The following is a 57,003-nucleotide window of genomic DNA, read 5'->3' as shown; positions in this document are numbered from 1 at the left end:
CCGGCCCGGCCCGCGGGGGTGCGCACCGGGGAGGGGTCGGTGCGCACCCTCGCGGTGCGGCAGGGGCTGACGCAGGTGCGGACGATCGGCGAGGACGTCGCCCGCGCCCTCGTCGACGAGCGTGACGCCCACGGGCCGTTCACCGACCTGCACGACCTGGTGCAGCGCGTGCAGCTGAGCACCGCCCAGCTCGAGGCGCTCGCCACCGCCGGGGCGCTCGGGTCGCTGGGGGTGGACCGTCGGGCCGGGCTGTGGGCCGCCGGTGCGCTCGCACAGGAAGGGCCGGACACGCTGCCCGGCGTCGCCGTGGGCGTGAAGGCGCCGACACTGCCGGGGCTCTCCGACGTCGAGGTCGCCACCGCCGACGTGTGGTCCACGGGCGTGTCCGTGGACTCCTACCCGACGCAGTTCGTCCGCGAGGGTCTCGACGCCGCCGGGGTGCTGCGGGTCGAGCAGGCGTTCCGCACCGAGGAGGGCCGCCGGGTCGCCGTCGCCGGCGTCGTCACCCACCGCCAGCGTCCCGGCACCGCGAACGGGGTGACGTTCCTGTCCCTGGAGGACGAGACCGGGCTGCTCAACATCGTGTGCTCGGCCGGTCTGTGGCAGCGGTACCGGCGGACGGCGCGGACCGCGAAGGCGATGGTCGTCCGAGGGCGGATCGAGAAGGCCGACGGGGCGACGAACCTCGTCGCCGAGCACCTGAGCCCGCTGTCGCTGAAGGTGCGCAGCTCCTCACGCGACTTCCAGTGAGGGGACCCGTATCGCCTTGCCGACTCTGGTCCTGTCGTCACCAGGCGTCGGTGAACCGCACGAGGCGGTCACGGATGCTCGCGACTCATGAGAGCGTCGCGAGGCCTCAGAGCACCCTGAGCGCGTCGGTCGTGTCGCGCTCGCGGCGCGTCAGGGCGTGCAGGACCTCCCCGTCGCCGTGGCGGAGCCGGGCGGCGCCGACGAGCACCTCGACCGCCGCGGCCACCGTCTGCGAGGGGGCGCGGACGTCGCTCCGAAGACTCAGCGCCAGATCCTCCGTGTGCACCGCGAACTCGACGCACCGTGTTCTCAGGTACTCGTCGAGCAGCAGGGTGCGACCCTGGTGGCGCACCGTGAGGCGTCGGTCGGCGGGCTCCCGCCCGAGACGCCCGCGCAGGCGCTCGCGCGTGCCGACCAGCTGCTCCACCAGTGCGGTCACGCCCGGGGACGCCGTCTGGGCGCTGCGAGCACGCACCCCGGTGTTGAGCGACGACGACATGTCGGACGTCCCGCTGAGGTCGGCGTAGTAGCCCTCCGCGGTCACGGGCGACGCTCCCTGGTCCAGGGGGCCGTCGAGGTACCACTCCACCTGCAGGACGCTGCGCGCGAGGTGCGCGGCGAGCTCACCGACGCTCATGCCGGGCAGCACCGAGGGCTCGTCCCATGCGGCCGACACCTGGTCGCTCGTCACGAGCTCGACGGCGACGTCGGCACCGCAGGCGTAGGCGTCGCGCGCCGGAGTCGACATGGCGGGAGTCTGGCAGCAGCGACACCGTCGGTCGAGAGCGCCCGCGCCGACCGAGGGCCGGCGGGGGACGCCTGCGAGTGTTGCTGGTCGACACGAGGTGGGCACCGGGTCAGCGGGTGGTGCGCCACGCCGCGCTGCGGCCCACGCCGTCGACCTCGACGAGGCCGTCGTCCCGGAGCCGGGTGAGGACCAGGCGGATGGTGGGGTCGGAGACGTCGGGGAGCGCGGCGCGGACGTCGCTGATGCGGAAGGGCGTCGGCGCGTGGCGCAGGGCGTACGTGCGGACGCGCTCCTGCTTGCTGCTCCCGCGGCGCGCGGCCTCGGTGAGCGTCGCGAGCTGCTCGGAGCAGTCGGCGAGCCCGCGGACGACGTAGCGCAGCCAGGGCCACGGGTCGTGCTGGCCCCGGTGCCAGTCGGCCGTCGAGTCCAGCAGGGCGGTCGAGTAGGTCGCGGGGGACACCAGGATCGCCGCGTCGAGCGACACCCAGCGCGTGACGTCGTACCCCGCGTCCTGGAGCAGGACGTGCGTCAGCGCGCGGGCGACGCGGCCGTTGCCGACGGTGAAGGGATGGATCGCCAGGAGGTCGAGCACGAAGAGCCCGGTCAGCAGCACGGGATGGTGGCGGCCCGCGTCGAGCGCGCCGTGGTACCGGGCGATGAGCTCGTCGAGGAACTCGGGGGTCTGCGCGACCGGCACCGGGGTGAACCGCTTGACGCGGGTGGTGCCGGGAGCGCGCTCCACGACGACGTTCTCGACCCGCTTGAGACGCCCCCCGGGCGTCGGGGTGTACCGGAGGAGGTGCCGGTGCACGTCCAGCAGGAGGTCCACGTCGACGGGCCGCCGCGGGGCCCGGACGAGGTGGTCGTGCGCGTCGCGGCAGCCGGCGAGCTCCTGCTCGTGGCGGCCCTGCAACCGGTCGTCCTGGCTCGCGACGATCGCGCCGGCGCGTCGGCGCTCGACCGCGATCCCGTCGAGCGCGCACGACGCCTCGATGCTCGCGGCACGTGCACGCTCGGTCAACGACGCCATGAGTGCGGGGAGGAGGTCGGGGTACGACTCCGCGCGACCTCGGACGGTGTCGACCGTCCTCAGGTCGGCGACCACGGTGAACGGCACGGCGCCGACGAGGGCGTCGAGGTCGGCGAAGGACTTCATGGGCTGCCGTCCGTTCTGATCATCACAATCCGGGGCTCACATCAGCCAGTTTATGCCCCGAATAACGAGTTTCCGCATCGATGTCGTCGCAGGTCGGGACGACCCCGTGCCGACGGGGTGGGCTCTCGTGCGGTGCCACCACCACCGTGAGGGCGTCGCCGCGCAGGACTTCACCCCGGCGAGCCGTCCGCGGCACCGCACGGACCGCCACAATGCCGACATGGCCGATGACGCCCGGGGGGGCATGCGGGCCGACGCGATGCAGGTGCAGGGCGCTGCCGCCGTCGGCCCGGGCGAGGGGTCCGCCGCCGACCGGGGACTCCCGGCGGGCGAGCTCGCGACGTCGCTGCTGAACCGCGGGTGGGTGGTCGGTGGGTGCGAGGAGTGGCAGTGGCGCGTGGGAGGCACCGTCCACGCTCGCGTCCTGACCTCGTGCGACGGGGCCTGCCTCGTGCTCGGCGAGATGCTGCCGGGCGACTGGACGGGGCACCTGGACACGGCGACGCTCGTCGCCCGGCTTGACGACGTGGAACGGCACCGGGCGGGACGTCCGCTGCCCGGGTGGGCCGTGACCGACAGCCTCCTGGCCGACGTGGCGTTCGTCGCTCGACGCACCCGGTCCTGGTGGCACGCCTGGACGGTGGTGCGCGGTGCGGACCATGCGCTGACGGTCACGACGACGACGGGCCCGCTGGCGGCCAGGCACCCCGCGATCACGTTCACCCCCCGGCCGGCCCGGGAGGTCGCCCGGAGCCCTCAGACGGTGCGGCTGCACCTCGACGGGCACCCCGAGCGGACCTTCTGGGCCCGCCGGCTGCTGACGCTGGCGAACACGGTGCAGGGCCACCACGACCTCACCACGGAGCTGTGCGACGTCACGGACGACGTCGACGCGGCGTGGGAGGTGCACGGTGTCCTCGACCCCCGCGGGGGCTGGTGCTTCACAGGCTCGTGCCACGGTGGGTGGCGCCGCGGGCACCCGCTGCACCCCCTGGTGACGGTGACGCTGACCCGCACCCCGGGCGAGGTGCAGGTTGAGCTGTGCGGCGCGGAGCCCGGGGTCATGACCTCGTCGTGCCGGGTCCCCGTCGAGGAGCTGGCGACCCGGCTCGACGAGATCGAGGCGCACCGACCGGGCAGGTCGGCCCCGGTGTGGCCGAGGACGACCGTGCCGACGTGGCAGTGCCTGCTGACGTGAGCGACGGTTGCTCACGTCAGCGACTCACCGCGACGTCGCGTGGCGCCGTGCCCGGGCGGACCCGTCGGTGCCCGGTGAGACGACGAGCATCCTCGACGCAGGTGGGTGTCGACTTCGACGTCCACGGGCCCCGGATGCCCGTCGTCGAGATCGTCCGGCCGGCCTGGTCCTACATGAAGTGCGAGCCCTGCGACGGTGCTTCGGTCAGAGCGGCCACGAGCTCGGCAGCGACGACCAGCGGCAGCCGCTCCTGCTCGATGCGCCTGACCGGAGCAGCTCCCCGTGTGGTGACCGCGTAGTACGCGGTCCGCTCGACCTCGGTGAGCGAGGTCAGGTCGACGGCGGTGCGCTCGATCCGCCGCCCGCGCCGGTCGCGGACGACTCCGAGGTCGCCGTAGCGGTGGATCGTGTCGGCGTCCATGAGGATCGAGGTGACCGTGCACGCGGCGCCTCCCTCGTCGGACGGGGTCGCGAGCGCTGTGCGGAACCGATCGAGGATCTCGAAACCGTCCGCGTCGAGGTCGCCCCAGTAGACGACCCGCTCGGCGCTCCGCACCCAGGGGACGTCGGCCAGCAGCCACGTCGCGGCCTTGCCCGATCCCTCGACGACGATCGTGCCGGGCAGGTCGGGGAAGTCGAGGCGGCAGTCGCGGTTCTCGACGACGAGCACGGTCCGCGGGCGGTATGCCAGACGGTGCGAGTCACCTGACGTCCACGCATCGTGCCGCCGCGCGCCCGTGGCTCTGTACTCCGGATCGACGTAGGTCAGGTGCGCCACAGCCGAGCGTCGCCGCAGGTGCGCCCGGACGTCCCAGCCCGCCAGGTCGCGCAGCAGCGTGCCGTGCCGGGGCAACCACTTGGTGTCCATGCCGGGCACGGGAAGCTGACGTTCCGTGAGACGGGCGATGTCGTCCGGGTGGTCGCCGAGCCAGTCGAGCGCCGCGCAGAGCACCTCGACGTCCGCGTCGTCGAGGCGTGCGACGCGGACGAGGACGGCGGGCTCCACACGGGCCCCGTGCTGGAGGAGCGTGTGGGCGGTGCGCCGTAGTCGCCCGATCCTGGCGCCCAGCTGCGGCTCGACGGCCTCGACGAGCGACACGGCGGCATCCAGTCCCTCGACGTGCAGGGCATGCGGTGCGCGGGGGTCGAACGCCGCGCCGCGCTCGAGGGTGCACCCGGCGGGGATGCGGTCCTCGACCTCGCTCCACGCGTCCGCCCAGGTCTGCCACGCACCGAGGTCGACCGCCGCAGGGCGTGTCCTCGTGGTGATCCCCGGGTGGAGGAGGACGTGCGCCGCGTACGCGGCGCCTCCCCGCAGCTCGGCGAGGACAGAGGTCGCTCAGGTCTGCTCACCGGTGCGAGCCACGACCCGCGCGGCGTCGGCAGGCAGCACCAGGTGGGGTCTCACCGCGTACCCGCATCCTCCGGCACACCCGCGACGGGCTTGGTGCGCGAGCGCCCCGCCGTGTCCTTGAGCACGACGTACTTGAGGTCCACGTGCGGCTCGAGCGCGCTGAACTTGTCGTTGGGGGCGCCGATGACGAGCTGGAAGCCCAGTCCCCGCCAGGCACCGACCGCGCGACCCGTGAACCGCGCGTCGGCCTTGATGAGCGCCTCGTCGAGGAACACCGGCGCGTACCGGGGCCGCGCCGCGCCCGCGTCGCCGAGCTGGTAGCGCAGCGCCGCCCCGACGATGAACGCCACGAGCTCCTGCGACTCCCCGCCGGACTTCTCCCCGATGTGGTCGTACAGGGCGACGTGCTCACCGTCGAGGTCGACCTTCTCGGCCGACAGCCGCACGTGCCGGCGCACGTCCACGAGGTCGGCGAAGTCGGGGGACGTGCGCCGGATGCGGTCGATGACCTTGGCCATGCGGTGGTACCGGCGCTCACGCTCGGCGTCGGTCGCCTCGGTGGACAGCACCTCGCGCAGGTCCCGCAGCTCCTTGCGGAACCGCGCGACGACGGTCGACTGGGTGTCGCGTGCGTCGATGCGCAGCCGGTGGTGGTCGTCGGCGAACGGCAGGTCCGCGAGGATCTCGTTGACCGGGCGGATGCGCTCCTTGATCTCGCGCACCGAGCGGGCCAGCGCGCTGTGCAGGTCGGCCAGGTCGTTGCCGGACAGGCGCAGCAGGCTGGTGCGCCAGTCCGCCTCCAGCTCGTGCAGGCCGTGCGTCTCGAGCTCGGTGAGGATGCGGGCGTAGTCGCCGTACGACGCGTCCGGGTCCGTCCCCAGGTTCGGGTCGGGCCAGCGCTCGACGAACGTCTCGAACGTGCGCCGCAGGGCGTCCCGCGCGGTCGCGACGGTCTGCTGCGCGCTCTGGCGGTCCGCGCGCAGCAGGTCCGCGGCGCGGGCCACGATCCCGTCGAACGCGGCGAGCGCGGCCGCCGGGTCCTCGGGCGCGGGTCGGTCGTCGACGGGTGCGTCGCCCGGCTCGGTGGCGCCCAGCACCTGCGACAGGTAGGAGCGCTGCTCGGCGTCCAGGCGCGTGCCGGCGTCCTGCGCGGCGTCCAGGGCCCCCTGCGCGGCGTCGACCTCGTCCGTCGTCGTCGACCACCGCTCGCCCAGGTCGGCGGCCGCGCCCTTGGTGCGGCCCAGCTGCTCGCTGAGCTCCTGGATGAGCACCTCGAGCTCGGCGCCCCGCTGCTGCAGGCGCACCACGTCCGGGTTGCCGGACGTCACCTCGCCCACGACCCGCTCCCAGCGGTCGCGCTCGGCCTCGACCGCCGCGACGTCGACCTGGTCCCACGTCAGCTCGACGACGGCGGCGTAGGCGCGCAGCGTCGCGTCGTGCCGGTCCCACGCCGCCTCCGCGGCGTCGACCCGTGCCTCCGCGTCCGCCAGGCGGGCCTCCGCCCGGGCGACCTGCCGGTCCAGGTCGGCCAGCCGGCGCGTGTTGGTGAAGCCGAGGACGTTGGGCTTGCCCTGGCCGCCGTGCGCGCCGCGGCGGCCCTCGGAGACCTGGCCGGCGCGCGTCAGCGCCTTCTCGTGCTGCGCCAGCTCACCGGTGGTGTCGACGCACACGTACGCGAACCGGGAGGCGAGCTCGCTCTTGAGCCAGCCGGTGAACGGGCCCTGCCGGTAGTCCAGCCGGCCCGGCAGCGTGCGGCCGTCGAGCCCGACGTCGTCGCGCATGCCCGTGGGCACGCCCTCGAACCGCAGGCGCCGGCTCGTGCGCACGGTGTCGATCGCACGGCGGAACGCCTGCAGGTGCGCGACATCGATGAGCATGAGCGTCGCGAAGCCCCCGAGGGCGAGGTTGAACGCGTCGCGCCACGGCTCGTGCTCCGTGCGGACCTCCACCAGCTCGGCGACGAACGGCAGGTCGTCGGGCGTCAGGCCCGCGACCTTCGCCAGCGCGGCGCGCGTGGCGTGCAGGTCCGCCGGCACGTTGTCGTGCCGGTGCTGGGCGTCGGCCTGGTCGCGGCGCAGCACCGCGAGGTCCACCGACGCCTCCTTGCGCTCCGACATCGCGTCGAGGAGCGACTGCCGGGCGCTCGCCTTCGCGTCCGCGTCGGCCAGCGCCTGGCGGGCGCGCGCGACGAGGTCCGTGAACTCGTCGCCCGACGTCACAGAGGTCCCCAGCGTGGAGGTGAGGACCTGGTCGAGCCGGGCGCGGGCGCGGCGCACCTCCTCGACACGGGCCGCGACCCCGCGCAGCTCCCGCTGCGCCGTGGCCAGGCGGTCACCCCCGGACGCCCACAGCGTCTCCTTGACGCCGTCGAGCTCGACGCGTGCCGCGGTGACGCGCGCCGAGGTCTCGGCGGCCAGGCGCTGCGCCTCGCGGTGCCGGTGCTGCAGGTCCGCCTCGACGTCGCGCAGCAGGACCAGCCGACGCTCGTGACGCCACAGCGCCGCGGGCGACGTGCCGTCGTCGAAGCCGCCGACGGCGTCGACCACCCGCAGCCGTGCCGCGGCCTGCTCGATCGCGGCGCGGTGCTCGCGGATCGGCTCGAGCGACTTCACCTGCTGGCGGGCGGTGATCATCTGCTCGCGCGTGCCGGTCAGCTTGTCGAACTGCTCGACCACCGCGTCGGCGGTGGCGAACGTGTCCGGGTCCTCCAGCACCATCGCCTTGTACAGGGCGTCGACGGTGGTGATCTGCTGCCCGGCCTGGATGCGCCCGAGCAGGGCGACCGCCTTGCCGCCGTCCCCGGACGCCCCGATGCCGAGGGTCGAGTGCAGGCGCGCCGTGAACTCGCGGTCCGTGTCGAAGCACGTCAGGCCGGTCGCCGCGACGGCCGCGCGCGCCAGGCGCTGCCCGGCGGCGGGCTCGAGGCCGCGCAGGTCGAACGGCGTCTCGCACGTCGCGCGCACCGCGGTGACGTCCTCGAGGGTCCGCGCGGCCGACGGCACGTACCAGGCGCGCACGCCCGTGAACGACGTCCCGGCCTGGTCGACCCACGTCATGGCGATCGCCGACCAGGTGTCCTTGCCGTCGCCGCGCAGGACCCGCTGCCGGGTGCCGTCCTGGGTGCGCGACTCGTCGAGCTTGCCCCGTGCGTAGGACAGGATGTTGCGCTGGTCCTTGCCGCGCGGCCGCCCGACGACGCCGCCGTTCGAGGCCCCGTTGAACGGCGTGGTGTGGGGCATGAGCAGGGCGATGTAGGCGTCCATCAGGGTGGACTTGCCCGAGCCCGAGCCGCCCGAGAGCAGCGTCGCGGTCGAGGCGAGCCGCACCCGGTGGTGGCCGTCGTAGCCGCCCCAGTTGACGAGCTGCAGGTCCAGCGCCACCCACTGCTGCCCCGTCGACGCGGCGGGGATCAACCCGAACAGCGTGTCGACCATCGTCATCGTGCCGTCTCCTCGTCGTCCGGGGTCGCGGGGGCGTGCTGGGCCCGCAGCCACTCGCGCAGCTCGCCGAGCCGCTCCGTGCTCAGCACGATCTCCACCAGGGGGGTCACCCGGTAGCGGCCCTCGGACTCCTCCTCGATCACGCCGTCGCGCGCCAGGCGCGCGACCGCGGTCCGGATCTCCCGCTGGTGCGTCGCCACGTTCGTGTCGTCGGGGTCGAAGTACGTCAGCGCGGTCGCCTCCAGCTCCTCGACGTCGACGCGGGCGGACGTCTGGCCGGCCCCGCGCTCGCGCTGGAACACCGTGCGCAGGTGCACCAGCACGAGCGTCTCGGCGCGCGTGTACGGCTCGTCGCGCAGCAGCACCGGGACGTCCAGCTCCGCCGAGCGGACCTGCCGCTTGTACGCGATCCCGCGGTCGTGGTCCACGACCAGGTGCACGAACAGGTCGTGCAGCCGCGACTCGATCACCTGCTGGTTCTCCAGCAGCGTGCGCCACTGGGCCGCGTGACGGTCGGCGAGCAGGAAGCGCCGCTGCAGCAGGCGCACCAGGACACGGCGCACGTCGGCGTCGAGCGTCCCGGTGTCGCCTGCGAACAGCTCGGCCGGGTCGTCCTCCATCGCGACCGGGGCGATGAAGCCCGGGTCCTGCGCCTCGGCGTCGTCGTGCACGACGTCGGTCTCAGTCATCGCCCTCGTCCTTCGTCGTGGTGCTGGTCGCGCCGAACGCGAACCGCCGGCGCGAGCCGTCGGGCCGGACCGCGTCGACGAACGTCAGCTCGTCGCTCTCCGTCATGCCGCGCTGGTGCGCGATCTCCAGCAGGCCCAGCAGGTCCACCGGTCGGCGCAGCTCCGGCGGGGCGGCGCGGAACGCCGCCGCCAGGTCGACCGCGGGGGAGTCGGCTCCGAACACCCGCAGGTGGGCGTCCAGGTCGGCGTAGTGGGGACCGCCCCACGCGCGGGCGTCCGCGTCGGACGCGTCGAGGTCGTCGTCCCACGCGGTGAGCGCGTCGGGAGGCTGCGGGGGGCGCAGGTCCGCGGGCGTCCGGCGCAGGTGCTCGACCTCGGCAGCGGGCAGCCGGCGCAGGGGCTCGACGGCGTGCCACCGCCGCGAGGCCGGCAGCCACGTCTGCAGCCCCGTCATGACGTCCCGCAGGAGGTCGTCGACCTGGCGGTCGCGCAGCGGGTCGTGGTGGCGGACCTGCGCCGTGATGACGTACGAGGCCTCCCGCTGCGCCGCGAACACCTGGTCCAGGCCCTGCTCGATGCGGCGCACCACCTCGCGCAGCTCGGCGCGCTGCGGCGGGAGGAGCCGGGCCGCGAACCGGTGACGCAGCACGGTGTCGAGCTGCGTCGCCAGCTCGTCGAGCCGCTGCGGGTCACCCAGGAGCCGCAGCGCGCCGGCGAACGCCCGTCCCTCCGGGGTCGCGTCCATCACCTGCTCGCCGCGGCGCAGGTACTCGCGCAGCACCTCACCCGTGGGCCGGTCGTCCCGGCGCAGCGCGGTGACCACGTCGCGCTGCATCGCCTTGATCGACTCGGCGACGCGCGCGAAGTCGGCCGGCAGCTCCCGGACCAGGTGCAGGACGTTCTCGGCCTCCTCGAGGAGCTCCTCGTCGTCGACCTCCTCGATCTGCCCGGTGCGCTCGAGCCGTGCGATCTCCGCCTGCAGGCGGCGCACCTCGGTGTCGAGCCGCGCGATGCGGACCATGACGTCCGGGTCCGCGTCCAGCGCGAGCCGCTCCACGGCCTCCAGCAGCGTGCGCACGCGCGACTGCGACACCCGGGCGCGTGCGCCGCCGGCGCGCCCGGCCACCTCGAGCGCCCCCACCGCGTGCGCCGACAACCGGTACACCTCGAGGTCGTCGTCGACGACCTGGCGCACCAGCCACCCGGCGTCGGCCCACTGGCGGCACAGGTCGCGCGGCCCACCGACCGGCAGGTCCTCGCCGTGCCCCGCCGCACGCAGCTGCTCGAGCGCGTCGCCCACCTCGGTGTGCGCGTCCGCGACCGGCACGCTCGGTCGCTCGGCCGTGAAGACGAGCGAGAGCAGCGCGACCACCAGGGGGGCGTGCCGCTTGTGCAGCAGGTCGAGCATGGGGTTCTGGAACGCCCGGACGGCGCCCAGGTACGCCCCTTCGGCACGAGTGATCATCGCGGGACAGCGTAGGTGCCCGGGCGACCGCGGCCGGAACCGGACGCGCGGGGTGCCGCGACGCGTGCCGCGTCGGGGGCCGTGCGCGGCGGGCGGTGCCGAGCGTCGACGCGTTCTCTCGAACGCCTCGGGAACGTTCCGTGCCATTCATCGCGGCGTCGCGCGGCATTTCCCGGAACCCGGGACACGGCGGTGCGCGCGAGGACTCCGGGCAGCGAACGCCGGGAGCCCTCGCGCGCGACGCCGGATCAGAAGGCGACGTTCTGCGTCCGGGTGTACGTGGTGTAGGTGCTCCCCGGGTAGAACGTGCCGCTGGTGACGGACACGGTGGCGCCGGTGAAGGCGGACCCCGACGTCAGCGTCCCCGTGAACGTCTGGCAGCTCTGGTTGCTCACGGAGTGGCTGGCGCTGGCTCCGCCCGCGGTGATCGACAGGAAGGTGCTCGCGTAGGAGCTCCGGCCGCACAGGGTGACCGAGTAGGACGCGCTCGTGCCGCCGCGGGTCCCGGTGATGGAGCCGGTGGCGGTCCCGAGCGGCACGGTGTTGTTGTAGCCGCCCGTCACCGCGACGGAGACGGTCCGGGTGGTGGGCGTCGCGGGCGGCAGCGTGGGTGCGGGCGTGCTGGTGACGACCACCGTCTGGTTGCGGGTGTACGTGGTGTAGGTGTTGCCCGGGTAGAAGGTCCCGCTGGTCACCGTCGCCGTCGCCGTCGTGATCGCCGAGCCGGACGTCAGGGTGCCCGTGAACGTCTGGCAGCTCTGGTTGCTCACGGAGTGGCTCGCGGTCACGCCCCCCGCGGTGAGCGTGAAGAACGTGCTCGCGTAGGAGCTGCGGCCGCACAGGGTGGCCGTGTAGTCCGCGGTCGAGGCGCCCGTCGAGGTGATGGTGCCCGTCACGGTGCCCAGCGCGACGGTGTTGTTGTAGCCGCCGGTGACCGAGACGCTGAACGGCACGGGGCTGGCGTGCGCCGCGGTCGCCGGCAGCGCGACCCCTCCGGCGGCGACCAGCGCAGCGGCCAGCAGGAGGCGCGCGGGGCGCAGGGAGAGGGTTCTGGTCATGGTGTGCTCCTGACGTCGTTGTCGGAAGTGCCCGGTACGGGGATCACAGCAGAGCGGCGCGGGGAAGTACACCGGCGATTTCTGAAGAATGTTCTGGTATACGCGGGCAGATGCGCGAGAAAATGGACGGGCGACCAGGAAGGAATGGCACGTCGAACGGGCCCGTCGGGCGGTGCGCCGGCTCGCCGACCGGCGTCGGTGCACCGGTCGGCCGGTGCGTGCCGGTCGCGGGCGCCGCGCTCGGCGACGCCTCGGGTCGAGGTTGCCGTGGCGGACGTCCCGTCCGGGCTCGCCCCGAGCGTGCCGGGCGAGGAACCACGAAGGCCCCCGATCGCGTCTCCGCAGATCAGGGGCCTCGCAGTCGCTGTCTCAACGAGTGTCCGGAGGGGGACTTGAACCCCCACGCCCTTTCGGGCACTAGCACCTCAAGCTAGCGCGTCTGCCATTCCGCCACCCGGACAGGTGGACGTCGCGGAGCCGTTTCCGGCCCCTCGGCGCGGCAGAGAACATACCACGGTGCAGGTGCGGACCCCGCATCGGGAGGTGCTGCGCACGTCTGCGGTGGGTCGACGCGCACCCGCCGCACCCGGGGGGCAGACTGCACGTGACGGTTCCCCGCGGGTGGAGGTCAGCGCATGGTCGACGTGTCCGAGACCCGGTCGACCCCGGGGTCCGCCGGCACTGCCGCACGACGTGTCGCCGGGGGCCGGCGCAACCCGGCCGTGGCCGGCCGGGACGACGTGGCGCCACGGTGGCTGCGACGGTCCGCCGGGGTGTCGTGGCGGCTGCTCGTGGTGCTCGCGGCGGTCGTCGTGGTCTTCTACGCGACGTCCCGGGTGATGCTGGTGTTCGTCGCCGTCTTCCTGGCGCTGGTCTTCACGGCGGTGCTGCGCCCGCTCGTCGAGCTGATGGCCAAGGTCATGCCCCGCGGGCTGGCCACCGCGCTGTCGCTGCTCGGGGGCATCCTGTTCTTCCTCGGCATGCTCACGTACGTCGGGTACTCGATCGCCACGCAGTGGAACGACCTGAGCCGGCAGTTCGCCGACGGTATCCGCCAGATCACCGACTTCCTGGAGTCGGGGTCGCTGCCGTTCACCATCACCAGCGAGCAGATCGCCGAGTGGATCGACAACGGGCTGGCCTGGGTCCAGGAGCACGCGGGCGACCTCGCCGGCCAGGCCGCAGCGAGCGCCGGCTCCGTGGCGATCGGCTTCACCGCCGTGGCGCTGGCCGTGTTCTGCACCGTCTTCTTCCTCGCCCGCGGCGCGCAGCTGTGGACCTGGTTCCTCAACCAGCTGCCCGCCCGCACCCGCTCCACGTGGATGGTCGCCGGGACCGCCGGCTGGTACACGTTCTCCGGGTACACGCGGGGCACCGTCATCATCGCCATCGTCGACGGCGTGCTCGCGTTCCTCCTGCTGTCGGTCCTGCAGGTCCCGCTCGCGGCGCCGCTGGCGGTGCTCGTGCTCATCGGCGCGTTCATCCCCCTGATCGGGGCGCCGGCCGCCATGGTCGTGGCGATGATCGTCGCGCTCGCCGCCAACGGGCTGTGGTCCGCGGTCGCCGTCGGCGTGGGCATCGCCCTGATCGGCCAGCTGGAGGGGCACATCCTGCAGCCGCTGATCATGGGCAAGCAGGTGTCGCTGCACCCGGTGGTCGTCGCGCTCGCGGTCACCGCCGGCACCCTGACCGCCGGCATCCTCGGTGCCGTCATCTCGGTGCCGTTGGTGGCCGTCGCCTGGGCCGTCTTCGCGCGGCTGCGCACGCTGGACCCGCCGATGGAGGAGGACGAGGACGAGGTGGCGGACGACGAGGCGGAGCCCGCCGACGACGAGGCGCAGGTCGTCGACCGATAGCTGCGGTGCGCGCCGCCCGGGGCTCCGTGCCGCGGGCGGCGGCAGTAGGTTGGCGACGTGGAGGCGCGCGCGGAGGTGGCAGCACCCGACGCGCCGCGGATGCAGGCGGGTCCGAACCCGCAGCACCTGCTGACCACGGTGCTCGGGGAGTACCTCGACTCGTCCGACGCCGCGTTCCCCTCGGCCGCCGTGGTCGCGGTGCTGGGCGAGTTCGGGATCAGCCCGGCGAGCGCCCGTGCCGCGTTGTCGCGCCTGATCAGGCGCGGACTGGTCGCGGTGGCCGAGCAGGGCCGGACCCCGCGCTACCACGTGACGCCCCCGACGATCGCTCGGCACCGGTCGACGATGCACCACTTCCTGGCGTTCGGGGCCGAGCCGCGGCAGGCGACCGGGCGCTGGCTCATGGTCGCGTTCTCGCTGCCCGAGCCGCGCCAGTCGCAGCGTCACGCGGTCCGCAAGGCCCTGGGTGCGCTCGGGTTCGCCCGCCTGTACGACAGCGTGTGGATCAGTCCGGGCACCGACCCGTCGCCGGTGCGTGACGCGATGCGCGACCTGCTCGACGACGTCCCGGGTGCGCGGTGGTCCGTCATGGAGACGCGGTTCGAGGACGAGAGCGGCCCGGGCGGTCCGGCCGCCGCGTACGACCTCGCGGGGGTCGCGGCGGCCTACCGGGCGTTCACGCAGGAGCACGCCGGGCTCCGGGCGCAGGTGCGCGCGGGGACGGTGGGTCCCGCACGGGCCCTGGTCGCGCGCGCGACGCTCATGGACGGGTGGCGTCGCTTCGCGCTGACCGACCCGGACCTGCCGGCGCACCTGCTGCCGTCGACCTGGCCGCGGCAGGCCGCGCGCGCGACGTTCCTCGAGGTGCACACCGCTCTGGGGCCGCTCGCCCAGGACCGGCTGGTGCAGCTGATGACGCCGTCGTGGCCCGAGGCGGCGACGTGGGTGACGCACTACGTGGCCGCGGACGACCCCCACCGGGGGCCGCTGGGCGGGCGTCGCTGACGTCCGCCCGCGGGCGGAAACGTTTCGTCGTCGCCGAGCCGTGCCCGATCGCTCGACATTTGTCGTGACTGCAGCGACGGTGAGTGCACATGCGAACCTGCCCGCTGCGGCGGGCCCCACTCTCGGAGGTACCCCTGTGGGACGACGAACGATCGGGCGCGCCGCGCTCGCCGCGGTGCTGTCCGCCGGTGCGCTGGTCGCGGCGGCCGTCCTGACGCCGGCAGCCGCGGCGCCCGGCGGCACCGGGCCGAACCCCGCCGACTACTCCACGACCGGCGCCCTGCCCAACCACACGGTGTACCGGCCCGTGAACCTGCCGGCCGGGCGGATGCCCGTCGTCGTCTGGAGCAACGGGGCCTGCTCCGCCGACGGCACATCGGCACAGAACTTTCTCAAGGAGATCGCCTCGCACGGCTTCCTCGTGATCTCCAACGGGCGCCCGGGCGGCAGCGGCAGCTCGACCTCCGCGTGGCTCACGCAGGCGATGGACTGGGCGGTCGCCGAGAACTCGCGGTCGCAGAGCGCCCTGTTCAACCGGCTCGACACCACCCGGATGGGTGCCGCCGGGTTCTCGTGCGGGGGCCTGGAGGCGTACGCCGTGTCCGGGGACCCGCGCGTCGCGACGACGGGCATCTTCAGCAGCGGGCTGCTGAACGACGCCGACGACTACATGCTGCGCCGCCTCGACCACCCGATCGGCTACTTCATCGGCGGACCGAGCGACATCGCGTACCCGAACGCCATGGACGACTGGGGCAAGCTGCCCGCGGGGCTGCCGGCGTTCATGGGCAACCTCAACGTCGGCCACGGCGGCACCTACCACGAGCCCAACGGCGGCGAGTTCGGCCGCGCGGCACAGCTGTGGTTCCGGTGGCAGCTCAAGGGGGACACGCAGGCCGGGCGCGCGTTCGTGGGCCCGAGCTGCGGCCTGTGCGGGACGGCCTGGACGGTGCAGCAGAAGAACCTGACGCTCGCGGAGCCGACCCCGACGCCCACCCCGACCCCGACCCCGACCCCGACTCCGACTCCGACGCCGACGCCCAGCCCGACGCCGACGCCCACGCCCAGCCCGACGCCGACGCCCACGCCCAGCCTGACACCGACGCCCACGCCGGGTACGTCGGCGTGCACCGCGTCCTACCAGGTCACCAGCCAGTGGGGCGAGGGCTTCGTCGCCGACGTCACGGTCCGCGCCGGTGCCGCCACCGGCGGGTGGGCGGTCCGGGTGACGCTGCCGGCGGGCGCGGGTGTCGCGCACGTCTGGAACGGGACGGTGAGCGGGACGGGCGGGTCGGTCACGGTCGCCAACGCGCCCTGGAACGGGCGGCTCGCTGCGGGTCAGAGCACGAGCTTCGGCTTCCAGGGGACCGGCAACGGGTCGGGCGCGACCGTCTCGTGCGAGGCCGCCTGACGGCCACGGAGCCCGGGTGCGGCGCGGCGGGTCTCGAGGGCGGCCCGCCGTGCCGTTGCCCGCACCGACCGTCGAGCGCGGTACCCGCGGTCGTCGCCTCGCCGGCGCCGCGCCGGGTCTCGACGATCGAACACCTGTTCGACTAGCCTGGGCTGCATGCCCGGCGCGACGATCCTGCACGCCGACCTGGACGCGTTCTACGCGTCGGTCGAGCAGCTGCTCGACCCGCGCCTGCGGGGGCGTCCGATCGCGGTCGGCGGCAGCGCGCGTGGCGGCGTGGTGCTGGCAGCGTCGTACGAGGCGAAGGCCTACGGGGTGGCCGGGGGGATGCCGGGCTGGCGAGCCGCCAGGCTCTGCCCGTCCCTGCACTTCGTCCCGGGGCGGTTCCGCGAGTACCAGCCGTTGGCCGATCGGGTGATGGACGTCCTGGGGGACGTCACCCCGGCGGTCGAGCGCATCTCGATCGACGAGGCGTTCCTCGACGTCGCGGGATCGACCCACCTGTTCGGGTCGCCGGCGCAGATCGCGGCGCTGCTGCGTCGGCGCGTGCGGGAGGAGATCGGCCTGCCGCTCTCCGTCGGCGTCGCGCGCACCAAGCACCTCGCCAAGATCGCGTCGCAGGTCGCCAAGCCCGACGGGGTGGTGGTCGTGGAGCCCGAGCGCGAGCGCGCGTTCCTGGACCCGCTGCCCGTCGGTCTGATGTGGGGCGTCGGTCCGGTCGCCGAGGCGCGGCTGGCGGAGCGCGGGATCACGACGATCGGTGAGCTGGCACGCACGCCGACGGACGCCGTGGAGCAGGTGCTCGGTCGCGCGGTCGGGGCGCGCATGTCGGCCCTGGCGCACAACGACGACCCCCGGCGGGTCTCCGGTGCGGGCCGGGCGCGCTCCGTCGGGGCGCAGTCCGCCCTCGGGCGGCAGCCGGTCACCCGTGAGCTCGTGCGCGAGGTGCTCAGCCAGCTCGCGGACCGCGTCGCCGGCCGGCTGCGTGCCAAGGACCGTGCGGCGCGGACCGTCACGGTGCGCGTGCGGTTCCCCGGGATGCGCTCGGTCACGCGCTCCCTGACGCTGCCCGGACCCGTGGCGACCACGCTCACCCTCACCGAGGTGGCCGAGCAGCTCGTCTGGCAGGCCGTCCGTGAGCAACCCGTCGCGGAGCCCGAGATCACCCTGCTCGCGGTGTCCGTCTCGGGCCTCGTCCAGCAGTCGGCGCTGCAGCTCGAGCTGCCGCTGCTCACGGCCGACCCGCGCCGGCCCGGCTCGGCGCCCGGTGCGGCCCGCTGGGCCGTCGACCGCTCCGTCGACGCCGTGCGGGCCCGCTTCGGCAGCGGCGCGGTCGGGTACCTGCCGACCGCGATGCCGCGCGTGCGGACCGTGCCCGACGAGTTCCGCGAGCTGGCGGAGCACGACCTGTGAGCACCCGCGGCGCCACCCAGCGTGGGCTCCGTTCTGCCGTCAGCGGATCGGCCCCCGGTGCGGCGCTCCCGTCGTTACCGTCGGCCCATGGAGCACCAGGTCGTCCCGCTGGTCCGGACCCGTCGGCCGTCCGCGTGGCGGCGCACCATCGGGGCGCTGCTGCGCACCGCCCGCGAGGAGGGCGGTCTGCGCCTCGTGGACGTCGCCGCCCGCGCCCGCCTGTCCCCGCAGTACCTCTCGGAGGTCGAGCGCGGACGCAAGGAACCCTCGTCCGAGGTGCTCGCGGCGATCACCGACGCGCTCGGGCTGACGCTCGTGGACCTCGCCCGAGGGATCGCCGACGCCCTGGACGCCCCCGCGGCGCCGCTCGCACGTCCCGTCCGGACCGTCGCGGCCCTCGCCCCGCGCTCCACGGCCGGGCGCCCTTCGAGCTCCGGACCGACGGTCACGCTCCTCGCGGCGTGAGGACCGGGCGCCGGACGCCTCACCGGGGCCGCGCCGTCACGACGTGGTCGGCGATGCCGTAGTCCACCGCCTGCTGCGCCGTCAGGACCAGGTCGCGGTCCGTGTCGTGCCGCAGCGTCGCGGTGTCCCTGCCCGTGTGCCGAGCGAGCACCTCCTCGAGCTGCGCGCGCACGCGCACGACCTCGTCGGCCGCCAGGATCAGGTCCGGGATGGTGCCCTGGCCGCGCGTCGTGGGCTGGTGCAGCACGACGCGACCGTGCGCGAGGATCGACCGGCGGCCCGCGGCGCCACCCGCGAGCAGCACGGCCGCGTCGGACGCCGCCTGGCCCACGCACGTCGTCTCGACGTCGGGCCGCACGTACTGCATCGCGTCGTAGACCGCGAGCATCGCCGACGTCGAGCCGCCGGGGGAGTTCACGTAGAGCTGGATCGGCCGCTCGGGGTTCTCCGCCTCGAGGTGCAGCAGCTGCGCGACCAGGACGTTCGCGACGCCGTCGTCGATCTGCGTGCCGAGGTACACGATCCGCTCGGACAGCAGGCGGCTGAACACGTCGACCGACCGCTCCACGTTGCCGCGTCGTTCCACGACGTGCGGCACCAGGTACCCGCTCACGCGTCCACCGCCGGCACCCCGATGCCGACCACGCTGTGCCGGGCAGGCACCGGCCGCACCTCGTCCAGGTCGCTGACGACCGCGTCGACGAACCCGTAGTCCAGGGCCTCGCCGGCCGTGAACCAGCGGTCCCGCAACGAGTCCTCCCGCACGCGATCCACGCTCTGCCCCGTGTGCTGCGCGACCAGGCCCAGCACCGTGTCCCGCGTGTGGCGCAGGTCGTCGGCCTGCAGCTCCACGTCCACCGCGGTGCCGCCGATGCCCGCGGACCCCTGGTGCAGCAGCACGCGCGCGTGCGGCAGCGCGAACCGCTTGCCCGGCGTGCCCGCGGACAGCAGGAACTGCCCCGCGCTCGCGGCCATGCCCACGGCCAGGGTCCGCACGTCGTTGGGGATCAGGCGCATGACGTCGTGGATCGCGAGCATCGCCGGCACCGAGCCGCCGGGGGAGCTGATCCACAGCGTGATGTCGGTGCGCGGGTCCTCTGCGGAGAGCAGCACCAGCTGGGCCGCCAGGCGGTGACCGGTGTGCTCGTCGAGCGCCGTGCTCAGCACGACGATGCGCTCGTGCGCGAGCCGTGAAAGCAGCTCGTCGTCGAAGGGGGGAGACGGTGTGCGTGTGCTCATGGCACCACCCTGCGGCGGCGTCGGACCGTCCCGGCGGCGGTGCTGCCGAGGGCGGATCTGCCGTCGGCCGCACGTCACGTGACGACGCGACGTGGGCGGGCGCCGCGCCCCACCGCCTAGGCTCGGTGACCGTGAGCAGCAGCGCGCCGGGCACCGTCAGCAGCACGACCGTGGGGGACACCGGTGACCCGGTCGTCTTCCTGCACGGCCTGTTCGGGCAGGGACGCAACTTCACGCAGATCGCCAAGGCGCTGGCTCCCGAGCACCGGTCCCTGCTGGTCGACCTGCCCGACCACGGGCGGTCGGCCTGGACGGACGCTTTCGACTACGCGGCGACCGCCGACGCCGTCGCGGCGCACCTGCGGGCCGGGTTCGCCGCCGACCGGCCCACCCACGTGGTCGGGCACTCGATGGGCGGCAAGGTCGCCATGCTCCTCGCGCTGCGTCACCCGGACCTCGTCGACCGCCTGGTCGTCGCGGACATCGCGCCGGCGGCGGGCGGCAACGTGGGCGAGTTCGCCCACCTCCTCGACAGCCTCGCGGGCCTCGACCTCACGGCCGTGATGCGCCGGGGGGACGCCGACCAGCAGCTCGCCGACAGGATCCCCGACGCGCGGGTCCGCGGGTTCCTCCTGCAGAACCTGCGCGCCGACGGCGGCGGCTTCCGGTGGCAGGCCAACCTCGACCTGCTGCGCCGCGACCTCCCGGTCATCGGCGGGTTCCCCGACGTGGAGGGCGCGACGTTCGACCACCCGGTGCTGTGGGTCGCGGGCTCCCGGTCCGACTACGTGCGACCCGAGCACGACCCGCAGATGCGTCGGCTGTTCCCGCGCACGACGCTCGTCACGCTCAAGGGCGCCGGGCACTGGGTGCACTCCGAGCAGCCGGAGGCGTTCGCCTCGGTGCTGCGCACGTTCCTGCGGGCCACGTCGGACTGAGCGCCCGGCCCGGGCCCCGCCGGTCGCACGGCGGCGCCGCGTCAGGCGTGCACCGGGTCAGGCGTGCACCGGGTCAGGGGTGCACCGGGTCAGGGGTGCACCGGGTCGGACGCGCGCGACGTCAGACGTGCACGAGGCGGGCGCCGTGCACGGGGGTGCGCACGGCGAGCTCGTTCAGCGCGTCGAGCAGGACGCGGTTGAACGCGGCGGGCGCGTGCGAGTTCACGTCGTGCCCCGCCCGTGGCACGACGGTCAGGCGTGCGCCCGGCAGCGCGCGCAGGTAGCGCCGCTCGTCGAGGCGCAGCGGGTCGCGCTGCCCGTTGACCACCCACACGGGCAGCAGGAGGCGCCGCAGGTCGCGCAGTGGGGAGTACCCGGCGAGCGCGTGCAGCATGTCGGCCACCACGTGCCAGGTCCCCTGCCCGAGGCCGAGCCACCGCGTCACGCGGGTCGAGGCCCGCCGGTACAGGTGCAGCGGCTTGCCCTTGATCTCGGTCGAGCAACCGGCGAGCACGACACCGGCCAGCCTCTCCTCGTTCCGGCTCGCGTACGCGAGCGAGACGTACCCACCGAGCGACAGGCCCACCAGCAGCGGCGGTGCGGGGCACGCGGCCACGGCGTCGTCGATCGCTGCGAGCGCACCCTCGAGGGTGAACCGCTCGTCGCTGCGCGCGCCGTGGCCGGGCAGGTCGATGGGGAACGTCGGGTGGCCGCCGTGGCGCAGCGCGGCGACCTGCGCGTGCCAGATCGCGGACGACGTCCGTGTGCCGTGCACGAGCACGATGGGCGTGGTGATCGCTCGACCTCCCTCGGCGACGGTGGTGCCCCTGAGTTGTCGGCAGCACCGGACGCGACCTGGAGGGCTGCGTGAGGTTAACCCGTGGACCTGGCTGCCGACCGGGCGCGGTCGCAGCCCTCACGACACCCACACACGACCACCGCGCACCCCCGCGACGAGGCGGTCAGGTCGACACGAGGCAGTGCAGCAGCCGGCGCAGGTGCGCGACGTAGCCACCGCCGAACAGCAGCGCGTGCACCGCGACGGGGTACAGCTGGTGCAGACCGACCCGGTCGCGCCAGCCCTCGTGCAGGGGGTGCTGCTCCTGGTAGGCGTCGAGCACGTCGTCCAGGTGCGGCAGCCCGAACAGCGCGAGCATCGCGAGGTCGGTCTCCCGGTGACCGCCGTGCGCGGCGGGGTCGATCAGCGTCGCCCCGCCGGGCGTCCACACGACGTTGCCCTGCCACAGGTCGCCGTGCAGCCGTGCGGGGCGGTCGTCGTCGTCCCAGCGCCCGTCGTGCAGCTGGGAGGCGAGGCGCCCGAGCGCAGCCTCGTCGGCGGGGGTCGTCAGCCCTGCGACGCGCAGCCGGCGGGCGACGGGCGCGATCCGGCACTCGGCCAGGAAGGCACCCCACGCGGCGTGGTCGCCGCGGTCCAGGGGCAGCGGGTCGTCGAGCGGCCCGAACCACCCGTCGCCCTGCCACCCGGGCGGGAGCGCGCCGAACGCCGGCGCACCTGCGTCGTGCGTGCGCGCCAGCGCCGCACCGAACGCTCGCGCGGCGGCCCGCTCGGGACGCACCGCGGTCAGGCGGACGAGGTCCAGGTGGTCGGCACCCACCGCGAGCACCTCGACGACCGGCGCGCCGCCGGCCGCCGCGAGCCAGCGCAGGCCCGCGGCCTCGCAGGCGAAGAACCCCGGCGGCGCCCCGGCGCGCGCCTTGCGGTGGACGGCGACCCGCATCCGGCTCACCCGGCCGTCGTCGGCACGTGCAGGTGCTCGAAGACCAGGCTGGTCTGCGTGTGCGCGACCTCGTGACGGGTGCTCAGGTGCTCCACGACGAACGCCCGCAGGGCACGCGAGTCGTGCACCGCGACGTGGACCAGGACGTCGTCCGAGCCGCCCAGCAGGTACACGTCGCGCACCTCCGGGCGAGCAGCGAGCGCACGTGCGAAGGCGCCCAGCTGGCGTCGGGCCCCGGCCTGCAGCCGGACCGCGATGATCGCCTGCAGGCCCCTCCCGACGGCCTCGGGGTCGACGACGGCGTGGAAGCCCCGCAGCACGCCGCTCGCGCGCAGCGCCGCCACGCGGGTGTGGCACGTCGAGGGCGCCACCCCGACCCGCGCGGCGAGGTCCTTGTTCGAGATCCGCCCGTCGCGCTCCAGCTCGCGCAGCAACCTGCGGTCGAGGTCGTCCAGAGCGCCGAACGCGGTTCGGCTGCCACTGCGCGACGACCCCGTGTCGGGCGAACGATCCACTGACATGTGGCGACGATACCGAACAGCATCCCGTCGTCATGCGGCCGCAACACACGAACTTCACACTCGAGGGGCAGGACCGCGCTCGCGGCCCGCCCCCTCCCGTCCCGGACAAGGAGCTCCCGCCATGCAGGTCGGCATCCCGCGCGAGACCAAGAACCGCGAGTACCGCGTCGCCCTCACCCCGGCCGGGGTGCAGCACCTCGTCGCCGCAGGGCACGAGGTGCTCGTCGAGACGGACGCGGGTGCGGGGTCCGCGATCGACGACGACGACTACCGGGCCGCCGGCGCGGTCGTGGTCCCCACCGCCGCCGACGCCTGGTCCGCCGAGCTCGTGTGCAAGGTCAAGGAGCCCGTCGCCGGCGAGTACGGCTACCTGCGGGACGACCTCACGCTGTTCACCTACCTGCACCTGGCCGCCGACCGCGCGGCCACGGACGCGCTGCTGGCCGCCGGCACCACCGCCATCGCCTACGAGACCGTGCAGCTGCCCGACGGGTCCCTGCCCCTGCTCGCCCCGATGAGCGAGGTCGCCGGCCGCCTCGCGACGCAGGTCGGCGCCTACCACCTCATGCGCAACGAAGGTGGCCGCGGCGTGCTCCTCGGCGGCGTCCCGGGCGTCGACGGCGCCAAGGTCGTCGTCCTGGGCGGCGGAGTCGTCGGCACGCACGCGGCGCAGATCGCCGTGGGCATGCGCGCCGACGTCACGGTGCTGGACCTGTCCGTCCCGCGGCTGCGCGAGCTCGACGAGCTCTTCGGCGGTCGCGTGCGCACCCTCGCGTCGTCGACCTGGGCGATCGAGCGCGAGCTGCTCGACGCGGACCTCGTGATCGGCGCCGTCCTGCTGCCGGGGGCCCGTGCCCCGCGCCTGGTGAGCAACGAGCTCGTCGCGCGGATGCGGCCGGGTTCGGTGCTGGTCGACGTGGCGGTCGACCAGGGAGGGTGCTTCGAGGCAACGCGCGCCACCACGCACGACGACCCGACGTTCCTCGTCCACGGGTCGGTGATGTACTGCGTCGCCAACATGCCCGGCGCCGTCCCGGTCACCTCGACGAGGGCCCTGACCAACGTGACGCTGCCGTACCTCGCGGCGCTCGCGGGCCGGGGCTGGCGTGCCGCGGCGGCAGCCGACCCGGCGCTCGCGGGCGGCGTGACGACGCATGCGGGGCGGCTGCTGAACGCCGGCGTCGGCGAGGCGCACGGCTACGCGTGGACGCCCGTGCACGACGCCCTGACCGGCTCGGGCGCCGCGGTCCGCGGCTGACGCCGGAGTCTGTGACGATGGGTCCCATGACCTCCGAGGCGCTGCCGCTCGACGCTGCCCACCCGTTCGCCCGTGCGTCCGACCTGCCCTACGGGCTGCCCGACTTCCGGGAGCTGCGCGAGGAGCACTACCTGCCTGCGCTACGGGCCGGGATGGCGGAGCAGCGCGCGGAGGTCGACGCGATCGCGAGCGACCCGGCCGAGCCGACGGTCGAGAACACGCTCGAGGCGCTGGAGCGCTCCGGCCGCCTCCTGCACCGGGTGGCCTCCGCCTTCTACGTGCAGTCGGGGGCGGAGTCCACGCCGGGCCTGCAGGCCGTCGAGGAGGCCGTCGCCCCGCTGCTGGCGGCGCACTCCGACGCGATCTGGCTCGACGGCCGGCTGCACGCGCGGGTCGAGGCGCTGGCGGCACGGCTCGAGGCCGACGGCACCGAGCTCGCTCCCGACACCGCCTGGCTCCTGCACCGCACGCGCACCCGCTTCGCGCGCGCCGGCGTGGGCCTGTCCGACGCCGACCAGGAGCGGCTGCGGGCGATCAACACCGAGATCACCTCGCTCGACGCGGCCTTCGGTCGCCTCCTGCTGGCCGGCGCCAACGCGGCCGCGGTGCTGGTCACCGACGAGGCCGAGCTCGACGGGCTCCCGGACGACGCCCGCGCCGCCGCGGCGCAGGCCGCGACCGCCCGGGGTCACGAGGGGGCGTGGCTGATCGAGCTGCAGCTGCCCACCCAGCAGTCGGTGCTGTCGCTGCTGCGGGACCGCGGCCTGCGCGAGCGGGTCCTGACCGCTTCGCTGACGCGTGGCGCGGGCGGCGAGCACGACACCCGGCGCACGCTCCTGGACCTCGTGCGGCTGCGCGCGGAGCGGGCGCGGCTGCTCGGCTTCGAGCACCACGCCGCGTACGTCGCGGCCGACGCCACCGCCGGGTCGGCGCAGGCCGTCGAGGCGATGCTCGCGCGCCTGGCGCCGGCAGCCGTCGCGAACGCCCGCGAGGAGGCCGCCGACCTGGAGCGTGCGCTGCAGGCCGACCACCCCGGGGCGTCGCTCGAGCCGTGGGACTGGTCCTTCTACGCCGGTCGCGTGCGCCAGGAGCGACGGGCCCTGGACGAGGCGCAGCTGCGGCCGTACCTCGAGCTCGAGCGGGTGCTCGCGGACGGCGTGTTCCACGCCGCGCACCTGCTCTACGGCCTGACGTTCGCCGAGCGGCACGACCTCGTGGGCTACCACCCCGACGTCCGCGTCTTCGAGGTGTTCGACGCCGACGGCACGGGGATCGGGCTGTTCCTCGGCGACTGGTGGACCCGGCCCGCCAAGCGCGGGGGCGCGTGGATGAACTCGCTGGTGGACCAGTCGACGCTGCTGGGCGAGGCGCCCGTCGTCGTCAACAACCTCAACGTGCCCCGCCCGCCTGCCGGCCAGCCGACGCTGCTGACCTGGGACGAGGTCATCACCCTGTTCCACGAGTTCGGGCACGCGCTGCACGGGCTGCTGTCGGCCGTGCGGTACCCGTCGCAGTCCGGCACGAGCGTGCCGCGCGACTTCGTCGAGTTCCCCTCGCAGGTCAACGAGATGTGGGCGTGGCACCCCGAGGTGCTGCGGTCCTTCGCGGTGCACCACGAGACCGGTGAGCCCATGCCGACCGCCTGGGTCGAGACCCTGCTCGCGGCCCGGCAGGACGGTGAGGGGTTCGCCACCACGGAGTACCTCGCCGCCGCGCTGCTCGACCAGGCCTGGTACCGGCTGGCGCCGCAGGACGTCCCGACGGACGTCGAGGAGGTCGAGGCGTTCGAGGCCCGCGCGCTGCGCGACGCCGGCGTCGACCTGCGCACCGTCCCGCCGCGGTACCGCACGACGTACTTCAACCACATCTTCGGCTCCGGCTACTCGGCCGGCTACTACGCGTACATCTGGTCCGAGGTGCTCGACGCCGACACCGTCGAGTGGTTCGCCGAGAACGGGGGCCTGCGCCGCGAGAACGGTGACGCGTTCCGCGCCCGGCTGCTCGGACGCGGCGGCTCCATCGACCCGCTGCAGGCGTTCCGCGACCTGCGCGGCCGCGACCCGCGCATCGAGCCGCTGCTGGCACGCCGGGGCCTGCTCCGGGCCGCCCGGTGACGGCGGCGCCGGTCACGGCGCAGGACGAGGTCGTCGACCTGTGCCGCGACCTCATCCGCATCGACACGACCAACCCCGGCGACGGCACGGGACCGGGGGAGCGCCAGGCGGCCGAGTACGTCGTCGGCCTCCTGCAGGACGTCGGCCTGGAGCCCGAGCTGTTCGAGAGCGCACCGGGCCGGGCCAACGTCGTCGTCCGCCTGGAGGGCGAGGACCCCGCGCGCCCGGCCCTCGTCGTGCACGGGCACCTCGACGTCGTGCCCGCGCACGCACCCGACTGGTCCGTCGACCCGTTCGCCGCCGAGCTGCGCGACGGCCTGGTCTGGGGCCGCGGTGCCGTCGACATGAAGGACATGGACGCGATGGTGCTCGCGGTCGTGCGGCAGATGGTCCGCGAGGGCCGCCGCCCCGCCCGTGACGTCGTGCTGGCCATGTTCGCCGACGAGGAGGCCGGCGGGCGGCTCGGTGCGCACTGGGCCGTCGAGCACCGACCCGAGCTGTTCGCGGGCGCGACCGAGGCGATCAGCGAGGTCGGCGGGTTCTCGGTCGACGTCGCCGGGCAGCGGGTCTACCTGCTCCAGACGGCCGAGAAGGGCCTGGCGTGGCTGCGGCTCGTGGCCGAGGGTCGCGCGGGGCACGGCAGCCAGGTCAGCACCGACAACGCCGTGACGCACCTGGCCGCCGCGGTCGCCCGCGTCGGGGCGCACGCGTGGCCCCTGCAGCTCACGCCGACGGTGCACGCGCTGCTCACCGGCGTCGCGGACCTCACGGGCCTGCCGTTCGACCCCGAGGACCCCGGCACCGTCGACGCCCTGGTCGACGCGCTCGGACCGGCGTCCCGGTTCGTCGGGGCGACCCTGCGGCACTCGACCAACCCGACCCGGCTCGCGGCCGGGTACAAGGAGAACGTCATCCCCGGTGTGGCGACCGCCGCCGTCGACGGGCGGTTCCTGCCCGGCGCGTCGGCCGAGTTCGACGCGACGGTCGCCGAGCTCGTCGGACCGCACGTGCGCGTCGAGGACCTCGTGCGGGACACGGGCCTGGAGGTGCCGTTCGCCGGCGCCCTCGTCGACGCCATGGTCGCCGCGGTCGTCGCGGAGGACCCCGGGGCCCACGTCCTGCCCTACATGCTCTCCGGCGGCACCGACAACAAGTCGCTGTCGCGGCTGGGCATCACGGGGTACGGGTTCGCCCCGCTGCGGCTGCCCGCCGACCTGGACTTCGCCGGCATGTTCCACGGCGTCGACGAGCGCGTGCCCGTCGACGCGCTGCGCTTCGGGACCCGCGTGCTGGACCGGCTGCTGACCACCTGCTGACCAGCGGCGGGCCCCGTCAGCCCACGGTGTCGGCGAGGGTGGACCTGACGCGGATGATCTTGCGTCGCAGCCACACGCGGCGCTCGCCGCCGGCGTACAGCCGCAGCCGCGCGAGCTCCCAGCGCCCGTACTCCGCCTCGTCGGTCAGCATGCGGCGGGCGTCACCGCCCGACGTCGTGGGCGGGATGCGCAGCATCCGGTACTCCCACTGCCCGCCGTTCGAGTCCCACTCGCTGCGTCGCTCACGCACCGTGCCGTCCGCCATCGCCCACCTCGTCCCGTCGGTCCGGGTCCCGACGTCGCGCCAGGAGCGCCCGTCGGCGCCGCTGCGGTGCCATTGTGCCCCGCGCGGCGCTACGGTTCATCGCATGACCGTGGACCCGCGCGCCGCCCTCGACCGTCTGGTGGCCGCCCTCGAGGCGCACTACGCCGCCGTCGTCTCGAAGGACGACGACGACGACCCCGCCGTGGACGACGCGTACGACGTGCTCGCGGACGCCTTCGAGGTCTACGACGACGCCCTCGGCACCGCCCACGGCGAGGCCACGCCGTTCTACCTCGCGGAGGAGGACGACGACGAGGACGACGAGGACCTCGACGAGGACGACCTCGACGACGAGGACGACGAGGGCGAGATCGAGGACGACGACGCCTGACGGCGCGACCGTCGCGCGGGCGCCGGACGGCCCGCCCCGGAGGCTCAGCGCTCGGGGTACCCGGCCTGCGGCGCGGTGATCTCGTCCAGCACCACGACGATCTCCGGCGGCAGGCGGAGGTCCTCGACCGCCAGGGCGCCGCGCAGCTGCGCCGCGGTGCGGGCACCGACCACGGCGCTCGCCACGCCCGGCCGGGAGGTCACCCAGGCGAGCGCCACCTCCAGCGGCGTGCGGTCCAGGCCCGCGGCGGCGGTGACGACCGCGTCGACCACGCCCGCGGCGTCGGCCGTGAGGTACGGCTGCACGAACCCGGCCAGGTGGGCCGACGCCGCCCGCGAGTCCGAGGGGATCGTGCGGCGGTACTTGCCCGTCAGCACGCCGCGACCCAGCGGCGACCACGCGAGCAGCCCGGCGCCCAGCGACGTGCACGCGGGCAGCACCTCACGCTCGACGCCGCGCTGCAGGAGCGAGTACTCCGCCTCGACCGCGGCGAGACCGGGATCGGGCTCCAGCAGCGTGGCCGCGCGCGCGACCTGCCACCCGGCGTGGTTCGACAGGCCGACGTAGCGGGCCTTGCCCGCCCGCACCGCGTGCCGCAGCGCCGTGACCGTCTCCTCCAGCGGGGTGCGCGGGTCGGGCGTCGCGAGCCACAGGTCGACGTGGTCGGTGCGCAGCCGGCGCAACGACCCGTCGAGGCTGTCGAGCAGCGCCCCGCGCGACGCGTCGACGACACCCCCGCCGGGCGTGCGACGCACCCCGGCCTTGGTGCACACCACGACGTCCTCGCGGTCCACGACGTCGCCGAGCATGCTGCCCAGCAGCGCCTCGGCACCACCGTCGGCGTACGCGGCCGACGTGTCGACCAGCGTGCCACCGGCCTCGACGAAGTCACGCAGCTGGTCGGCGGCCTCGTGGTCGTCGGTGTCCCGGCTCCACGTCATGGTGCCCAGACCGAGCGACGAGACGCGCAGACCCGTGCGGCCCAGACGGCGGTGCTCCATGGGGCGTCACCCTAGCCGCGACCACCGCACGACCGGGCCACGACGGGCCGTGCGGTCGTGCCCGACGCGGCACCGCTATCGTTGCGCCTCGTGGCAACGGGCATCGGTACAGGTGAGGCGATCTTCCTCGGGCTGGTCCAGGGGCTCACGGAGTTCCTCCCCGTGTCGTCGAGCGCGCACCTGCGCATCGTCGGGGAGCTCGTGGGCTCGGGCGACCCCGGGGCGGCCTTCACGGCCATCACGCAGCTGGGGACCGAGACCGCGGTGCTCCTCTACTTCCGCCGCGACATCAAGCGCATCGTGCTGGCCTGGTGGGCCGCGGTCCGGGGCGCCTACGGCACGGACTGGCGGGCGCGGGCGGGCATGCCCGCCGGGCAGCCGTCGGACCGTGACGCGCTCATGGCGTGGTTCATCGCGCTCGGCTCCGTGCCGATCGTCGTGCTCGGGCTGGCGTTCCAGGACGCCATCGAGCGCCCCTTCCGCAACCTGTGGCTCGTCGCCCTGACCCTCGCCGGCTTCGCGCTCGTGCTCGGCTGGGCCGACCGCAGGGGTGCCCGCACGCGCCGCCTCGAGGAGCTGACCCCGCGGCACGCCCTCGCGTTCGGGTTCTGGCAGGCGCTCGCGCTCGTGCCCGGCGTGTCACGCTCGGGCGGCACCATCACCGGCGGTCTCCTCATGGGCTACAGCCGTGAGGCCGCCGCCCGCTACTCGTTCCTGCTGGCGATCCCGGCCGTCTTCGGCTCCGGGCTGTTCCAGCTCGCCAAGAACCTCGGGTCCTTCGGCCAGGCCGGCACGCCCGGGTTCGGTGCGACGCTCATCGCGACCGTCGTGGCGTTCGCGATCGGGTACGTCGTGATCATCGCGTTCCTCAAGATCGTCTCGACCTTCAGCTACACCCCCTTCGTCTACTACCGCATCGGCCTGGCCCTGGTCGTCGTCCTGCTCCTGCTCACCGGCGTGCTCGAGCCGATCAGCATCCCCGCGGGCACCTGACCGCGACGGCGCCGGTTAGGCTTCCGGACGTGCTCACCTGGCCCGCGCCCCAGATCCCTCGGCTGCCGGGGACCGGTGACCCGGTCCGGGTGCTGGACACCTCCACGGGCGCCCTCGTCGTGGCCGCGCCCGGCCCGCACGCCCGCCTCTACGTGTGCGGCATCACCCCGTACGACGCGACCCACCTCGGTCACGCCGCGACGTACGTCGCGTTCGACGTGCTCGTGCGCGCGTGGCGCGACGCCGGTCAGCGCGTGACCTACGCCTCCAACGTCACCGACGTGGACGACCCGCTGCTCGAGCGGGCCACCGCCACCGGGGTCGACTGGCGCGAGCTCGCCGCCCAGCAGACCGCGCTGTACGCCGCGGACATGACGGCCCTCGGCGTCGTCCCGCCCGACGTGTACCGCGGCGTCGTGGAGTCCGTCCCGCAGGTCGCCGCCGCCGTCCAGCAGATGCTCCAGCAGGGCGTCGCGTACCGGCTGCCGACCCCCGACGGCGGCGACGACGTGTACGCCGACCTGTCCGCGGACCCGGCGTTCGGGAGCGTCGCGCGCCTGGACGACGCCACGATGCTCACGCTGAGCGCCGAGCGCGGCGGCGACCCCGACCGACCGGGCAAGCGGTCCCCGCTCGACCCGCTGCTGTGGCGGGCCGAGCGCGCGGGCGAGCCGGCCTGGGACGCCCCCGGCCTGGGACGAGGTCGCCCCGGGTGGCACATCGAGTGCACCGCCATCGCGGCCGACGGGCTCGGCGTGCCGATCGACGTCCAGGGCGGCGGATCCGACCTCGCGTTCCCGCACCACGAGTGCAGCGCGTCGCACCTGCGGCTCCTGACGGGCGGACAGGCCCCCCGCACCCACGTGCACACCGGGATGGTCGGGTACCAGGGCCACAAGATGAGCAAGTCGCTCGGCAACCTCGTGCTCGTGTCGACGCTGCTCGCCGAGGGCGTCGAGCCGATGGCCGTCCGCCTCGCGGTCCTGGCCCACCGCTACCGGGACGACTGGGAGTGGACCGACGCCGGGCTGGCCGCCGCGCAGCAGCGGGTCGTCACCTGGCGGCGCGCGCTGTCCGGCAACGGCGGCCCCGACGCCGCGCCCGTCCTGGCCGCGGTCCGCGCGGCGGTGGCCGACGACCTGGACACGCCCCGCGCGCTCGCGGTCGTCGACGCGTGGGCCGCGACCGCGCTCGCCGGCGAGGTGCCGTTCCACGAGGGTGCGCCCGGGGTCGTCGCCCGCACCGTCGACGCGCTCCTGGGTGTCCGGATGTGACGACGTCGCGCCGGTGAGCAGCGGGCGGGCGGATCAGCCGCCGGTGCCCTTGTCGCGGCGGCGCAGGTACCGCTCGAACTCCTGGGCGATGGCCTCGCCGCTGGCCTCGGGCAGCTCGGCGGTGTCCTTCGCCTCCTCGAGCTGGCGCACGTACTCGCCGATCTCGGAGTCCTCACCGGCGAGCTCGTCGACACCGTGCTGCCACGCGGTCGCGTCCTCGGGCAGCTCCGCCAGCGGCACGGGCTCGCCGAGCAGCGCCTCGATCCGGTGCAGGATCGCCAGGGTCGCCTTGGGGGACGGGGGCGCGGCGACGTAGTGCGGGACCGCCGCCCACAGCGACAGCGCCTGCATCCCGCGCGCGGCGGCCTCGTGCTGGAGCACCCCGACGATGCCCGTCGGACCCTCGTACGTGTTGGGCTCCAGACCCATGAGCTCGCGCACGTGCGCGTCCTCGCTGGTCGCGTTGACGGGGATCGGCCGCGTGTGCGGCACGTCGGCCAGCAGCGCGCCCACCGTCACGATGGTCCGCACGCCGAGGCCGGCCGCGATGTCGAGCAGCTCGCCGCAGTACCGCCGCCACCGCATCGAGGGCTCGATGCCGTGCACGAGCACGACCTGCCGCCCGGACCGGGGCGTCGTCGCCAGGGCCACCGCGGTCGTGGGCCACGTGATCTCGCGGGTGCCGTCCGGTCCCAGGCCCACCACGGGGCGGTTCACCTGGAAGTCGTGGTAGTCCTCGGGGTCCAGCTCGTCGACCTGCTCCGCGCCCCACACGTCGTGCAGGTGCTCCAGGGCCGTCGTCGCCGCGCTGCCCGCGTCGTTCCACCCCTCGAACGCCGCGAGCATGACGGTCTCACGGGCCGGCAGGTCGGGGGCTGCGTGCTCGGTCACGGTCCCACACTAGGGCGCGAGTGCCGTCCGGGCCGGACGCCGGGTACCTGCGCGCCCGCGCGGGTACGCTCGTCCGGCCGCCCACCCGACCGCCGCACGCACCTGGAGTCCGCCCTGAGCACCCTCGCCGACCACGCCGACGCCGCCCGCGACGACCAGCACGAGGCCACCGGACGGGTGCTCCCGGCGGCCGTGCTGTGGGACATGGACGGCACCCTGATCGACACGGAGCCGTACTGGATGGCAGCCGAGGTCGAGCTGGTCGAGGCCCACGGCGGGGTGTGGACGCACGAGGACGCGGTCGCGATGATCGGCAGCTCGATGGACGTCGCCGCGGCGCAGCTCCAGGCGCGCGGCGTGCCGCTGTCGGTCACGCAGATCGCCGACGCGCTCAACTCGTCCGTGCGCGCGGCCGTCGCCGCGGGGATCCCGTGGCAGCCGGGCGCGTACGAGGCGTTGCGGGCGCTGCACGCCGCGGGCGTGCCGCAGGCACTGGTGACGTCGTCGTTCGCGGTCGTCGCGGCGCCGTTCGCGGACGCCGTCGGCCTGTTCGACGTCGTGGTCACCGGCGACGTCGTGACCCGGTCGAAGCCGGACCCCGAGCCGTACCTCGCGGCGGCCGGGCTGCTGGGCGTCGACATCAGCGCGTGCGTGGCGTTCGAGGACTCCCGCTCCGGGCTGGCGTCGGCCGTGGCGAGCGGTGCCCGGGTCGTCGCGGTGGACTCCCACGTGGTCCTGGACCCGCCCGCCGGGGTGTCGCGCACGTCGTCCCTCGTGCCGTTCGACGTCGCGACGATCGCCCGGGTCGCCGCCGGCGAGACGCTCGACCTGCGCGACGCGGCCTGACGCACCTCGCTGCGGCCCGCAGCGGCAGGATCAGCCGACGGTCGGCGTGACGCCGATGGCCCGCTCCACGGCACCCTCGGGGACCTGCGGCGGCGTCCCGCCGAAGGACGGGCAGCGGTCACGGAACGCGCACCAGTCGCACAGCCGTGAGGGGCGCGGGCGCCAGTCGCCCGAGCGGGCCGTGTCCTCGATGCCCGCCCAGATCGAGCGCACGCGCGCCTCGAGCGTGTGCATCTCCGCCTCGGTCGGCTCGTGGCTGACCACGACGCCGTCACCGAGGTACGCGAGCTGCAGCCGCTTGGGCAGCACGCCGCGCGTGCGCCACACGACGTACGCGTAGAACCGCATCTGGAAGAGGGCCGAGCTCTCGAAGCCCGCGCGCGGGGAGCGGCCGGTCTTGTAGTCCACGACCCGCACCCAGCCGTTGGGCGCCACGTCGACCCGGTCGACCACGCCGCGCAGCCGCGGCCCGCCCTCGAGGTCGTGGCGGACCTGCAGCTCGCGGGCGCGGGGCTCCAGCCGCGTCGGGTCCTCGAGCGTGAACCACGTCGCCAGCAGCCGCTGCGCCCCGGCGAGGAACTCCGAGCGCTCCTCCTCGGTCGTGTGCAGGTCGGCGTAGCGGGGCTCCTGCTCGAGCAGCTCCGCCCAGCGCACGGGCAGCGCGGCGTGCGCGGCCGCGAGCGTGCGCTGCGCGGCGGGCAGGTCGAACAGCCGCTCGAGGACCGCGTGGACCAGGGTCCCGCGTGCGGCGGCCGGCGACGCGGGCTCGGGGAGCCGGTCGACGACGCGGAAGCGGAACAGCAGCGGGCACTGCAGGAAGTCGTTGGCGCGCGACGGCGACAGCCCGGGCACCCGGGGTTCGGGGGTCGCGTCCTCGACGGCTCCCGGCCCGCCGCCGGGACCGTCCTGCTGCTCGATGTCGACGCTCACGCGACGAGCGTAGGTGCGGGCACCGACAGGACGTGCCGACGCGCGGGCCCGGACGGCGCGGACGCGGGCTCCGGCGCGGACGACCGTAGGCTGGCGAGCGTGAGCGCACCGCGACCCGAGCGTCCGTCCGGCTGGGTGCTCGGGCACGTCGCCGGAGCACCCGTCGTCCTGGCCCCGAGCTGGCTGCTCGCCGCCGTCGTGCTCACCCTGGTCTTCGCCCCCAGCGTGCAGACGTGGACCGGCGGCGGCGGCGCGCTGCCCTATGTCGTGGCGCTCGTGTTCGTCGTCCTGCTGTTCGCCTCGGTGCTGGTCCACGAGCTCGCGCACGGGCTGGTGGCCAAGGCGCGGGGGCAGCAGCCGCACGCGTTCGTCCTCACGCTGTGGGGCGGGCACACCACGTTCGGCGGCGCGGCGGCCACCCCCGGGACGAGCGCGCTGGTCGCCGTGGTCGGCCCCGTCGCGAACCTTCTGCTCGCCGGGGGGTTCCTGCTCGTGGCCGACCACGCGGTGCCGGCCGGCACCCTGCTGCAGACGGTGCTGTGGGCCGGTGCCGTCGCCAACGGGTTCGTCGGGGTGTTCAACCTGGTGCCCGGCCTGCCGCTGGACGGCGGCCGCATCCTCGAGGCCGCCGTGTGGGCGGTGACCCGGGACCGCCACCGCGGCAGCGTGGTCGCCGGCTGGACGGGGCGCGTCGTCGCAGTCGGGGTGGTGCTCGTCGTCCTCGTGCGTCCGTGGCTGGCCGGCACCACGCCGTCGCTCGTCACCGTCGCCTGGGCGGCGCTCATCGGGGCGTTCCTGTGGTCGGGCGCGTCGGCGGCCGTGCGCGCCGGGCGTGCGGGACGCGCCGTGGACGCCCTGACGCTGCAGACGGTGGGCCGGCCGGCCGTCGTCGTCGGCGCGCACGCGTCGCTCGCGCAGGCGCAGGCCACCGCCGCCGGCGCGCAGGTCGCCGAGGTCGTCGTCCTGGCGCCCGACGGGCGGGCCGCCGCGTACGTGGACGCCGAGGCGGCCGCACGCGTGCCCGCGCACCTGGCCGGCACGACCAACGTCGTCGCCGTCTCGACACCGCTGCCGGTCGGCGCGGACGTCGACGGCTCCCTGACGGGCGACGCGCTGCTGCGCGCGCTGTCCGCGGCCTCCGCGCACGGCCCGGTCGTCGCCGCGCACGTCGACGGGCGCGTGGTGGCGCTGGTGCGCACCGCCGACGTCGTCGCGGCGCTGCGCCGCTGACGCGGGCGGCACCTAGACTCGGCGCCCGTGACCACCGACGACGCCGCCGCGACCGCACCGACCGGGGCCGCCCAGCGGCGGGGGACCTTCCGCGTCGGTGAGCGTGTGCAGCTCACCGACCCGCGGGGCCGCCTGCACACGATCACGCTGGACCCGGACGCGAGCTTCCACACGCACCGCGGCTACCTGCGGCACACCGAGCTGATCGGGGCGTCGGAGGGGGTGGTGGTCCGCAACACCTCGGGCATCGAGTACCTCGCCCTGCGGCCCCTGCTGGCCGACCACGTGCTGTCGATGCCGCGCGGTGCCGCCGTCGTCTACCCGAAGGACGCCGGGCAGATCGTGACGATGGGCGACGTGTTCCCCGGCGCGACGGTCGTCGAGGCCGGTGTGGGGTCCGGCGGGCTCACGCTCTCGCTGCTGCGTGCCGTCGGTGACGGCGGGCGGCTCGTCTCGGTCGAGCGGCGCGAGGACTTCGCGGCGATCGCCCGGGGCAACGTCGAGACCTTCTTCGGCGGGCCGCACCCCGCGTGGGACCTGCGGCTCGGTGACCTCGCCGACGTGCTGCCGTCCGCAGCGGGACCCGGCTCCGTGGACCGCGTCGTGCTCGACATGCTGGCGCCGTGGGAGAACCTCGACGCCGTGGCCACGGCGCTCACCCCCGGAGGGGTCCTCGTCTGCTACGTCGCGACGACGACGCAGCTGTCGCGGCTGGCGGAGGACGTGCGCGGCGACGGCCGCTTCACCGAGCCCGAGGCGTGGGAGTCCATGGTCCGCGGCTGGCACCTCGAGGGCCTGGCGGTGCGCCCGCAGCACCGGATGATCGGTCACACCGGGTTCCTGCTCACCACGCGTCGGCTGGCCGACGGGGTGGAGCCGCCGCACCGCAAGCGCCGCCCGGCGAAGGGCTCGTACCCCGTCGCCGAGGACGGCGCCCCGGCGACCGACCCGGACCTGTGGTCGCCCGAGGCGATGGGGGAGCGCGAGACCTCGGCCAAGAAGATCCGGCGGGCACGCCGCGAGCTGCACGTCGCGCCCGAGGACCTCGGCCCCGCGGGCCCCGCCACCGGGGACTGAGCCCCGACGCGCGCGGCACCGGTCCGAGGGCTCGTGGCGTCCACGGTGCGGGACGCACGGCTGTCGACCGGCGCGGCCCGCGCGGTGTGTTGACACCTGACGTTAGGGTCGTCGCACCAGCTGGCACGCCGATGTGCACGGTGGACCGCAGGACGGGTGCATCGCGACGCGGAACGGAGGCCGATCATCATGACCGAACCCGCTGCCCCTGGACGTGACCTGCAACGCGAGCTGGCGGTCCTCGCCGCCAAGAACGAACGGCTCAGCGAGGCGCTCGTGGCCGCGCGCGAGCAGATCCTCGAGCTCAAGCGCCAGGTCGACGACCTGGCCAAGCCGCCGGGCACCTACGCGACGTTCCTCGGAGCCCGCGACGACGGGTCCGTGGACATCGTGTCCGCGGGCCGCAAGATGCACGTCGGGGCGAGCCCCTCGCTCGACGTCCACCACCTGCGCCCCGGCCAGGAGGTCATGCTCAACGAGGCGCTGACGGTCGTCGAGGCAGGTGGCTACGAGCAGGTCGGCGAGATCGTCACGGTCAAGGAGACCCTCGGTGAGGGTCGGGCGCTGGTCGTCGGCCGCGGGGACGAGGAGCGGGTCGTGCGCTTCGCCGGCCAGGTCGCCGACGGCCGGGTGCGGGTCGGCGACGCGCTGACGATCGACCCGCGCAGCGGGTTCGTCTTCGAGGTGATCCCGCGGGCCGAGGTCGAGGAGCTCGTCCTCGAGGAGGTGCCGGACATCGACTACGCGGACATCGGTGGCCTGGGCCCCCAGATCGAGGCGATCCGCGACGCCGTCGAGCTGCCGTTCCTCCACCCCGAGCTGTTCCGCGAGCACGGCCTGAAGCCCCCGAAGGGTGTGCTGCTGTACGGCCCGCCCGGGTGCGGCAAGACCCTGATCGCGAAAGCCGTCGCGCACTCGTTGGCCGCGACCGCCGCCGCCGCCCGCGGGGAGGACACCGCGGACGCGCGGTCGTTCTTCCTCAACGTCAAAGGGCCCGAGCTGCTCAACAAGTACGTCGGGGAGACCGAGCGGCACATCCGCCTGATCTTCGCCCGTGCGCGGGAGAAGGCGTCGCAGGGGCACCCCGTCGTGGTCTTCTTCGACGAGATGGAGTCGCTGTTCCGCACCCGCGGGACGGGCGTGTCCAGCGACGTCGAGACGACGATCGTGCCGCAGCTGCTCTCGGAGATCGACGGCGTCGAGCGTCTGGACAACGTCATCGTGATCGGCGCCTCGAACCGTGAGGACATGATCGACCCCGCCATCCTGCGGCCTGGCCGCCTGGACGTGAAGATCAAGATCGAGCGTCCCGACGCCGAGGGCGCCCGCGAGATCTTCGCGAAGTACCTGACCACGGACCTGCCGATCCACGGCGACGACCTGGCCGAGCACGGGGGGTCGGCGACCGCGGCCGTCGAGGCCATGATCACGCGTGTCGTGGAGCGCATGTACTCCGAGGCCGACGAGAACCGCTTCCTCGAGGTCACCTACGCCAGCGGCGACAAGGAGGTCCTCTTCTTCAAGGACTTCAACTCCGGCGCCATGATCCAGAACGTCGTCGACCGTGCCAAGAAGTCGGCCATCAAGGACCTGCTCGCGACCGGCCAGCGCGGCATCCGCGTCGACCACCTGCTGGCCGCCTGCGTGGACGAGTTCAAGGAGAACGAGGACCTGCCGAACACGACCAACCCCGACGACTGGGCACGGATCTCCGGCAAGAAGGGCGAGCGGATCGTGTTCATCCGCACCATCGTCCAGGGCAAGAAGGGCGTCGACGCGTCCCGCACGATCGAGAACGTCACGAGCACCGGCCAGTACCTGTGACCTGGCGCGTCGTCGTGCGCACCGACCGTCCACGTCCTGGCACGTGAACGCCCACCGCCCGTCGGCGGCGCGGCACCTAGGGTGGTCGGCGTGACGGTGCGGCGTGTGATGGGGCTCGAGACGGAGTACGGCGTCCTGCAGCCGGGGCGTCCGCTGGCGAACCCGATGCTGCTGTCCAGCCACGTGGTCGCGGTGCACGCGGCGGCGCGCGAGTCCGGGCGTGCCCGCGCCCGGTGGGACTACGACGACGAGGACCCGCTGCACGACGCCCGGGGGTTCCACCTGCAGCGTGCGGCCGCCCACCCGTCGTTGCTCACGGACTCGCCGACCGTGCCCGCACCGTCGGGCGACGGCCCGCAGGAGATGCCGCGGTCGGAGGTCGAGGAGTACGAGGACCCGGGCGCGGCGAACGTCATCCTCACCAACGGCGCGCGGCTGTACGTCGACCACGCCCACCCGGAGTACTCGTCCCCCGAGGTCACCTCGCCCCTGGACGCGGTGCGGTGGGACCGCGCGGGGGAGCTCGTGATGCTCGACTCGGTGCGTCGGCTCGCGGCGAACCCCGCCCTGCCCGACGTGACCCTGTACAAGAACAACGTCGACGGCAAGGGGGCGACCTACGGCACGCACGAGAACTACCTCGTCGACCGTGCGGTCCCGTTCGGTGACCTGGTCGCCCGGCTGACGCCCTTCCTCGTGACCCGGCAGGTCTTCACCGGTGCCGGGCGCGTCGGCCTGGGCCAGCGCGGTGAGCACCCGGGGTTCCAGCTCTCGCAGCGCGCGGACTACATCGAGGCGGAGGTCGGCCTGGAGACGACGCTGCGCCGTCCCATCGTCAACACCCGCGACGAGCCGCACGCCGACCCGGCGCGCTGGCGCCGCCTCCACGTCATCATCGGCGACGCCACGATGCTCGAGGTCGCCACCTACCTGCGGCTCGGGACCACCTCGCTCGTCCTGTGGCTGATCGAGCAGGGGGAGGCCGGCGGGGCGGCGCGCCGGGTGCTGCAGGCGGTGGACCGGCTGGCGCTGCGGGACCCCGTCCAGTCCGTGCACCGTGTGAGCCACGACCTCGCGCTCACGGAGCGGCTGGAGCTGGCCGACGGGCGCCGGCTCACGGCCCTGGAGGTCCAGGCCGAGTACCTGGCGGCGGTCCGCGGGGCCCTGGACGCGGCCGGTGGTGCTCCGGACGAGCAGACGCTCGACGTGCTGGCGCGCTGGGAGTCCCTGCTCGGGCGCCTGGCCGACGAACCCGCGTCGTGCGCCCGGGAGGTCGAGTGGCTCGCGAAGCTGCGGCTGCTCGACGGCATGCGACGACGCGACCACCTCGCGTGGGACCACCCCCGCCTGGCGGCCGTCGACCTGCAGTGGTCCGACGTGCGACCCGAGCGCGGGCTCTACCACCGCCTCGTCGCCGCCGGCGCCGTCGAGCTCCTCGTGACCCCGGAGCAGGTCGAGGACGCGGTCGTGCACCCGCCGCACGACACGCGCGCGTACTTCCGCGGGGAGGCCGTCGCCCGCTACGGGGGCCACATCTCCGCGGCGAGCTGGGACTCCGTGGTGTTCGACGTCCCCGGTGCCCAGACGCTGCAGCGTGTGCCGATGCGCGACCCCCTGCGCGGCACGCGGGCGCACGTCGGCGAGCTGCTGGACCGCAGCCCCGACGCACGTTCCCTGCTGGCGGCCCTCGGCGGGTGACCACCGGCGGCCCCGTCAGCGCATCTCGCCGACGAACCGCACCGCCTCGCGCGCCTGCTGGACGCGGCGTTCGTAGGTCACGCCCAGGCCGAGCACGAGCGCACCTCCCACCGCGAGCAGCACCCAGCCGTCGACCGCGGCGAGCGCGTCGGCCGCGACGGGGCTGAGCACCACGACGAGCGTCGCCAGGACCCCCGCCGCGCCGAGCAGGAAGGGAGCCTGCCAGCGGCGGACCGCGCCCACGACGACGGCAGCGACGCCCAGCGCCAGCAGCGTCACCACGCGCCAGCCCGCGGGGTCCACGACGAGCATGGCGAACGGTGCGCCGAGGGTCAGGGCCAGTGGAGGTCCGAGCGTCCGCCACGACGTCCGGTCGGCCCCCTGGAGCATGCGACGCACACCGAGCACGAGCGCGACGAGCCCCAGCACCGTCCACGGCACGTCCGGCGGCTCGGGGCCGCCGCGCAGCGCGAGAGCCGCGGTCGCGAGCGTCGCCGTGCCCAGCCCCAGGGCGGTGCCCGTGCGGCCCGCGAGCCGCCACGCGAGCGCGGTGCCGCCCGCGAGCACGAGCGCGCCGCGCGCCGTGCCGAGCACCGAGGCGTCGACGGCGAGCGTGAGGGGGACGGCCAGGATCGCGACGAGCACGGTGAGCGACGCCGCCCCGACGGGGCCGGGCCGCCAGGTCCGCGCATGACGCAGCGCCACGAGCCAGGTCAGGACCGCGACGAGCTCGACACGCACGGGCGACGGGGTGCCCGCGCTCAGCGCGGACCCCACGGCGGACGCCCACGGTCCGGCCACGGCGACCGCCAGCGCCGCAGCGGTCAGGACGCGGGGGACGTCCGCGGCGGCGACCCGGTCAGGGCGGGACCTCGGGGACGACCCGTCGGGCCGGGGGACGGCGGCCGTCCGGTGCGCGACCGCCGCCAGACCGAGGAGCACCGCTGCGGTCAGGCCCCACAGCACGAGACGCAGGTCGGTGGACCGCGCCAGGAGCGAGGGCGCGAGCGCGAGCGCCCCGGCGACCACCCACACCAGCGGGACGTCGTCGCGTCGCGCGGTGAGCGCGACCGCCGCGAGGGCGACGAGGCCCGCGACCAGGGCCGGCAGGTCGTGGACGGGACCGAGCACGGTGAGCGGTGCGTGCCAGAGGACGACCGCCGTGGTGCTCGCGGCCGCGGCACCCGCCAGCACCAGCCCGGGGCCGGTGAGCGCGACACCCGTGCGCGGCCCGCCGGGCACGGTGCGCGCCCCGGGCGGGCGGACGCGGCGGCCCGTCGCGGCCCCCGCCAGGGCCAGCGCGGTCGCGACGATCCCTGCGGCTCCTGCCCGCACGGGTGCCGACGCCGCGCCCGGGGCCACGACGACCGCCAGGAGCGTCGGGCCGGCCGTCGCGGCGAGCAGGGCCCACGGGGCCGCACGGTCGAGCACCGTGCGCGCGCGCGGTGTGCGCACCACCAGCGCGCACGCTCCCCAGGCCACGGCGGCGGGCCAGGACCACATCTCGACGAGGCCGGTGCCGTCGGGCAGCAGCGGCCCCGTGGGCACCGCGCCGGGCGTGACCGCGAGCGTGAGGGCCCGCTGGAGCGGACCGGCGAGCACCAGCAGGGCACCGAGCCCGGCGAGCAGGTCGGCCGCGGCCGGGCGCCGGCGTCGGAGCAGCAGGGCCGCCACGACGACCGCGACGCTCGAGCCCGCGGTGAGCAGGCCGCGGTCCACCCAGCGCGGTCCCAGCTCCAGCACGGCGGGCAGGACCGCGGTGGGGACGGTCGCCAGGGTGAGTCCGGCGACGAGCAGCGTCGCCGCACCTGCGCGGCGGCGCGCGACGCGCCACGCACCCACCGCTGCGACCGCGAGCGCCGGCGGCAGCGTGTAGGGCTCCACGACCGTCGCCTCCTGCGCCACCAGCAGGACCCACCACGAGGACGTGCCGAGGGCCAGGGCGACCCACCACGCGTGGTGCCGCCCCGGGGTGAGCGCCCAGGCGCCCGCCCCGACCGCGGCGACCAGCAGGACCACGGCGACCGGCCCGGGGCCCGCACCGGCGCCGACGGCGACGCCGGCAGCCACGACCACGACGCCGGCGACCTCGGCGCAGTGCCGGGCGAGCGCACCGCCGGTGGGACGCAGCAGCGGCGCCGTCACCAGGGACACGACGCCGAGCACGGTGATCAGCACCGCGCTCGCGGCGTGGTCGGGCATCCCGGCGACGGCGTGCAGCGTCGCGACGGTGAACCCGCCGACGGGCGCTGCCGCGCTTGCACCGGACGCGACGTGCGCGGCTCCCCACGTCCGTCCCGCGCGCAGGAGCACCACCACCAGCGAGAGCGCCGTGGCGGCCACGACGAGCGGTGCGGCGTGCACGAGGGGAGCGGGGGACGGGTCGCCGAGGCGTGCGGCGGTGTCCAGCGCAGCAGCGGCCGCCGGCCACGCGATGCCCAGGGCGACAGCGAGACCGCCGAGGGCGGCGTCACGCTCGGCCGCACCGGCGCGGCGGGCGCCGACGACCCGGGCCCGGACCAGGAGCGCCGCCGCGACGGGCGCCAGGGTCAGCCCCAGCGCGCCCGAGCTGGGCAGCTCGAAGGTCGCGCCACCCGTGGCACCGGCCGCCAGGACGAGCGCCGCCGCGGCGAGCGTGGAGGAGGGCGCCGACCTCGCCGAGGTCGACCAGGAGCGGGCGTGCACCGCGAGCGCGGCCCCGAGCAGGAGCGCGGCCGCCGTCCACCCCGGGTGCGGTGCGGCGCCGAGCACGGCGAGGACCGTCGCGACGACGGCCCCCGTGCGTGCCGCGACGGGACCCAGCCGGCCGCGTGCCGCGGCGACGAACGCACCCGCGACGACCGCCTCGCCGCCGACCAGGACGAGCGCGCCGACCGGTCCGGCTGCGACGAGGACGGGAGCGGTGACGGCGACGAGCACCGCAGCGGCCCGCCACCCGAGGGCCGCGGCGCGTGCGGGCCGGCCGTCGGCGCGGCGCGCGGCGAGCACGGCGAGCGCTCCCGCGACGAGGAGCGCACCCGCGGCGGCGGTACCGGCGTCCACGGCGGGAGCGCGGGACGGGTCCGGCAAGAGCCGCGCGACCGTCGCCACGGTGAGCACCAGCGCCGCCCAGGTGGCCGCCGCGGCGGCGACGAGGAGGCCGGCCCGTGCGGCGACCCGCACGTCCGGGTCCCCGTCGTGCGCGCGCGGCACGAGCAGCAGGCCCACGGCGGCGAGGCACGCCCCGACGACGGCGGCCTGCGACGTCGTCAGCTGGTCCGCGGAGGGCGCCGCGAGTGCCGCCACCGCACCTGCGGCCGTCAGCGCCGTCGTCACGCCGACGGCAGCGGCCCACGCCGTGCGCATCGCCGTCGCACCCGGGGACGTCCACGGCGGCCGCGCGCGGCTGCCCAGGTCCACCGTGCGCGCCTCCACGGCGACCTGCAGGACCAGCACCGCGACGAGCGCCGTGAGCAGCGCGAGGTGCTCCCAGGGGTCGGTGCCCAGGCGCGCGACCGTGGCGGCCGACGCGGTGAGCGCGGCCGCTCCCAGCGCGAGCGCCGCCGCGACCCGCAGGACGGCGCGCTCGGCCCGTCCGTGCGCGAAGGGAGGCACGGCGCGAGCGGCCGCCAGCACGCCGGAGACGAGGAGCAGGGCGCCCACCCCGGCGGCGTCCGGCGCGGCCGGCACCCACGCGAGCGGCGCCAGCGGCACCAGCGCCGCCGCGGCGACCGTGCCCACGCGCAGCCGCGACCGCACGCCCCAGACGGTGAGCAGGCCGGCGCACACGAGGGCCGACACGCCCGCCTGCCCGGTGCCGTCACCCTGTACGACGACGCCGGTCGCCCGCAGCGCCCAGGCGTCGAGCAGGAGCAGCACGACGGCGACCGTGCCGACCGCCTCGGCGCCCTGCGGCAGCCGTCGTGCGCGCATCCAGGAGGCGAGCGCGAAGACCACGAGCGTGCCGACCCCGACGACGGCCGCGCGGGCGCGCAGGCCCATGACGTCCCACGCGAAGACGAGGAACGTCACGCTGGCGGCCACGAGCAGCGCCGCACCGACGACCTGCAGGACGGTCTGCACCCGCCAGGGTCGTCGCGCCGGAGCGCCGGCGGCGGGCACAGCCGACCCGGGTGCGGCCGACCCGGGTGCGGCGGGGGGCGCCACCGGGAGCGTGCGCGACGCCGGGGGAGTGCTCGGCGGCGGCGTGGTCGTCCCCGTCGGCCGGCGGGGAGGGGTCGGCGGCGGGCCGGCCGCGGTTGCCGGGCGTGCCGCCGCGGGCGGCCGCGTCGGCACGGTCCCGGTTCCCTGCCGGGCCTGCGCCGCGCGCATCGCCGCGACCCGCTGCTGGCGGGTGGTGAGCGCGCGGACGACGGCCTGGCTGTCCTGCCACACGAGCACCCCGTCGGGGCCTGACACGTCCAGCCCGCAGGCACCGCAGCGCCCGGCGCGCAGCGTCGCCGTGCACGCGGGGCACGCGGTCACGTCCTGCAGCGCGCGCAGCGTGCGGGTGTACAGGGTGTCCGGGAGGTCGGGCATGGGCGCATCGTGCCAGGCCAGGGAGCGTGCGCGGTGGTCGTCCACAGGTGATCTCCTGCGCGCCCCGGTACGCCCGGCGCGCGGGCCACGGCCCGGTGCCCGCGTGGTGACCTCCACGGGCCCGTGCGAGCGGTCTTGGGCCTAGGGTGGGCACGCGGGCACGCGGGACGTGACCGCAGGACGGAGGTCACCATGGCTGGGCAGGAACACGTCAGGCGCCGTCACGACGACGAGCCGGGGGACGAGCCGGGCACGCCGGCGCCCGCCGCGCCGAGCGCGCAGGCCCGTGACGCGGAGGTCGACGCGCTCCTCGAGGAGATCGACGACGTCCTGGAGCAGAACGCCGAGCAGTTCGTCCGCGGGTTCGTCCAGAAGGGCGGGCAGTGAGCGCCGATGACCCTGCACGACTCGTCCGGCCGGCTCCCGCACGCGTTCACGACGCCCGGCTCCTCGTCGTTCGTCGACTTCCTCGCGGGCTACGCCCCTGACCTCCTGCCCGGGCACCGGGCGCTGCCCGGCGGCGACCTGCAGGCACCGCACGGGACGACCATCGTCGCGCTGACGTTCGACGGCGGGATCGTCATGGCGGGCGACCGCCGCGCGACCATGGGCTCGATGATCGCGAGCCGGCACATCGAGAAGGTGTTCCCGGCCGACGAGTTCTCCGCCGTCGGGATCGCCGGGACCGCCGGGCTGGCCATCGAGCTCGTCCGGCTCTTCCAGCTCGAGCTCGAGCACTACGAGAAGATCGAGGGGAGCCTGCTGTCGCTCGACGGCAAGGCCAACCGGCTCGCGACGATGATCCGCGGGAACCTCGGGATGGCGATGCAGGGGCTCGCCGTGGTGCCGCTGTTCGCGGGGTACGACCTCGACCGCGGCCGGGGCCGGATCTTCTCCTACGACGTCACCGGCGGGCGCTACGAGGAGCAGGAGCACCACGCCGTCGGCTCCGGCTCGGTGTTCGCGCGCGGGTCGCTCAAGAAGCGGTGGCGGCACGGCCTGGACGCGTCGACCGCCGTGCGGGTCGCCGTCGAGGCCCTCGTCGACGCAGCGGACGACGACTCCGCGACGGGCGGTCCCGACCGTGCCCGGCGGATCTGGCCGGTGGTCGCCACGGTCACCGAGGCGGGCTACCTGCGGGTGACGGACGACGACCTCGCCGCTGCGGTCGACGTGGTGGAGAACGGCAGGCGCAGCACCCGCCGCGAGGGAGGTGCGCGATGAGCATGCCGTTCTACGTCTCACCCGAGCAGCTGATGAAGGACCGCGCGGACTACGCGCGCAAGGGCATCGCCCGCGGACGCTCGGTGGTGGTGCTGCAGTACGACGACGGCATCGCGTTCGCCACGGAGAACCCGTCGCGGGCGCTGCACAAGATCTCCGAGATCTACGACCGCATCGCGTTCGCCGCCGTGGGCAAGTACAACGAGTTCGAGAACCTGCGCGTCGCCGGTGTGCGGTACGCCGACCTGCGCGGCTACTCCTACGACCGCGTCGACGTCACGGCGCGCGGCCTGGCCAACGCCTACGCGCAGACCCTCGGCACGGTGTTCACCACGGAGTCCAAGCCCCTCGAGGTCGAGCTGGTCGTCGTCGAGGTCGGTCGTGAGCCGGCGGGCGACCAGATCTACCGGTTGTCGTACGACGGCTCGGTGGCCGACGAGCACGGCTGGGTCGTCATGGGGGGTCAGGCGGAGCGGCTGGCCGGGCTCCTGGGTGCCGGATGGCGCCCGGGGATGACGCTCGCGCAGGCGCTCGGGCTCGCCGTGCAGGTGCTGGGGTCGGCCGCGGACGACGGCGAGCCCCGGACGCTGGGTGCGTCGCAGCTCGAGGTGGCCGTGCTGGACCGCACACGCCCGCGGCGCGCGTTCCGGCGGCTGACGGGAGCGCTGCTGGAGGACGTGCTCGGCGGGGACGACTCCCCGCCGGGCGGGGACGCGACACCCGCCCCCTGAGGGTGCGGTCGGGTCGCGGGACGATCGACGGGGAGTGACGCATGGACAGACGCATCTTCGGTCTCGAGACCGAGTACGGGGTCACGTGCGCGGCCCAGGACGGCCGCGGGCTGTCCGCCGACGAGGTCGCGCGCTACCTGTTCCGCAAGGTCGTGGCCTGGGGCCGGTCGTCGAACGTGTTCCTGCGCAACGGGTCGCGGCTCTACCTCGACGTCGGGTCGCACCCCGAGTACGCGACGGCCGAGTGCGACGACTGGCGCCAGCTGGTGACGCACGACCGCGCCGGCGAGCGGATCCTCGAGGGACTCGTCGAGGACGCCCAGCAGCGGCTCGAGCACGAGGGCCTGCCCGGACGCATCCACCTGTTCAAGAACAACACCGACTCGGCCGGCAACTCCTACGGCTGCCACGAGAACTACCTCGTGCGCCGTCAGGGGGACTTCGCCCGGCTGTCGGACGTCCTGGTGCCGTTCCTCATCACGCGGCAGATCCTCACCGGTGCGGGCAAGGTGCTCGCCACACCCCGCGGCGCCGTGTACTGCCTGTCGCAGCGGGCCGACCACATCTGGGAGGCGGTCTCCAGCGCGACGACCCGGTCACGACCGATCATCAACACGCGCGACGAGCCGCACGCGGACGCCGAGCACTACCGGCGCCTGCACGTGATCGTGGGCGACTCGTCGATGTCCGAGACCACCACGATGCTCAAGGTCGGCTCCACCGATCTCCTGCTGCGCCTCATCGAGGCGGGCGTGACCATGCGGGACATGACGCTGGAGAACCCGATCCGGGCGATCCGCGAGATCAGCCACGACATGACCGGGAAGCAGCCCGTGACGCTGGCGACGGGCCGCACGGTGACCGCGATCGACCTGCAGGAGGAGTACCTCACGCGGGTCAGCGACTTCGTCACCGCCGAGGTGGGGCCGTCGCCCGAGACCAAGCAGGTGCTGGACCTGTGGGAGCGCGGGCTGCGCGCGCTGCGCACCGGCGACCTCACGCTCGTGGAGCGCGAGCTCGACTGGGTCATCAAGCACCAGATGATCGAGCGGTACCGCGCCAAGCACGACCTGGCGCTGTCGGACGTGCGCGTGCAGCGCCTCGATCTCGCCTACCACGACATCTCGCGCACCGAGGGCCTGTACAACCTGCTCGCCGCGCGTGGGCTCGTCGAGCGGGTCACGACCGACCTCGACGTCTTCGAGGCGACGGCCGTCCCCCCGCAGACGACGCGGGCCAAGCTGCGCGGCGACTTCGTGCGGGCGGCGCAGGACGCACGGCGCGACTACACGGTGGACTGGGTCCACCTCAAGCTCAACGACCAGGCGCAGCGCACCGTGCTGTGCAAGGACCCGTTCCGCAGCGTCGACGAGCGGGTCGACCGGCTCATCGAGTCGATGTGAGGGCGCCGTCGCCGCGCGCCGGGCGGCGACGACCGGACGTCGGGGCGGGCGACCCCGCCGGGGTCGTACAGTGAGGCCCCGTCGAGCGTGGGCCGGGCGACCCGGGACCACGCCGACGTCGAGGTGGACCGAGCTCACGGGAGGCGCGGACGTGCGGTTGGTGGCAGGTGCCCGCCGGGTGGCGGTGCCCGTCCTCGTGGCCCTCCTGCTCGCCGCCTGCGGCGTGACGTCGTCGGTCGTCCCGGACGTCACGGTGACGGGCGGCGCGGGGGAGGCGCCGACGGTGACCTACCTGACGCCCCTGACGGTCGACGAGACGTACCGCAAGACGGTCTGGCCGGGCACCGGTGCCGAGCTCGTGGACGGCGCACCCGTCCTCATCGACTTCTGGCTCGAGAACGCGACCGACGCGAGCCTGGTGAAGGAGAGCTACTCGACAAGCCCGACGCCCCGCATGCTGACGGTCGAGGACCTGGGGACGGACCTCTACGAGACGCTGCAGGGACAGCAGGTCGGGGCACGTCTGCTGCAGGTCGCCCCCGGCGGTTCGGGTGGCGACTACCCGACGGTCACCGTGCTGGACGTGCTCCCGACCCGGGCGGTCGGCGAGCCGCTGACGCCGGACCCGGCGCTGCCCGTGGTCACGGAGGCCGGCGACGGCGGGCTCACGCTGACACCCACGGGGACCCCTCCCCCCGACGACCTCGTCGTGCAGCCGCTCGTGCGCGGCACGGGCGCCCAGGTCGCGGCGGGCGACGTCATCACGGTCCAGTACGGCGGGTTCGCGTGGGACGACGGCGCGCTGTTCGACTCGACGTGGCAGCGCGTGCTGCCGGTCTCGTTCCTGCTCTCGGACGTGCCGTCGTGGGCCGAGGGGCTGGTCGACCAGCCCGCCGGCAGCCGCGTGATGCTCGTCGTGCCCCCCTCGTACCCCCTCGGCGTCACCGACGGCGAGGAGCTGGCCGGAAAGACGGTGGTCTTCGTGATCGACATCCTCGCGACGGGCACCCCCGCGCAGGTCGCGCCGTGAGCCTGGCGCTACGGGTGATCCCCTGCCTCGACGTGGATGCGGGCCGCGTGGTCAAGGGCGTCAACTTCGAGAACCTGCGGGACGCCGGTGACCCGGTCGAGCTCGCCCGCCGCTACGACGCGGAGGGCGCCGACGAGCTGACGTTCCTCGACGTCTCCGCGTCGTCGTCCGACCGCGAGACGACCTACGACGTGGTGCGCCGCACGGCCGGCGAGGTCTTCGTGCCGCTGACGGTCGGCGGCGGCGTCCGGTCGCCGCACGACGTCGACCGGCTGCTGCGTGCCGGTGCCGACAAGGTCGGCGTCAACACCGCCGCGATCGCACGGCCCGAGCTCATCACCGAGATCGCCGACAGGTTCGGGTCCCAGGTGCTGGTGCTCTCGGTCGACGCGCGCCGCACCACCGGCGACGTCCGCACACCGTCCGGGTACGAGGTCACGACGCACGGCGGTCGCCGCGGCACGGGCGTCGACGCGGTCGAGTGGGCCCACCGGGCCGTGGACCTCGGGGTCGGCGAGGTGCTGCTGAACTCGATGGACGCGGACGGCACCACCGCCGGCTTCGACCTGCAGATGATCGCGGACGTCCGGGCCCGGGTGAGCGTGCCCCTGGTCGCCTCGGGGGGTGCCGGCACCGTCGAGCACTTCGTCGCGGCCGCGCGGGCGGGCGCCGACGCGGTGCTCGCCGCGAGCGTCTTCCACTTCGGTGCGCTGACGATCGGGCAGGTGAAGGAGGCGCTGCGGGCAGCCGACGTCGTGGTGCGCTGACCCCCGGCCGGCGTCGGCTCAGGGGCCGGTGAGCAGCTCCCGCACCTCGGCGACGTCGTCCGCCGCTCCGTCGAGCCGCACGTCCGCGGCCTGCAGGCGCCCCGAGACGGCGAGCACCAGCTCGCCGACGTCGCCCCGCAGCACGACCGACCCACGGCCCGCACGGGGCGCGTGGACCGCGGAGCGGACGTCGTCGTCACGCACCAGCACGACGCCCGGCCCGAGGCGGCGCAGCCGCAGCGGCGCCATGCGGACCAGCTGCGACCACAGCGCGTCCCGCAGACCGTCGGGCAGCTCGCGCGGCTCGATCGTGCCGGCGCCACGACGCACGTCCTCCGTGTGGACGAAGTACTCGGTCACGTTGACCGCGTCACCCGCCCACGCGAGCGGGCTCCAGCGGGGCGGCGGCGCCGCGAACCGGTCGACCAGGGCCGAGTAGCCGGCCGCGTCCGACGCGCCGGCGGCCAGCCGCTCGGTGGCCGCCGCCAGCCCGCCGCGGACCGCGGAGGCGGCGACGGCGGGACGCTCACGGAGCACCAGGTGCGCGGCCAGGTGGCGCGCCTGCCAGCCCGCGCACAGCGTCGGGTCGTGCGGGTCCGCCGCACGCAGCGCCTCGGCGAGCCAGTCCCGTTCGGTCTCGTGCCACGTCATGGCACGTGATCGTGCCACGCGAGGGGTGCCGTCGCGCAGGACGCCACGCGACCCGCTCCCGCGGGGCGCTGTCGCACCTGCGTGAGAAGATCGCCAGATCCCCGTGCCCCCCAGGAGTGTGACAGCCGTGCCCGCGCGCCCCCGGCCCTCTGACGACCCCCAGCGCCCCACCGCGCCCGCGGCGCGGTCCGCGCTGCGCGGCTCCACGGCCCGGCGCTCCGTGGGCCTGATCTGGCGGGGCCTTCGAGCCCACCCGCGGACGTACGCCGCGGCCATCGGCACGTCGGCGCTGTTCGGCGGTCTGACGGTCGTGGTCAGCCGCGTCCTGGGAGCCGTGACGGACCAGGTCGTCGTCCCCGCGCTCGCCGGCTCGACCGAGGCGCAGGGGAGGATCTGGCTCGCCGGCCTGGCCGTCGCCCTCGTCGCGCTCCTGCTGGCCCTCACCGTGGCCGCCCGCCGGGTCCTCGCCGGGATCGGCGTCGCCGACATCCAGGCCGACCACCGGCGCGCCGTGACCCGGCAGTACCTGCGGCTGCCGATGTCCTGGCACCGCCGCCACCCGACGGGCCAGCTGCTGTCGAACGCCGGGTCGGACGTCGAGGCCGCGACCGGGGTGTTCAACCCGTTGCCCTTCGCGCTCGGGGTCGTGGTGATGATCGTGGCAGCGGCGGTGGCGCTGCTGCGCACGGACGTCTGGCTGGCTCTCGCGGCGCTCGTCGTCCTGCCGCTCGCGGTCGTGGCGAACCTCGTGTTCCAGCGCCGCATGACACCCGCGATCACGCGTGCGCAGCAGCTGCGCGCCGAGGTGGCCGACGTCGCGCACGAGAGCTTCGAGGCCGCCGCGCTGGTGAAGTCCCTCGGCACCGAGGACCGCGAGGAGGAGCGCTTCTCCGACCGGGCGCGCGAGCTGCGCCAGGCCAACGTCCGGGTGGGTGTCGTCCGCGCGGTCTTCGACCCCGTGATCGACCTGCTGCCGAACCTCGGCACGCTGCTGGTCCTGCTCGTGGGCGTCCACCGGGTCGCGGCCGGCGCCATCGGCACCGGGGACGTCGTCGCGGCCGCGTACCTGCTCACGCTGCTCGCCGTCCCCGTCCGCGCGTTCGGGTGGGTCCTGGGGGAGCTGCCGCGCGGCCTGGTGGGCCACGACCGGATATCCCGCGTCCTGGACGCCGGCGAGGTGCCGGTCGACGGCGCCACGCCGTGGGCCGCCACGACGCCCGGTGCCGGCGTGCGGATGCGCGACGTGCGGCTGAGCGTGCCCACCGCGGAGGGCGAGGTCGAGCTGCTGCGCGGGATCGACCTCGACGTCGCCCCGGGGCGCACGCTGGCGGTCGTCGGCCCGACAGGCTCCGGCAAGTCGACGCTCGTGGGCCTCGTGCCGCGTCTGGTCGACCCGACGGCGGGGGTCGTGGAGCTCGACGGGACGGACGTCCGCGAGCTGCGGCCCGCCGACCTCGCCGCGCAGGTCGGGTACGTGAGCCAGTCGACCTTCGTCTTCGAGGACACGGTGCGGGGAAACGTCACGCTCGCCGACCCGGGCGACGAGGGCGCACCGGGCGACGACGAGGTGTGGGCGGCCCTGGCGGCCGCGCGCGTCGACGACGTGGTGCGCGCCCTGCCGGACGGCCTCGACGCGCCCCTCGGTGAGCGCGGCGCGAACCTGTCCGGGGGCCAGCGCCAGCGGCTGGCGCTCGCGCGTGCCCTGGTGCGCCGGCCCCGGGTCCTCGTGCTGGACGACGCGACGTCCGCGGTCGACCCTCGGGTCGAACGCGCCATCCTCACCGGTCTGCGCTCCGACGACGACGCGACGGGCCCGACGGTGCTCCTGGTCGCCTACCGCATGGCGTCGGTGCTGCTGGCCGACGAGGTCGTGCACGTCGAGGCCGGGCGCGTCGTCGACCGCGGCACCCACGCCGAGCTCCTCGCGCGCGACCCGGGCTACCGCGAGCTCGCGACGGCCTACGAGCGCGAGTCGCAGCGCCGGGTGCGGGAGCAGGCCGACGAGGAGGCCACCGACGTGTGGGACGACGAGGTCACGGCAGGAGGACCCAGGTGAGCGCCGCCGACGCACCGCAGGACGCCGTCCGCGACGGCCGCATGGCCCCGGCCAGCACGCTGGGTGTCCTGGCGACGCTGCGCCGTGCGGCCCAGGTCTCGCCGGAGCTGCTCGAGGGGCTCACGCTGACGCTCGCGCTGGCCGTCGTCGCCGCGGCGGCACGGGTGCTCGTGCCCGTCGCGGTGCAGCAGACCGTGGACACGGCGATCCTCGCGCCGGGCGGCGCCGACGTGACCCGGGCGGCCGCCCTCGTCGGCATCGCCGCGGTCGGGCTCGCCGTGGGCGCGGCGTGCTCCGCGCTGGTCAACGTGCGGCTCTTCCGCTCGAGCGAGGCGGGCCTGCTGACGCTGCGCACCCGGGCGTTCCGTCACGTGCACGACCTGTCGGTCCTCACGCAGAACACCGAGCGTCGCGGGTCCCTGGTCTCGCGCGTGACGTCCGACGTCGACACGATCTCGATGTTCGTGCAGTGGGGCGGCATCATGCTGCTCGTCTCGGTGCTGCAGATCCTCGTGGCCACGACGCTGATGGCGGTCTACTCCTGGCAGCTCACCCTGCTCGTGTGGGCCTGCTTCGTCCCCCTGCTGGTCGTCCTGCCGCGGATGCAGCGCGGCGTGAACCGCCGGTACGCGGCGGTCCGGGAGCGGTACGGCGCGATGCTGGGAGCCGTCTCCGAGGCCGTCGTCGGGGCCGAGACGATCCGCGCCTACGGCGTGGCGGCACGCACGCAGCGCCGCATCGACGGCGCCGTCGCCGCGACGCGCCGGGCGATGGTGCGCGCCCAGAACCTCGTGGCCGTGGTCTTCTCCTCCGGGGTGCTCGTCGCCAACCTGGTCCTCGCGGTCGTGGTGGTCGCCGGCACCTGGCTCGGGGTGGCGGGCGACCTCACCGTCGGTCGCGTCCTGGCCTTCCTGTTCCTCGTCCAGCTGTTCACGGGACCCGTGCAGATGGCCACCGAGATCCTCAACGAGCTGCAGAACGCCATCAGCGGCTGGCGGCGCGTGCTGGGCGTCCTCGAGACGCCCGTCGACGTCGCCGAGCCGGGGGACGACGCCGTGCCCAGCCCCCGCGGTCCCGCCGCGCTGACGTTCCAGCACGTGGGCTACGCGTACCCGGGCGGGCCCCCGGTCCTGCAGGACGTCGACCTGCAGGTCGCCGCCGGCACGTCCGTCGCGGTCGTCGGGGCCACCGGGTCGGGCAAGACGACGCTGGCCAAGCTCGTGGCGCGGTTCATGGACCCGACGACCGGTGCGGTGCTGCTCGACGGCGTCGACCTGCGGCGCGTGGCGTCCACCGACCTGCGACGTCGCGTGGTGCTCGTGCCGCAGGAGGGGTTCCTGTTCGACGGCACCCTCACGCAGAACATCGCGTACGGGCTGCGCGACGAGGCCGCCGCCCTCGGCCCCGACCTCCCGCCGCACGTCGAGGCCCGGGTGGCCCAGGTGGTCGAGGAGCTGGGGCTCGACGCCTGGGTCGCCGAGCTCCCCGCGGGCATGTCCACGTCGGTCGGGCAGCGCGGCGAGCTGCTGTCGGCGGGGGAGCGGCAGCTGGTCGCGCTGGCGCGCGCCCGCCTCGCGGACGGGGACCTCCTGCTGCTCGACGAGGCGACCTCCGCGGTCGACCCCGTCGCCGAGGTGAGGATCGCGCGCGCCCTGCGCGAGCTCGCGCGCGGCCGCACGACCCTGACGATCGCGCACCGCCTGTCGACCGCGGAGGCCGCCGACCTGGTGGTCGTGGTGCACGCCGGACGTGTCGTCGAGGTCGGCACCCACACCGAGCTGGTGGCGCGCGGCGAGCACTACGCGTCGATGCACGCCGCGTGGGTGTCGCAGACCCGCTGAGCGGGTCCCGACCTGCGGTCCCGCCCTCGGCCACCACGGACGACGTGATCGTGGCGCGGCTCCGCGTGGCAGGATCGTGGCGTGCCGCAGACCGACCCCACGACCCCGCCCGCCGGCCGCGTGACGGACTCCGCCCTGGACCCGTCGGTGGCCGCGCGTCTGCGGCGTGACGACACCGGCCTCGTCGCCGCGATCGTCCAGCAGCACGACACGCGTGACGTGCTCATGCTCGGGTGGATGGACGACGAGGCCCTGCACCGCACGCTCACGTCGGGACGCGTGACGTTCTGGAGCCGCTCGCGCCAGGAGTACTGGCGCAAGGGCGACACCTCGGGCCACGTGCAGCACGTGCGCTCCGTCGCGCTCGACTGCGACGGGGACGCCCTGCTCGTGACGGTCGAGCAGGTGGGCGCCGCGTGCCACACCGGCACCCGGACCTGCTTCGAGGCCGGTGGACCCCTGCCCGTCAGCACGTCCGGCACCGTCGACCCGTCCGTGGGCGCCGTCGCCCCCGCCACCCCAGGAGCCCAGCCGTGACCCAGCCGTCCGTCTCCGCCGCGCCGCGCGCGACCGCCACGGACGTGCCCTGGGGTGCGACGTGGCCGACGCCGGACGGCTTCCGCGCCCTGGCGGCCGACCGGCGCGTGGTCCCGGTCGTGCGCCGGCTCCTCGCCGACGACGTGACGCCCGTCGGGCTGTACCGGACCCTGGCGGCAGGCCGTCCCGGCACGTTCGTCCTGGAGTCGGCCGAGTCCGACGGCACCTGGGGGCGCTGGTCGTTCGTGGGCGTGACGTCCCGCGCGTGCCTGTCGGTGCGCGCGGGCCGCGCGTCGTGGTCCGGCGACGTCCCGGTCGGGGTGCCCACCGAGGGTGACGTCCTGGACGTGCTCGGGCGCACGCTCGAGGTGCTGCACACCCCGCGCATCCCCGGGCTGCCGCCCCTGACCGGGGGCCTCGTCGGTGTCCTCGGCTGGGACGTCGTGCACCACTGGGAGCCGACGCTGCCGGCCCGTGCCCCCGAGGAGCTCGGCATCCCCGAGGTGACGATGCTGCTCGCCTCGGACCTGGCCGCCGTCGACCACGTGGACGGCTCGGTGTGGCTCGTCGCGAACGCGATCAACTTCGACGCGACCGACGAGCGGGTCGACGACGCCTACGCCGACGCGGTGCGCCGCCTCGACGAGATGCAGGCCGCCCTGCGGCGCCCCGCACCGCCCGCACCCGCCGTCATCGACCCCGACGCGACCGCCCCCGAGCTGGAGTTCCGCAGCACCCGCGAGGAGTTCGAGGACCAGGTCCGGCGTGGTCAGGAGGCGATCCGCGACGGTGACGTTTTCCAGGTCGTCCTGTCCCAGCGGCTCGACCTGGACTGCCCGGCGGACCCGATCGACGTCTACCGCGTGCTGCGCACCGTGAACCCGAGCCCGTACATGTACCTCCTCGCGCTGCAGGACGCCGACGGCCGGGACTTCGCGGTCGTCGGATCGAGCCCCGAGACGCTCGTGAAGGTCGTCGACGGTCACGTCACGACGTTCCCCATCGCCGGTTCCCGCCCGCGCGGGGCGACACCCGAGGAGGACCGCGCCCTCGCCGACGACGTGCTCGCCGACCCCAAGGAGCGGGCCGAGCACATCATGCTCGTCGACCTGTCCCGCAACGACATGGTCAAGGTGTGCGAGCCCACGAGCGTCGAGGTCGTCGAGTTCATGACGGTCCGCCGCTTCTCCCACATCATGCACATCTGCTCGACGGTCGTCGGCCGGTTGCGGGCCGGCTCGACCGCGCTGCAGACGCTCGTCGCGACGTTCCCCGCCGGGACGCTCTCGGGCGCCCCGAAGCCGCGGGCCATCGAGCTGATCGACGAGCTCGAGCCCGCCCGTCGCGGTGTCTACGGCGGCACCGTCGGCTACTTCGACTTCGCCGGGGACATGGACATGGCCATCGCGATCCGCACGGCCGTGATCCGCGACGGGCGCGCGAGCGTGCAGGCCGGGGGAGGCATCGTCGCGGACTCGGTCCCCGCGCTGGAGTACGAGGAGTCCCGCAACAAGGCGGCGGCGGCCGTGCGGGCCGTGCAGCTCGCGTCCCGGCTGCTGCGCGAGACGCCGTGACCTCGGTGCCGGCGCCCACCGGGGCGGCGGCCGCCACGCAGGGTCCCCGGCGTGGCCGCTGGGCGGCGCTCCTGGTCCTCGCGGCGGCGGCCGTCGGCGCCGTCGGCCTGCCGACGTGGGTGGCTGCCGAGGGCACGAGCGTGCTCGACGGCCCGGTGGCGGTCGACGTCGCGGGTCGGCTGGCCGCACCGCAGGTCCCGGCGGCGGCGCTCGTGCTGCTGGCGGCGGCGGGAGCCGTGGCACTCGTGGGTCGCGTCGGCCGCTGGGTGGTCGCGGTCGTGGTGGCGGGGGCCGGCGCGCTCGCGGCCGGCGCGGCCGCCACGGTGCTGGCGGACCCCGCGGGCGCGGTGTCCGGCGCCGTCGCCGACGCGACGGGCGTCACGGCGGGTGACGCGACGGCCTCGGCCACCGGGGCGCCGGTCGTCGCCCTGACCGTGGGCGTGCTCGTCGTCGTGCTGGCGGGGGCGCTCGCTCGTGCCGGCGGCCCGTGGCACCAGCGCTCGCGTCGGCACGAGCGGCCCGCGGTGCACGGCGCCGTCGCGCCCGACCAGGGGGCCGTCGACGAGCGCGCGGACTGGGACGCGTTGACGCGGGGCGACGACCCGTCCTGACCAGCGCGTGGGCGGGTCTGCTCTCGGATAGGGTGAGGCAAACCGAGCACGGAGGACGCACCGCAGATGGCCGATCACTCGCTGGCCCACCGAGCCCAGAACCCCACCCGTACCGAGACGATCCACCTGCCGCCGACGACGCCGCCGACCAACCACGGTCGCACCGTCGCCGCCTGGGCGACGACGTGGTCCGTGGTCTTCGGGGGGGTCGTCGCAGCGCTCGGCGTGGCGTTCGTGCTCGTCTGGCTGTTCTGGACGGGCATGGCCCTCATCGGCGCCGGGCTCGTGCTCGGCAAGGTCCTGCAGCTGCTCGGCCACGGCCAGGGCGGCGCCGCCACGCTGGCCCGCGCGCAGCGGCGCGGGGGCCACTGACCGTACCGGGAGTCCTCCGGTCCGTACCCGGCCGGCTCGACCGGCCACCACCTGAGGCAGGGAGAGCCGCATGACGACCCCGAACGAGCCCCGCGACCCGTACACGCCCGACGAGCGGGCGGGTGACGGGTCCGG

Annotated in this window: 50 protein-coding genes and 1 tRNA gene (2 of these 51 cut by a window edge); 32 read left to right on the top strand and 19 right to left on the bottom strand. The window is 75.1% G+C overall.

The features are described 5' to 3' along the window. Positions 1-750 carry the end of an error-prone DNA polymerase gene (locus tag Cph01nite_RS06465; protein ID WP_203672427.1) on the top strand. The gene continues 2,742 nt to the left of window position 1, outside the view, so only the last 750 of its 3,492 coding nucleotides appear in the window; its start codon lies off the left edge, out of view; it ends in the stop codon at positions 748-750. 106 nt (positions 751-856) lie between these two features. Here the strand turns inward: Cph01nite_RS06465 and Cph01nite_RS06460 are convergent, their stop codons facing one another. Beyond that, the gene (locus Cph01nite_RS06460) at positions 857-1,498 is read right to left on the bottom strand and encodes a maleylpyruvate isomerase N-terminal domain-containing protein (RefSeq protein WP_203672425.1); all 642 of its coding nucleotides are present in this window, start codon (positions 1,496-1,498) and stop codon (positions 857-859) included. Positions 1,499-1,607: 109 nt separating this feature from the next. Further along, entirely contained in the window at positions 1,608-2,654 is a 1,047-nt protein-coding gene (locus Cph01nite_RS06455; RefSeq protein WP_203672424.1) for a Fic family protein, read from the bottom strand. A 220-nt stretch (positions 2,655-2,874) separates the two neighbouring features. Here Cph01nite_RS06455 and Cph01nite_RS06450 point away from each other — a divergent pair, with 220 nt between their 5' ends. After that, a complete protein-coding gene (locus tag Cph01nite_RS06450) occupies positions 2,875-3,852 on the top strand; it encodes a hypothetical protein (protein ID WP_203672423.1) in 978 nt (325 codons plus the stop codon). A gap of 169 nt (positions 3,853-4,021) precedes the next feature. Here Cph01nite_RS06450 and Cph01nite_RS06445 read toward each other — a convergent pair whose 3' ends face one another. The 6 genes from Cph01nite_RS06445 to Cph01nite_RS06420 all read right to left on the bottom strand — a co-directional run bounded on the left by Cph01nite_RS06445 (position 4,022) and on the right by Cph01nite_RS06420 (position 12,318). Next, on the bottom strand, positions 4,022-5,122 hold the full coding sequence (locus Cph01nite_RS06445) for a DUF3322 and DUF2220 domain-containing protein (RefSeq protein ID WP_239069088.1): 1,101 nt from the start codon (positions 5,120-5,122) through the stop codon (positions 4,022-4,024). Between the two features lie 134 nt (positions 5,123-5,256). Continuing rightward, positions 5,257-8,646, bottom strand: a complete 3,390-nt coding sequence (locus tag Cph01nite_RS06440) for an ATP-binding protein (RefSeq protein WP_203672421.1) — start codon at positions 8,644-8,646, stop codon at positions 5,257-5,259. After that, positions 8,643-9,335, bottom strand: a complete 693-nt coding sequence (locus tag Cph01nite_RS06435) for a DUF4194 domain-containing protein (protein WP_203672420.1) — start codon at positions 9,333-9,335, stop codon at positions 8,643-8,645. The genes Cph01nite_RS06440 and Cph01nite_RS06435 overlap by 4 nt, the downstream gene beginning before the upstream one ends. Next, entirely contained in the window at positions 9,328-10,800 is a 1,473-nt protein-coding gene (locus Cph01nite_RS06430) for a DUF3375 domain-containing protein (RefSeq protein WP_203672419.1), read from the bottom strand. The genes Cph01nite_RS06435 and Cph01nite_RS06430 overlap by 8 nt, the downstream gene beginning before the upstream one ends. A 248-nt stretch (positions 10,801-11,048) precedes the next feature. Then, the gene (locus Cph01nite_RS06425) at positions 11,049-11,858 is read right to left on the bottom strand and encodes a hypothetical protein (RefSeq protein ID WP_203672417.1); all 810 of its coding nucleotides are present in this window, start codon (positions 11,856-11,858) and stop codon (positions 11,049-11,051) included. A 377-nt stretch (positions 11,859-12,235) separates the two neighbouring features. Then, positions 12,236-12,318 (bottom strand) — tRNA-Leu (locus Cph01nite_RS06420). Positions 12,319-12,493: 175 nt separating this feature from the next. Between Cph01nite_RS06420 and Cph01nite_RS06415 the strand changes: the two genes are divergently transcribed. The 5 genes from Cph01nite_RS06415 to Cph01nite_RS06395 all read left to right on the top strand — a co-directional run bounded on the left by Cph01nite_RS06415 (position 12,494) and on the right by Cph01nite_RS06395 (position 18,008). Beyond that, positions 12,494-13,714, top strand: a complete 1,221-nt coding sequence (locus Cph01nite_RS06415) for an AI-2E family transporter (RefSeq protein ID WP_203672415.1) — start codon at positions 12,494-12,496, stop codon at positions 13,712-13,714. Between the two features lie 57 nt (positions 13,715-13,771). Next, positions 13,772-14,719, top strand: a complete 948-nt coding sequence (locus Cph01nite_RS06410) for a PaaX family transcriptional regulator (protein ID WP_239069077.1) — start codon at positions 13,772-13,774, stop codon at positions 14,717-14,719. A gap of 136 nt (positions 14,720-14,855) precedes the next feature. Continuing rightward, complete coding sequence (locus Cph01nite_RS06405) at positions 14,856-16,130, top strand: cellulose binding domain-containing protein (protein WP_239069076.1); 1,275 nt, start codon at positions 14,856-14,858, stop codon at positions 16,128-16,130. Between the two features lie 156 nt (positions 16,131-16,286). After that, positions 16,287-17,543 (top strand): DNA polymerase IV, encoded by a 1,257-nt coding sequence (dinB, locus tag Cph01nite_RS06400; protein WP_203672413.1) that lies wholly within the window; start codon positions 16,287-16,289, stop codon positions 17,541-17,543. An 87-nt stretch (positions 17,544-17,630) separates the two neighbouring features. After that, positions 17,631-18,008, top strand: coding sequence for a helix-turn-helix domain-containing protein (locus Cph01nite_RS06395; protein ID WP_203672407.1), 378 nt, complete (start codon positions 17,631-17,633; stop codon positions 18,006-18,008). A 19-nt stretch (positions 18,009-18,027) separates the two neighbouring features. Here Cph01nite_RS06395 and Cph01nite_RS06390 read toward each other — a convergent pair whose 3' ends face one another. Both Cph01nite_RS06390 and Cph01nite_RS06385 read right to left on the bottom strand, forming a co-directional pair. Further along, on the bottom strand, positions 18,028-18,621 hold the full coding sequence (locus Cph01nite_RS06390) for a ClpP family protease (RefSeq protein ID WP_203672406.1): 594 nt from the start codon (positions 18,619-18,621) through the stop codon (positions 18,028-18,030). Continuing rightward, positions 18,618-19,247: a ClpP family protease gene (locus Cph01nite_RS06385; RefSeq protein ID WP_203672403.1), complete on the bottom strand. Its 630-nt coding sequence runs from the start codon at positions 19,245-19,247 to the stop codon at positions 18,618-18,620. Before Cph01nite_RS06385 ends, Cph01nite_RS06390 begins: the two co-directional genes overlap by 4 nt. Positions 19,248-19,378: 131 nt before the next feature. Between Cph01nite_RS06385 and Cph01nite_RS06380 the strand changes: the two genes are divergently transcribed. Next, complete coding sequence (locus Cph01nite_RS06380) at positions 19,379-20,185, top strand: alpha/beta fold hydrolase (RefSeq protein WP_203672402.1); 807 nt, start codon at positions 19,379-19,381, stop codon at positions 20,183-20,185. A 121-nt stretch (positions 20,186-20,306) separates the two neighbouring features. On the opposite strand, the gene Cph01nite_RS06375 is transcribed toward Cph01nite_RS06380, so the two are convergent. The 3 genes from Cph01nite_RS06375 to Cph01nite_RS06365 form a co-directional block, all read right to left on the bottom strand. Next, positions 20,307-20,960, bottom strand: a complete 654-nt coding sequence (locus Cph01nite_RS06375; RefSeq protein WP_239069075.1) for an alpha/beta fold hydrolase — start codon at positions 20,958-20,960, stop codon at positions 20,307-20,309. A gap of 187 nt (positions 20,961-21,147) precedes the next feature. Next, complete coding sequence (locus tag Cph01nite_RS06370) at positions 21,148-21,924, bottom strand: fructosamine kinase family protein (protein ID WP_203672399.1); 777 nt, start codon at positions 21,922-21,924, stop codon at positions 21,148-21,150. Positions 21,925-21,929: 5 nt separating this feature from the next. Next, complete coding sequence (locus tag Cph01nite_RS06365) at positions 21,930-22,445, bottom strand: Lrp/AsnC family transcriptional regulator (RefSeq protein ID WP_203672398.1); 516 nt, start codon at positions 22,443-22,445, stop codon at positions 21,930-21,932. A 121-nt stretch (positions 22,446-22,566) separates the two neighbouring features. Here Cph01nite_RS06365 and ald point away from each other — a divergent pair, with 121 nt between their 5' ends. From ald to Cph01nite_RS06350, 3 genes are read left to right on the top strand one after another with little or no spacing between them, the layout of a single operon-like run. Continuing rightward, the gene (gene ald / locus Cph01nite_RS06360; protein WP_203672397.1) at positions 22,567-23,703 is read left to right on the top strand and encodes an alanine dehydrogenase; all 1,137 of its coding nucleotides are present in this window, start codon (positions 22,567-22,569) and stop codon (positions 23,701-23,703) included. Between the two features lie 26 nt (positions 23,704-23,729). Next, the gene (locus Cph01nite_RS06355; RefSeq protein ID WP_203672396.1) at positions 23,730-25,817 is read left to right on the top strand and encodes a M3 family metallopeptidase; all 2,088 of its coding nucleotides are present in this window, start codon (positions 23,730-23,732) and stop codon (positions 25,815-25,817) included. Beyond that, positions 25,814-27,133 carry a M20/M25/M40 family metallo-hydrolase gene (locus Cph01nite_RS06350; protein ID WP_203672395.1) on the top strand — a complete coding sequence of 440 codons (1,320 nt, stop codon included), beginning with the start codon at positions 25,814-25,816 and terminating at the stop codon, positions 27,131-27,133. The genes Cph01nite_RS06355 and Cph01nite_RS06350 overlap by 4 nt, the downstream gene beginning before the upstream one ends. A gap of 16 nt (positions 27,134-27,149) precedes the next feature. Here the strand turns inward: Cph01nite_RS06350 and Cph01nite_RS06345 are convergent, their stop codons facing one another. Then, on the bottom strand, positions 27,150-27,398 hold the full coding sequence (locus Cph01nite_RS06345) for a DUF5703 family protein (protein WP_203672393.1): 249 nt from the start codon (positions 27,396-27,398) through the stop codon (positions 27,150-27,152). 103 nt (positions 27,399-27,501) lie between these two features. On the opposite strand from Cph01nite_RS06345, the gene Cph01nite_RS06340 reads away from it, so the two are divergent. After that, complete coding sequence (locus Cph01nite_RS06340; protein ID WP_203672391.1) at positions 27,502-27,789, top strand: primosomal protein; 288 nt, start codon at positions 27,502-27,504, stop codon at positions 27,787-27,789. A 44-nt stretch (positions 27,790-27,833) separates the two neighbouring features. Here the strand turns inward: Cph01nite_RS06340 and Cph01nite_RS06335 are convergent, their stop codons facing one another. Next, the gene (locus tag Cph01nite_RS06335; RefSeq protein WP_203672389.1) at positions 27,834-28,790 is read right to left on the bottom strand and encodes an aldo/keto reductase; all 957 of its coding nucleotides are present in this window, start codon (positions 28,788-28,790) and stop codon (positions 27,834-27,836) included. A 90-nt stretch (positions 28,791-28,880) separates the two neighbouring features. Here Cph01nite_RS06335 and Cph01nite_RS06330 point away from each other — a divergent pair, with 90 nt between their 5' ends. Continuing rightward, positions 28,881-29,783, top strand: coding sequence for an undecaprenyl-diphosphate phosphatase (locus tag Cph01nite_RS06330; protein WP_373307545.1), 903 nt, complete (start codon positions 28,881-28,883; stop codon positions 29,781-29,783). A gap of 29 nt (positions 29,784-29,812) precedes the next feature. Next, complete coding sequence (gene mshC / locus Cph01nite_RS06325) at positions 29,813-31,057, top strand: cysteine--1-D-myo-inosityl 2-amino-2-deoxy-alpha-D-glucopyranoside ligase (protein ID WP_203672387.1); 1,245 nt, start codon at positions 29,813-29,815, stop codon at positions 31,055-31,057. A 33-nt stretch (positions 31,058-31,090) separates the two neighbouring features. Here mshC and Cph01nite_RS06320 read toward each other — a convergent pair whose 3' ends face one another. Continuing rightward, positions 31,091-31,948 carry a PAC2 family protein gene (locus Cph01nite_RS06320; RefSeq protein ID WP_203672385.1) on the bottom strand — a complete coding sequence of 286 codons (858 nt, stop codon included), beginning with the start codon at positions 31,946-31,948 and terminating at the stop codon, positions 31,091-31,093. Between the two features lie 204 nt (positions 31,949-32,152). Here Cph01nite_RS06320 and Cph01nite_RS06315 point away from each other — a divergent pair, with 204 nt between their 5' ends. Next, positions 32,153-32,794: an HAD family hydrolase gene (locus tag Cph01nite_RS06315; RefSeq protein ID WP_203672383.1), complete on the top strand. Its 642-nt coding sequence runs from the start codon at positions 32,153-32,155 to the stop codon at positions 32,792-32,794. A 30-nt stretch (positions 32,795-32,824) separates the two neighbouring features. On the opposite strand, the gene Cph01nite_RS06310 is transcribed toward Cph01nite_RS06315, so the two are convergent. Further along, positions 32,825-33,724, bottom strand: coding sequence for a RecB family exonuclease (locus Cph01nite_RS06310; protein ID WP_373307544.1), 900 nt, complete (start codon positions 33,722-33,724; stop codon positions 32,825-32,827). 99 nt (positions 33,725-33,823) lie between these two features. Here Cph01nite_RS06310 and Cph01nite_RS06305 point away from each other — a divergent pair, with 99 nt between their 5' ends. The 4 genes from Cph01nite_RS06305 (at position 33,824) to dop (ending at position 39,553) form a co-directional block, all read left to right on the top strand. After that, positions 33,824-34,954: a site-2 protease family protein gene (locus Cph01nite_RS06305; RefSeq protein WP_203672381.1), complete on the top strand. Its 1,131-nt coding sequence runs from the start codon at positions 33,824-33,826 to the stop codon at positions 34,952-34,954. 27 nt (positions 34,955-34,981) lie between these two features. After that, entirely contained in the window at positions 34,982-36,031 is a 1,050-nt protein-coding gene (locus Cph01nite_RS06300) for a tRNA (adenine-N1)-methyltransferase (RefSeq protein WP_203672379.1), read from the top strand. Between the two features lie 189 nt (positions 36,032-36,220). After that, positions 36,221-37,855: a proteasome ATPase gene (arc, locus tag Cph01nite_RS06295; protein ID WP_203672377.1), complete on the top strand. Its 1,635-nt coding sequence runs from the start codon at positions 36,221-36,223 to the stop codon at positions 37,853-37,855. Positions 37,856-37,945: 90 nt separating this feature from the next. Beyond that, positions 37,946-39,553 carry a depupylase/deamidase Dop gene (gene dop / locus Cph01nite_RS06290; protein ID WP_275407384.1) on the top strand — a complete coding sequence of 536 codons (1,608 nt, stop codon included), beginning with the start codon at positions 37,946-37,948 and terminating at the stop codon, positions 39,551-39,553. Positions 39,554-39,568: 15 nt separating this feature from the next. Here the strand turns inward: dop and Cph01nite_RS06285 are convergent, their stop codons facing one another. Continuing rightward, entirely contained in the window at positions 39,569-44,071 is a 4,503-nt protein-coding gene (locus Cph01nite_RS06285) for an SCO7613 C-terminal domain-containing membrane protein (protein WP_203672371.1), read from the bottom strand. 192 nt (positions 44,072-44,263) lie between these two features. Here Cph01nite_RS06285 and Cph01nite_RS06280 point away from each other — a divergent pair, with 192 nt between their 5' ends. The 6 genes from Cph01nite_RS06280 (at position 44,264) to hisF (ending at position 49,226) form a co-directional block, all read left to right on the top strand. Further along, entirely contained in the window at positions 44,264-44,458 is a 195-nt protein-coding gene (locus tag Cph01nite_RS06280; protein ID WP_203672370.1) for a ubiquitin-like protein Pup, read from the top strand. A gap of 6 nt (positions 44,459-44,464) precedes the next feature. Then, positions 44,465-45,295, top strand: coding sequence for a proteasome subunit beta (gene prcB, locus Cph01nite_RS06275; protein WP_203672369.1), 831 nt, complete (start codon positions 44,465-44,467; stop codon positions 45,293-45,295). Next, positions 45,292-46,026: a proteasome subunit alpha gene (prcA, locus tag Cph01nite_RS06270; RefSeq protein ID WP_203672368.1), complete on the top strand. Its 735-nt coding sequence runs from the start codon at positions 45,292-45,294 to the stop codon at positions 46,024-46,026. Before prcB ends, prcA begins: the two co-directional genes overlap by 4 nt. Before the next feature lie 41 nt (positions 46,027-46,067). Continuing rightward, positions 46,068-47,429: a Pup--protein ligase gene (pafA, locus tag Cph01nite_RS06265; protein WP_203672360.1), complete on the top strand. Its 1,362-nt coding sequence runs from the start codon at positions 46,068-46,070 to the stop codon at positions 47,427-47,429. Positions 47,430-47,607: 178 nt separating this feature from the next. After that, on the top strand, positions 47,608-48,459 hold the full coding sequence (locus Cph01nite_RS06260) for an FKBP-type peptidyl-prolyl cis-trans isomerase (protein ID WP_239069074.1): 852 nt from the start codon (positions 47,608-47,610) through the stop codon (positions 48,457-48,459). Beyond that, complete coding sequence (gene hisF, locus Cph01nite_RS06255) at positions 48,456-49,226, top strand: imidazole glycerol phosphate synthase subunit HisF (RefSeq protein WP_203672355.1); 771 nt, start codon at positions 48,456-48,458, stop codon at positions 49,224-49,226. The genes Cph01nite_RS06260 and hisF overlap by 4 nt, the downstream gene beginning before the upstream one ends. An 18-nt stretch (positions 49,227-49,244) precedes the next feature. On the opposite strand, the gene Cph01nite_RS06250 is transcribed toward hisF, so the two are convergent. Continuing rightward, positions 49,245-49,877 carry a TIGR03085 family metal-binding protein gene (locus Cph01nite_RS06250; RefSeq protein WP_203672353.1) on the bottom strand — a complete coding sequence of 211 codons (633 nt, stop codon included), beginning with the start codon at positions 49,875-49,877 and terminating at the stop codon, positions 49,245-49,247. Between the two features lie 127 nt (positions 49,878-50,004). Between Cph01nite_RS06250 and Cph01nite_RS06245 the strand changes: the two genes are divergently transcribed. The 7 genes from Cph01nite_RS06245 to Cph01nite_RS06215 form a co-directional block, all read left to right on the top strand. Further along, a complete protein-coding gene (locus tag Cph01nite_RS06245; protein ID WP_203672351.1) occupies positions 50,005-51,933 on the top strand; it encodes an ABC transporter ATP-binding protein in 1,929 nt (642 codons plus the stop codon). A gap of 41 nt (positions 51,934-51,974) precedes the next feature. Further along, positions 51,975-53,774, top strand: a complete 1,800-nt coding sequence (locus Cph01nite_RS06240; RefSeq protein ID WP_203672497.1) for an ABC transporter ATP-binding protein — start codon at positions 51,975-51,977, stop codon at positions 53,772-53,774. Between the two features lie 81 nt (positions 53,775-53,855). After that, positions 53,856-54,311, top strand: coding sequence for a phosphoribosyl-AMP cyclohydrolase (gene hisI, locus Cph01nite_RS06235; protein WP_373307543.1), 456 nt, complete (start codon positions 53,856-53,858; stop codon positions 54,309-54,311). After that, positions 54,308-55,885: an anthranilate synthase component I gene (locus Cph01nite_RS06230; RefSeq protein ID WP_203672349.1), complete on the top strand. Its 1,578-nt coding sequence runs from the start codon at positions 54,308-54,310 to the stop codon at positions 55,883-55,885. The genes hisI and Cph01nite_RS06230 overlap by 4 nt, the downstream gene beginning before the upstream one ends. After that, the gene (locus tag Cph01nite_RS06225) at positions 55,882-56,496 is read left to right on the top strand and encodes a Trp biosynthesis-associated membrane protein (protein WP_203672347.1); all 615 of its coding nucleotides are present in this window, start codon (positions 55,882-55,884) and stop codon (positions 56,494-56,496) included. The genes Cph01nite_RS06230 and Cph01nite_RS06225 overlap by 4 nt, the downstream gene beginning before the upstream one ends. A gap of 66 nt (positions 56,497-56,562) precedes the next feature. Continuing rightward, a complete protein-coding gene (locus Cph01nite_RS06220) occupies positions 56,563-56,868 on the top strand; it encodes an HGxxPAAW family protein (RefSeq protein WP_203672345.1) in 306 nt (101 codons plus the stop codon). A 70-nt stretch (positions 56,869-56,938) separates the two neighbouring features. Next, positions 56,939-57,003, top strand: the 5' end (the start) of a protein-coding gene (locus tag Cph01nite_RS06215) for a DUF4190 domain-containing protein (RefSeq protein WP_203672343.1). Its footprint extends 592 nt past the window's final position; the window shows 65 of its 657 coding nt (coding positions 1-65); its start codon is at positions 56,939-56,941; its stop codon lies off the right edge, out of view.

The sequence above is a fragment of the Cellulomonas phragmiteti genome (assembly GCF_016862775.1).
Classification (GTDB): Bacteria; Actinomycetota; Actinomycetes; order Actinomycetales; family Cellulomonadaceae; genus Cellulomonas; species Cellulomonas phragmiteti.
The sequence above is the reverse complement of the archived record's forward strand: the minus strand, read 5'-3'. Positions and strand labels throughout refer to the sequence as shown.

Coding starts and splice junctions, on each gene's coding strand:
- Cph01nite_RS06460 (WP_203672425.1), bottom strand. CDS start 1,498: ATGTCGACTCCGGCGCGCGACGCCTACGCCTGCGGTGCCGACGTCGCC.
- Cph01nite_RS06455 (WP_203672424.1), bottom strand. CDS start 2,654: ATGAAGTCCTTCGCCGACCTCGACGCCCTCGTCGGCGCCGTGCCGTTC.
- Cph01nite_RS06450 (WP_203672423.1), top strand. CDS start 2,875: ATGGCCGATGACGCCCGGGGGGGCATGCGGGCCGACGCGATGCAGGTG.
- Cph01nite_RS06440 (WP_203672421.1), bottom strand. CDS start 8,646: ATGACGATGGTCGACACGCTGTTCGGGTTGATCCCCGCCGCGTCGACG.
- Cph01nite_RS06435 (WP_203672420.1), bottom strand. CDS start 9,335: ATGACTGAGACCGACGTCGTGCACGACGACGCCGAGGCGCAGGACCCG.
- Cph01nite_RS06430 (WP_203672419.1), bottom strand. CDS start 10,800: ATGATCACTCGTGCCGAAGGGGCGTACCTGGGCGCCGTCCGGGCGTTC.
- Cph01nite_RS06425 (WP_203672417.1), bottom strand. CDS start 11,858: ATGACCAGAACCCTCTCCCTGCGCCCCGCGCGCCTCCTGCTGGCCGCT.
- Cph01nite_RS06415 (WP_203672415.1), top strand. CDS start 12,494: ATGGTCGACGTGTCCGAGACCCGGTCGACCCCGGGGTCCGCCGGCACT.
- dinB (WP_203672413.1), top strand. CDS start 16,287: ATGCCCGGCGCGACGATCCTGCACGCCGACCTGGACGCGTTCTACGCG.
- Cph01nite_RS06395 (WP_203672407.1), top strand. CDS start 17,631: ATGGAGCACCAGGTCGTCCCGCTGGTCCGGACCCGTCGGCCGTCCGCG.
- Cph01nite_RS06385 (WP_203672403.1), bottom strand. CDS start 19,247: ATGAGCACACGCACACCGTCTCCCCCCTTCGACGACGAGCTGCTTTCA.
- Cph01nite_RS06370 (WP_203672399.1), bottom strand. CDS start 21,924: ATGCGGGTCGCCGTCCACCGCAAGGCGCGCGCCGGGGCGCCGCCGGGG.
- Cph01nite_RS06365 (WP_203672398.1), bottom strand. CDS start 22,445: ATGTCAGTGGATCGTTCGCCCGACACGGGGTCGTCGCGCAGTGGCAGC.
- ald (WP_203672397.1), top strand. CDS start 22,567: ATGCAGGTCGGCATCCCGCGCGAGACCAAGAACCGCGAGTACCGCGTC.
- Cph01nite_RS06355 (WP_203672396.1), top strand. CDS start 23,730: ATGACCTCCGAGGCGCTGCCGCTCGACGCTGCCCACCCGTTCGCCCGT.
- Cph01nite_RS06345 (WP_203672393.1), bottom strand. CDS start 27,398: ATGGCGGACGGCACGGTGCGTGAGCGACGCAGCGAGTGGGACTCGAAC.
- Cph01nite_RS06340 (WP_203672391.1), top strand. CDS start 27,502: ATGACCGTGGACCCGCGCGCCGCCCTCGACCGTCTGGTGGCCGCCCTC.
- Cph01nite_RS06335 (WP_203672389.1), bottom strand. CDS start 28,790: ATGGAGCACCGCCGTCTGGGCCGCACGGGTCTGCGCGTCTCGTCGCTC.
- Cph01nite_RS06315 (WP_203672383.1), top strand. CDS start 32,153: ATGGACGGCACCCTGATCGACACGGAGCCGTACTGGATGGCAGCCGAG.
- arc (WP_203672377.1), top strand. CDS start 36,221: ATGACCGAACCCGCTGCCCCTGGACGTGACCTGCAACGCGAGCTGGCG.
- Cph01nite_RS06285 (WP_203672371.1), bottom strand. CDS start 44,071: ATGCCCGACCTCCCGGACACCCTGTACACCCGCACGCTGCGCGCGCTG.
- Cph01nite_RS06280 (WP_203672370.1), top strand. CDS start 44,264: ATGGCTGGGCAGGAACACGTCAGGCGCCGTCACGACGACGAGCCGGGG.
- prcB (WP_203672369.1), top strand. CDS start 44,465: ATGACCCTGCACGACTCGTCCGGCCGGCTCCCGCACGCGTTCACGACG.
- prcA (WP_203672368.1), top strand. CDS start 45,292: ATGAGCATGCCGTTCTACGTCTCACCCGAGCAGCTGATGAAGGACCGC.
- pafA (WP_203672360.1), top strand. CDS start 46,068: ATGGACAGACGCATCTTCGGTCTCGAGACCGAGTACGGGGTCACGTGC.
- Cph01nite_RS06250 (WP_203672353.1), bottom strand. CDS start 49,877: ATGACGTGGCACGAGACCGAACGGGACTGGCTCGCCGAGGCGCTGCGT.
- Cph01nite_RS06240 (WP_203672497.1), top strand. CDS start 51,975: ATGGCCCCGGCCAGCACGCTGGGTGTCCTGGCGACGCTGCGCCGTGCG.
- Cph01nite_RS06220 (WP_203672345.1), top strand. CDS start 56,563: ATGGCCGATCACTCGCTGGCCCACCGAGCCCAGAACCCCACCCGTACC.